General features: G+C 61.4%; 48 protein-coding genes (1 of these 48 cut by a window edge). 25 read left to right on the top strand and 23 right to left on the bottom strand.

Annotation, left to right across the window (positions count from 1 at the left end; translation table 11 throughout):
- Positions 1–387, bottom strand: partial view of a sterol desaturase family protein gene (locus CIW50_RS25715; RefSeq protein ID WP_149533999.1) — the start only. It extends 441 nt beyond the left edge of the window; only the first 387 of its 828 coding nucleotides appear in the window; its start codon is at positions 385–387; its stop codon lies off the left edge, out of view.
- Between the two features lie 284 nt (positions 388–671).
- Between CIW50_RS25715 and CIW50_RS25720 the strand changes: the two genes are divergently transcribed.
- The 9 genes from CIW50_RS25720 to CIW50_RS25760 all read left to right on the top strand — a co-directional run bounded on the left by CIW50_RS25720 (position 672) and on the right by CIW50_RS25760 (position 9,505).
- A complete protein-coding gene (locus CIW50_RS25720; protein WP_149534000.1) occupies positions 672–836 on the top strand; it encodes a Flp family type IVb pilin in 165 nt (54 codons plus the stop codon).
- Positions 837–1,139: 303 nt separating this feature from the next.
- Positions 1,140–1,664: an A24 family peptidase gene (locus tag CIW50_RS25725; RefSeq protein ID WP_149534001.1), complete on the top strand. Its 525-nt coding sequence runs from the start codon at positions 1,140–1,142 to the stop codon at positions 1,662–1,664.
- 120 nt (positions 1,665–1,784) lie between these two features.
- Positions 1,785–2,570, top strand: a complete 786-nt coding sequence (gene cpaB / locus CIW50_RS25730) for a Flp pilus assembly protein CpaB (RefSeq protein WP_149534002.1) — start codon at positions 1,785–1,787, stop codon at positions 2,568–2,570.
- A 17-nt stretch (positions 2,571–2,587) separates the two neighbouring features.
- A complete protein-coding gene (locus CIW50_RS25735) occupies positions 2,588–4,042 on the top strand; it encodes a type II and III secretion system protein family protein (protein WP_172980469.1) in 1,455 nt (484 codons plus the stop codon).
- A gap of 23 nt (positions 4,043–4,065) precedes the next feature.
- Positions 4,066–4,800, top strand: coding sequence for a CpaD family pilus assembly protein (locus CIW50_RS25740; RefSeq protein WP_502707544.1), 735 nt, complete (start codon positions 4,066–4,068; stop codon positions 4,798–4,800).
- Positions 4,797–6,065, top strand: a complete 1,269-nt coding sequence (locus CIW50_RS25745) for a CpaE/TadZ family protein (protein ID WP_149534004.1) — start codon at positions 4,797–4,799, stop codon at positions 6,063–6,065. The genes CIW50_RS25740 and CIW50_RS25745 overlap by 4 nt, the downstream gene beginning before the upstream one ends.
- A 21-nt stretch (positions 6,066–6,086) precedes the next feature.
- Positions 6,087–7,535, top strand: a complete 1,449-nt coding sequence (locus tag CIW50_RS25750) for a TadA family conjugal transfer-associated ATPase (RefSeq protein ID WP_149534005.1) — start codon at positions 6,087–6,089, stop codon at positions 7,533–7,535.
- A gap of 10 nt (positions 7,536–7,545) precedes the next feature.
- Positions 7,546–8,520: a type II secretion system F family protein gene (locus CIW50_RS25755; protein WP_149534006.1), complete on the top strand. Its 975-nt coding sequence runs from the start codon at positions 7,546–7,548 to the stop codon at positions 8,518–8,520.
- A 10-nt stretch (positions 8,521–8,530) separates the two neighbouring features.
- Complete coding sequence (locus tag CIW50_RS25760) at positions 8,531–9,505, top strand: type II secretion system F family protein (RefSeq protein ID WP_149534007.1); 975 nt, start codon at positions 8,531–8,533, stop codon at positions 9,503–9,505.
- Positions 9,506–9,559: 54 nt separating this feature from the next.
- Here CIW50_RS25760 and CIW50_RS25765 read toward each other — a convergent pair whose 3' ends face one another.
- Positions 9,560–10,363, bottom strand: coding sequence for a tetratricopeptide repeat protein (locus CIW50_RS25765; RefSeq protein ID WP_149534008.1), 804 nt, complete (start codon positions 10,361–10,363; stop codon positions 9,560–9,562).
- Positions 10,364–10,536: 173 nt separating this feature from the next.
- Here CIW50_RS25765 and CIW50_RS25770 point away from each other — a divergent pair, with 173 nt between their 5' ends.
- On the top strand, positions 10,537–11,916 hold the full coding sequence (locus tag CIW50_RS25770) for a leucyl aminopeptidase family protein (RefSeq protein ID WP_149534009.1): 1,380 nt from the start codon (positions 10,537–10,539) through the stop codon (positions 11,914–11,916).
- Positions 11,909–12,760, top strand: coding sequence for a C40 family peptidase (locus CIW50_RS25775; protein ID WP_149534010.1), 852 nt, complete (start codon positions 11,909–11,911; stop codon positions 12,758–12,760). Before CIW50_RS25770 ends, CIW50_RS25775 begins: the two co-directional genes overlap by 8 nt.
- On the opposite strand, the gene CIW50_RS25780 is transcribed toward CIW50_RS25775, so the two are convergent.
- The 7 genes from CIW50_RS25780 to CIW50_RS25810 form a co-directional block, all read right to left on the bottom strand.
- On the bottom strand, positions 12,744–13,400 hold the full coding sequence (locus CIW50_RS25780; RefSeq protein ID WP_149534011.1) for an NUDIX domain-containing protein: 657 nt from the start codon (positions 13,398–13,400) through the stop codon (positions 12,744–12,746). The genes CIW50_RS25775 and CIW50_RS25780 overlap by 17 nt on opposite strands.
- A 4-nt stretch (positions 13,401–13,404) precedes the next feature.
- Positions 13,405–15,042, bottom strand: a complete 1,638-nt coding sequence (locus CIW50_RS25785; protein ID WP_149534012.1) for an ABC transporter ATP-binding protein — start codon at positions 15,040–15,042, stop codon at positions 13,405–13,407.
- Positions 15,043–15,051: 9 nt separating this feature from the next.
- On the bottom strand, positions 15,052–16,230 hold the full coding sequence (locus tag CIW50_RS25790; RefSeq protein WP_149534013.1) for an ABC transporter permease: 1,179 nt from the start codon (positions 16,228–16,230) through the stop codon (positions 15,052–15,054).
- A complete protein-coding gene (locus CIW50_RS25795; RefSeq protein WP_149534014.1) occupies positions 16,230–17,336 on the bottom strand; it encodes a microcin C ABC transporter permease YejB in 1,107 nt (368 codons plus the stop codon). Before CIW50_RS25795 ends, CIW50_RS25790 begins: the two co-directional genes overlap by 1 nt.
- Position 17,337: 1 nt before the next feature.
- Positions 17,338–19,194, bottom strand: a complete 1,857-nt coding sequence (locus tag CIW50_RS25800) for an extracellular solute-binding protein (RefSeq protein WP_149534015.1) — start codon at positions 19,192–19,194, stop codon at positions 17,338–17,340.
- Positions 19,195–19,208: 14 nt separating this feature from the next.
- Positions 19,209–21,110: an extracellular solute-binding protein gene (locus CIW50_RS25805; RefSeq protein ID WP_149534016.1), complete on the bottom strand. Its 1,902-nt coding sequence runs from the start codon at positions 21,108–21,110 to the stop codon at positions 19,209–19,211.
- Between the two features lie 235 nt (positions 21,111–21,345).
- On the bottom strand, positions 21,346–21,894 hold the full coding sequence (locus CIW50_RS25810) for a c-type cytochrome (RefSeq protein ID WP_149534017.1): 549 nt from the start codon (positions 21,892–21,894) through the stop codon (positions 21,346–21,348).
- 208 nt (positions 21,895–22,102) lie between these two features.
- Between CIW50_RS25810 and CIW50_RS25815 the strand changes: the two genes are divergently transcribed.
- Together CIW50_RS25815 and CIW50_RS25820 are read left to right on the top strand one after the other, a co-directional pair.
- Entirely contained in the window at positions 22,103–22,843 is a 741-nt protein-coding gene (locus CIW50_RS25815) for a 3-deoxy-manno-octulosonate cytidylyltransferase (RefSeq protein WP_149534018.1), read from the top strand.
- Positions 22,844–22,888: 45 nt separating this feature from the next.
- Complete coding sequence (locus CIW50_RS25820; protein ID WP_149534050.1) at positions 22,889–23,737, top strand: prephenate dehydratase; 849 nt, start codon at positions 22,889–22,891, stop codon at positions 23,735–23,737.
- Between the two features lie 9 nt (positions 23,738–23,746).
- On the opposite strand, the gene CIW50_RS25825 is transcribed toward CIW50_RS25820, so the two are convergent.
- Together CIW50_RS25825 and CIW50_RS25830 are read right to left on the bottom strand one after the other, a co-directional pair.
- Entirely contained in the window at positions 23,747–24,157 is a 411-nt protein-coding gene (locus CIW50_RS25825; protein WP_149534019.1) for a YciI family protein, read from the bottom strand.
- Between the two features lie 85 nt (positions 24,158–24,242).
- The gene (locus CIW50_RS25830) at positions 24,243–25,256 is read right to left on the bottom strand and encodes an LLM class flavin-dependent oxidoreductase (RefSeq protein WP_149534020.1); all 1,014 of its coding nucleotides are present in this window, start codon (positions 25,254–25,256) and stop codon (positions 24,243–24,245) included.
- A gap of 420 nt (positions 25,257–25,676) precedes the next feature.
- Between CIW50_RS25830 and metF the strand changes: the two genes are divergently transcribed.
- The 3 genes from metF (at position 25,677) to CIW50_RS25845 (ending at position 30,954) form a co-directional block, all read left to right on the top strand.
- Positions 25,677–26,576, top strand: a complete 900-nt coding sequence (gene metF / locus CIW50_RS25835) for a methylenetetrahydrofolate reductase [NAD(P)H] (protein WP_149534021.1) — start codon at positions 25,677–25,679, stop codon at positions 26,574–26,576.
- Between the two features lie 4 nt (positions 26,577–26,580).
- On the top strand, positions 26,581–30,444 hold the full coding sequence (metH, locus tag CIW50_RS25840; protein ID WP_149534022.1) for a methionine synthase: 3,864 nt from the start codon (positions 26,581–26,583) through the stop codon (positions 30,442–30,444).
- A gap of 258 nt (positions 30,445–30,702) precedes the next feature.
- Complete coding sequence (locus CIW50_RS25845; RefSeq protein WP_149534023.1) at positions 30,703–30,954, top strand: hypothetical protein; 252 nt, start codon at positions 30,703–30,705, stop codon at positions 30,952–30,954.
- Positions 30,955–31,038: 84 nt separating this feature from the next.
- On the opposite strand, the gene glpK is transcribed toward CIW50_RS25845, so the two are convergent.
- The 8 genes from glpK to CIW50_RS25885 form a co-directional block, all read right to left on the bottom strand.
- On the bottom strand, positions 31,039–32,538 hold the full coding sequence (glpK, locus tag CIW50_RS25850) for a glycerol kinase GlpK (RefSeq protein WP_149534024.1): 1,500 nt from the start codon (positions 32,536–32,538) through the stop codon (positions 31,039–31,041).
- A 99-nt stretch (positions 32,539–32,637) separates the two neighbouring features.
- Positions 32,638–33,840: an FAD-dependent oxidoreductase gene (locus CIW50_RS25855; RefSeq protein ID WP_149534025.1), complete on the bottom strand. Its 1,203-nt coding sequence runs from the start codon at positions 33,838–33,840 to the stop codon at positions 32,638–32,640.
- Positions 33,841–33,984: 144 nt separating this feature from the next.
- Positions 33,985–34,755 carry an SDR family NAD(P)-dependent oxidoreductase gene (locus tag CIW50_RS25860; protein ID WP_149534026.1) on the bottom strand — a complete coding sequence of 257 codons (771 nt, stop codon included), beginning with the start codon at positions 34,753–34,755 and terminating at the stop codon, positions 33,985–33,987.
- A gap of 199 nt (positions 34,756–34,954) precedes the next feature.
- Entirely contained in the window at positions 34,955–36,097 is a 1,143-nt protein-coding gene (gene pimD, locus CIW50_RS25865) for a pimeloyl-CoA dehydrogenase small subunit (RefSeq protein ID WP_149534027.1), read from the bottom strand.
- A gap of 165 nt (positions 36,098–36,262) precedes the next feature.
- Positions 36,263–37,450, bottom strand: coding sequence for a pimeloyl-CoA dehydrogenase large subunit (gene pimC / locus CIW50_RS25870; RefSeq protein ID WP_149534028.1), 1,188 nt, complete (start codon positions 37,448–37,450; stop codon positions 36,263–36,265).
- A gap of 24 nt (positions 37,451–37,474) precedes the next feature.
- Positions 37,475–38,662 carry an acetyl-CoA C-acyltransferase gene (locus tag CIW50_RS25875; RefSeq protein WP_149534029.1) on the bottom strand — a complete coding sequence of 396 codons (1,188 nt, stop codon included), beginning with the start codon at positions 38,660–38,662 and terminating at the stop codon, positions 37,475–37,477.
- The gene (gene pimA, locus CIW50_RS25880) at positions 38,659–40,362 is read right to left on the bottom strand and encodes a dicarboxylate--CoA ligase PimA (RefSeq protein ID WP_149534030.1); all 1,704 of its coding nucleotides are present in this window, start codon (positions 40,360–40,362) and stop codon (positions 38,659–38,661) included. The genes CIW50_RS25875 and pimA overlap by 4 nt, the downstream gene beginning before the upstream one ends.
- Positions 40,363–40,367: 5 nt before the next feature.
- The gene (locus CIW50_RS25885) at positions 40,368–42,455 is read right to left on the bottom strand and encodes a 3-hydroxyacyl-CoA dehydrogenase NAD-binding domain-containing protein (protein ID WP_149534031.1); all 2,088 of its coding nucleotides are present in this window, start codon (positions 42,453–42,455) and stop codon (positions 40,368–40,370) included.
- Between the two features lie 149 nt (positions 42,456–42,604).
- On the opposite strand from CIW50_RS25885, the gene CIW50_RS25890 reads away from it, so the two are divergent.
- The 7 genes from CIW50_RS25890 (at position 42,605) to CIW50_RS25920 (ending at position 49,684) form a co-directional block, all read left to right on the top strand.
- The gene (locus tag CIW50_RS25890; RefSeq protein ID WP_149534032.1) at positions 42,605–43,471 is read left to right on the top strand and encodes an IclR family transcriptional regulator; all 867 of its coding nucleotides are present in this window, start codon (positions 42,605–42,607) and stop codon (positions 43,469–43,471) included.
- 63 nt (positions 43,472–43,534) lie between these two features.
- Complete coding sequence (locus CIW50_RS25895) at positions 43,535–44,347, top strand: ABC transporter ATP-binding protein (RefSeq protein WP_149534033.1); 813 nt, start codon at positions 43,535–43,537, stop codon at positions 44,345–44,347.
- Positions 44,344–45,057: an ABC transporter ATP-binding protein gene (locus CIW50_RS25900; protein WP_149534034.1), complete on the top strand. Its 714-nt coding sequence runs from the start codon at positions 44,344–44,346 to the stop codon at positions 45,055–45,057. The genes CIW50_RS25895 and CIW50_RS25900 overlap by 4 nt, the downstream gene beginning before the upstream one ends.
- Before the next feature lie 10 nt (positions 45,058–45,067).
- The gene (locus tag CIW50_RS25905) at positions 45,068–45,946 is read left to right on the top strand and encodes a branched-chain amino acid ABC transporter permease (RefSeq protein ID WP_149534035.1); all 879 of its coding nucleotides are present in this window, start codon (positions 45,068–45,070) and stop codon (positions 45,944–45,946) included.
- A gap of 2 nt (positions 45,947–45,948) precedes the next feature.
- On the top strand, positions 45,949–46,977 hold the full coding sequence (locus CIW50_RS25910; RefSeq protein WP_149534036.1) for a branched-chain amino acid ABC transporter permease: 1,029 nt from the start codon (positions 45,949–45,951) through the stop codon (positions 46,975–46,977).
- Between the two features lie 6 nt (positions 46,978–46,983).
- Complete coding sequence (locus CIW50_RS25915; protein WP_149534037.1) at positions 46,984–48,213, top strand: ABC transporter substrate-binding protein; 1,230 nt, start codon at positions 46,984–46,986, stop codon at positions 48,211–48,213.
- Between the two features lie 265 nt (positions 48,214–48,478).
- Positions 48,479–49,684 (top strand): ABC transporter substrate-binding protein, encoded by a 1,206-nt coding sequence (locus CIW50_RS25920; RefSeq protein WP_149534051.1) that lies wholly within the window; start codon positions 48,479–48,481, stop codon positions 49,682–49,684.
- 62 nt (positions 49,685–49,746) lie between these two features.
- Here the strand turns inward: CIW50_RS25920 and CIW50_RS25925 are convergent, their stop codons facing one another.
- Together CIW50_RS25925 and CIW50_RS25930 are read right to left on the bottom strand one after the other, a co-directional pair.
- Positions 49,747–50,235 carry a hypothetical protein gene (locus CIW50_RS25925; protein ID WP_197738399.1) on the bottom strand — a complete coding sequence of 163 codons (489 nt, stop codon included), beginning with the start codon at positions 50,233–50,235 and terminating at the stop codon, positions 49,747–49,749.
- Positions 50,236–50,352: 117 nt separating this feature from the next.
- A complete protein-coding gene (locus CIW50_RS25930) occupies positions 50,353–50,682 on the bottom strand; it encodes a hypothetical protein (protein ID WP_149534038.1) in 330 nt (109 codons plus the stop codon).
- 707 nt (positions 50,683–51,389) lie between these two features.
- Between CIW50_RS25930 and CIW50_RS25935 the strand changes: the two genes are divergently transcribed.
- A complete protein-coding gene (locus CIW50_RS25935) occupies positions 51,390–51,668 on the top strand; it encodes a GlsB/YeaQ/YmgE family stress response membrane protein (RefSeq protein ID WP_093759251.1) in 279 nt (92 codons plus the stop codon).
- Positions 51,669–51,733: 65 nt separating this feature from the next.
- Here the strand turns inward: CIW50_RS25935 and CIW50_RS25940 are convergent, their stop codons facing one another.
- Positions 51,734–51,934 carry a hypothetical protein gene (locus CIW50_RS25940; RefSeq protein WP_149534039.1) on the bottom strand — a complete coding sequence of 67 codons (201 nt, stop codon included), beginning with the start codon at positions 51,932–51,934 and terminating at the stop codon, positions 51,734–51,736.
- Positions 51,935–52,167: 233 nt separating this feature from the next.
- Here CIW50_RS25940 and CIW50_RS25945 point away from each other — a divergent pair, with 233 nt between their 5' ends.
- On the top strand, positions 52,168–52,626 hold the full coding sequence (locus CIW50_RS25945) for a hypothetical protein (protein WP_149534040.1): 459 nt from the start codon (positions 52,168–52,170) through the stop codon (positions 52,624–52,626).
- Between the two features lie 324 nt (positions 52,627–52,950).
- Here CIW50_RS25945 and CIW50_RS25950 read toward each other — a convergent pair whose 3' ends face one another.
- Positions 52,951–54,012 (bottom strand): class I SAM-dependent methyltransferase, encoded by a 1,062-nt coding sequence (locus CIW50_RS25950; RefSeq protein WP_149534041.1) that lies wholly within the window; start codon positions 54,010–54,012, stop codon positions 52,951–52,953.
- Between the last annotated feature and the right edge of the window lie 255 nt (positions 54,013–54,267).

The raw sequence follows: 54,267 nt of genomic DNA on the forward strand, positions 1-54,267 counted from the left end.
GCCGTGATACATCCGGTGCAGCCAGTACAGCATGAAGTCGGACACCACGAGAAAGAAGATCGCCTGTACCCAGAGCGGCATCTGCGCCAGCGGCCCGTGGCCGTTGTCGTAGAAGGCGATCAGTTCATCGGCATCGTGAATGTTGAAGACGACCGAAGCGCCGACCACGAGCAGTCCGATACGCACGACGCGGGTGATCAGCGGCACGAAGAACCAGTAGACCACATCGGTCACGATCTCCGTCTTCCGCCACCAATGCTTACCGGGATTGCAGGCCCAGAAATGCGTCAGCACCGTAAAGACCACCGCAAGAACCAGCGTGACCGGCACCACCTTCATGATGGTCTCGCCGAACATGTTCAGGATGTCGAAGGGGAGTGTCGTCATCGCGGCCTCGCGGTATTCGGAGGCCAAGAGTTACCGCGGTATGCTTAAGGAGGGATGAAGCGCACAAAGCATGCGTGGTGTTATCACACCCAAGTCATTCTAAAATCGTCTTAAGTAGCTATTTACCGTGCAAAAGAAGAGACAAATGCGACCGACTTTCATCGATCGAATTAACCGCACTGCAATTCCCGACTCCTAGTGTCCCTCATGGTCACGGTGCTGAGAACGCCGGGGAGACCAGGCATCACGATCGACAGCCACGTGCACATATGGAGTTTTGTATTATGAAGAACCTCGTTTCGCGTTTCATGAAGGATGAGTCCGGCGCCACCGCTATCGAATACGGCCTGATTGCTGCCGGCATCTCGCTGGCCATCATCGCGGTCGTTAACGGCCTCGGCTCGAACCTGAACACCAAGTTCACCTCGATAAACACCTCGCTCAAGTAAGCGACTGTTACGAGTGCATCAAAGGCTCCGGATTCCGGAGCCTTTTTTGTTTCCGAATGCTGCCGACCGTCGGCCTTCAGGATCGTTCTGCGTATGAGACACCCAGGCACACCCGGTTCCCTCCTGGAAGGACTGCAGCTTTCGCTGCGCGACCCCGCCGGCCTGGTTTGCGCCGCATTGATCCTCGCGCTGGTCGCGGTCGCAATTCGGATCGTCAGCGTTTGGTGAATTGTTTCTTGTTGTCCGATTGTTCATTTCTGTTGGCTAGGTTTTTCATCGTCGCCGCAACAGGCCTTTGAAGCCATGATCCTCGATTTGACGCGTCTTCTGCTGTTCCCGGGCCTGATGGCCTATGCGGCGATCAGCGATCTTTTCACGATGACCATCTCAAACCGCATCTCGTTGCTGCTGGTGGCTGGTTTCGCCGCACTTGCGGTCTTCGGCGGGATGGGCCTTCACGATGCGCTGTCGCATCTCGGCGCGGGCGCGACCGTGCTGGTGGTCGCTTTCGCCTGCTTCGCGTTCGGCTGGATCGGTGGCGGCGATGCCAAGCTCGCCGCAACCGCGGGACTGTGGTTCGGCTTCGACCATCTCCTGAACTACCTCGTTTACGCTTCACTGTTCGGCGGCGCGCTAACGTTGCTACTGCTCCAGTTCCGGCAGTGGCCGCTGCCCTATGCGCTCGGCGGCCAGGCCTGGCTGATGCGTCTGCATCACAAGGAAACCGGAATCCCCTACGGTGTGGCCCTCGCCCTCGGTGCGCTGCTCGTTTACCCGGACACCAACTGGATAAAGACGATCGATCTGGCGCGTCTCGCGCTTCACTGAGATCTGAACTTTCTATTAACGCGATTTAGATACCGCTCATTAACCATGCTTTGACGAATAACTGGTCAACTCCCGTTACAGCGACGGCAGCGTCGCGGCGTAATGTGGAAAGTGAAGCGTATGAATACCGCACGCATTGTGGTCCTCGCCATTGCACTCGGCGCTGGCAGTGTGGCGCTATATCTTGCGAGCACTTCGGACACACCGCCGCCCCCTCAGGTCGCCGAAGCCCCGACAACTGACGTTCTGGTCGCCAAAGCCGATATCGCGCTCGGTCAGGCGCTCGGTCCCGATGATGTCCAGTGGCAGTCCTGGCCCGCATCAGCGGCAAGCACCAACGTCATCAGCCGTAACAGCCGCCCGGACGCGGCGACGCAAATCGCCGGCTCCATCGCGCGTTCGGCCTTCATTGCCGGCGAACCGATCCGTGAACCGAAACTGGTGCGGGCCAATGGCGCCGGCTTCATGGCCGCCGTTCTGCCGACCGGCATGCGTGCCGTCTCCACCGAAATTTCGCCAGAAACCGGCGCTGGCGGCTTCATCCTGCCGAACGATCGCGTCGACGTGATCCTGTCGAAGCGCGAACGTGGCGGCGATCGCGGCGGTGCTGAAGTCGTGAACTCCGAGATCATTCTGAACAACATCCGCGTTCTAGCCATCGATCAGGCGCCCAAGGAGAAGGACGGCCAGAATTCAGTCGTCGGCAAGACCGCAACGCTCGAATTGAAGCCCGAACAGGCCGAGTTGCTCGCCCGCGCGCGGCAGAGCGGCACGATCTCGCTGGCGTTGCGCGCCCTGGTCGACGCCAACGCGCCTGCGCCGGTTGAAGATCCGAATGGCGGCAAGCGCGACAGCATTAACATCGTGCGCTACGGCATCCCGTCGACCGCGACCATGACGAAGTGATCAAGAGGACGCAGGCGATGAAGCACATCATAACAGGCGGATCGATGCGGGCTCTTGCAGCCCGTGCACTGTCGCTCACCGCCATCACGGCGCTCACGATCAATCCCGTATTGACGCCAATTTTCGCGGCCGACTCCGCATCCATGCAAGCCGGCAGCGCCGGCGCATTGAACGCGAAATTCCTGCCGCTCGGCATCGGCAAGTCGATCGTCATCGACCTGCCGCGCGACATCAAGGATGTGCTGGTCGCCGATCCCAAGATCGCCAACGCCGTCGTGCGTTCGGCACAGCGCGCCTACATCATCGGCGCGACCGTAGGCCAGACCAACATCGTCTTCTTCGACGTCAGCGGCCAACAGATCGCCGCCTACGATATCGCCGTCACACGCGACCTGAATGGTATTCGGGCCGCGCTCAAGCAGACCTTGCCGAATGCCGATATTCGCATCGAAGGTCTGGGCGATGGCGTGATGCTGTCGGGTACGGCATCGAGCCAGGTCGAAGCGCAGCAGGCCGCGGACCTCGCGGCGCGCCTCGTCGGCGGCCCGGACAAGGTCGTGAACAGCATCTCGGTGCGCGGGCGTGATCAGGTCATGCTCAAGGTCACCGTTGCGGAAGTCCAGCGCAACATCGTCAAGCAGCTCGGCGTCGATCTGTCGGCATCGATGAGCTACGGCACGTCCGTCGTCAACTTCAACAATAGCAACCCGTTCACGGCGCGCGGCAGCAGCCTGGTCTCCGATAATGCTCTCAAAGCATCCTTCGGATCGACGCCATCCGTCACGGCGACGCTGAAGGCGATGGAAAACGCCGGCGTCATCCGGACACTCGCCGAGCCCACGTTGACCGCAATCTCCGGCGAAACCGCCAATTTCCTTGCAGGCGGTGAATTCCCGGTCCCCGGCGGCAATACCTGCGATCCCACGACGCGGATCTGTACGACGCAGATCACCTTCAAGAAGTTCGGTATCTCGCTGGGCTTCACGCCGGTGGTTCTGAGCGAAGGTCGTATCAGCCTGCGTGTCGGCACCGAAGTCTCTGAGCTCTCGCAGGAAAATTCCGTCACGATCAGCGGAACGTCGATCCCGGCGATCAAGGTCAACCGTGCGGACACCACGCTCGAGATACCGTCCGGCGGTTCGATGGTGATGGCCGGCCTTATCAAGCAGCAGACCAAAGCTGCCATCAGCGGCCTGCCGGGCATGTCGCAATTGCCTGTGCTGGGCACGTTGTTCCGCAGCCGGGATTACGTCAACAACAACACCGAGCTGATGGTCCTAGTCACGCCCTATGTGGTCCGCGCCGTCGCGCAGAAGGATCTCTCGCGTCCGGATGACGGCTTCGTGGATGCATCCGATCCGCAGGCCGATCTGCTCGGCAACGTCAACCGCATCTATGGCGCACCCAACCGTGCCGAGCCGGCGCCGACAACGCGCAGCTATCGCGGCGTTTTCGGCTTCATCACGGATTGAGACGGGACATGTATCCGATGACCATGATCAAGCACACAGCGATATACCCTTCGCGCACGCGGACTGCCACCGGCGCGCTGCTGTTCCTGGCGCTTGCGCTCGGGGGCTGCAAGACCGTCGCGCAGGACACCACATCCAGTATACCGGACGATTACCGGTTGCGGCATCCCATCGTTGTCGAAGAACGGGCCAAGACCACCGAGGTTTTCGTCGGCAGCCAGCGCGGCGGCCTGTCTGCCACACAGCGCGCGGATGTCATATCGCTCGGTCAGGACTGGTTGCGCGAAGGCACCGGCGTCATCACCGCGGAGGTGCCGGTCAATACACCGAATGCACGCGCCGCCAAAGAGTCCTATCGTGAGGTTCATTCGCTCCTGATGGCGATCGGCATTCCGCAGAACGGCGTCCAGATGCGCAGCTATCAGCCAAGCGATCCGCGTATGTTGCCGACCATCCGCGTCAGCTACCCGCTGATCGCGGCTTCGGCCGGTCCGTGCGGCACCTGGCCCGACGACCTTGCATCGTCGATCAAGAACAAGGGCTATCTCGCGAACAAGCCGTACCACAATCTCGGCTGTGCGCAGCAACGCAATCTCGCCGCCATGGTCGCCAATCCTTCGGATCTGGTACAGCCGCGCGCCGAAGCCCCTCTCTATGCCGGCCGACGTACCGTCGTGCTGGACAAGTATCGCAAAGGTGAGAGCACCGCGACGACCTATCCCGAAGACAAGACCAAAATCAGCAATGTGGGCCAATGATTAGCTACGCGCAGAAAACCGCAGACGAGCAGCCCTCCGCCGCAACACCAGCGGCAGAGGAGCATATTGCGCCGGCACCGCGGGTGTCGGTGCAGGCGTTCTGCGAGACCGTAGAAACCGCTGCCGCTGTGCAGGCTGCGGCCGAAGACAGGCGCCTGGGCAAGGCTCACATCAAGATCCAAATGGGTGGCATGCCTGCGGCCATCGAAGCGTACCGGTCGGCACCGACGCCGAACGTAATCGTTCTCGAAACCGAGCCACGCGGCGATATTCTCGCTGGTCTTGATCAACTGGCCACCGTCTGCGACGCCGGCACGCGCGTTGTCGTCATCGGCAAGGTCAATGACGTCACGCTGTACCGCGAGCTCGTTCGCCGCGGCGTCAGCGACTACGTGATCGCGCCTGTTGCAACTATCGACGTCGTGCGTTCGATCTGCGGACTGTTCTCGGCACCGGAAGCCAAGGCCGTCGGCCGCATCATTGCCGTGGTTGGCGCCAAAGGCGGCGTCGGCGCGTCCACGATCGCCCACAATGTCGCCTGGGCGATCGCACGCGATCTAGCACTCGACTCCGTTGTTGCCGATCTCGATCTCGCCTTCGGAACTGCCGGGCTGGACTACAACCAGGACCCGCCACAGGGCATCGCCGATGCAGTGTTTTCGCCGGATCGTGTCGACACCGCCTTCATCGACCGACTGCTGTCGAAGTGCACCGATCATCTCAGCCTGCTGGCTGCACCTGCCACGCTGGACCGCGTCTACGACTTCGGCAGCGAAGCCTTTGACTCGATCTTCGACACGCTGCGGTCGACGATGCCCTGCATCGTGCTCGACGTTCCGCATCAATGGTCGGGTTGGACCAAGCGGGCACTGATCGGCGCGGACGACATCCTGATCGTCGCAGCGCCGGATCTCGCCAACCTGCGCAATACCAAGAACATGTACGATCTGATCAAGGCCTCGCGGCCCAATGATCGCGCACCGCTGTACTGCCTCAATCAGGTCGGCGTTCCAAAACGGCCCGAAATCAGCGCCAGTGAATTTGCCAAGGCCATCGAGACGCCGCCGATCGTCACGATCCCGTTCGACCCACAGATGTTCGGCTCGGCCGCCAATAATGGTCAGATGATCGCCGAAATTGCGGCCGGCCATCGCACAACCGAACTCTTTCTGCAGATTGCGCAACGGCTGACCGGTCGCGGCGAGACCAAGAAGCCACGAGGATCCTTCCTGGGTCCATTCCTGGAGAAACTGCGGTCGAAGTAATTCACCGCATGGAGTACTATCGTGTTTGGTAAGCGTAGCGGAACAGATACCGATGTCCGGGCCGTCAAGCCCGCCAGCGCGCCGGAGCCTTCTCTCGGCGCGATGGCTGCGTCTACGCCTCCGGCTGTGTCATCGCCGCCGCTGTCACCCGCGCGAGCAGCGCCGACAATAGCAGAGCGCCGTTCGGAGAATTACTACCAGGTCAAGGCGACGATTTTCGGCGCTCTGATCGAGGCTATAGATCTCGCGCAACTCGCCAAGCTCGATGCCGAATCCGCGCGCGAAGAAATCCGCGACATCGTCAACGAGATCATTGCGATCAAGAACATCGTGATGTCCATCGCCGAGCAGGAGGAACTGCTCGACGATATCTGTAACGACGTGCTCGGTTATGGTCCGCTGGAGCCATTGCTGGCGCGCGACGACATTGCCGACATCATGGTCAATGGCGCGGGCACGGTGTTCATCGAAGTCGGCGGCAAGATCCAGAAGACCGGCATCCGCTTCCGCGATAATCAGCAGTTGCTGAATATCTGCCAGCGCATCGTCAGCCAGGTCGGCCGCCGCGTCGACGAATCTTCACCGATCTGCGACGCCCGTCTTGCCGACGGATCGCGCGTCAACGCCATCGTGCCGCCGCTGGCCATCGATGGTCCTGCGCTGACGATTCGTAAGTTCAAGAAGGACAAGCTGACGCTCGAGCAGCTGGTCAAATTCGGCGCGATCTCGCCGGACGGCGCCCAGATCCTCCAGATCATCGGCCGTTGCCGCGCCAACGTGCTGATCTCTGGCGGTACCGGTTCGGGCAAGACCACGCTGCTGAACTGCCTCACCAACTATATCGACGACGACGAGCGCATCATCACCTGTGAGGACGCCGCTGAACTCCAGCTGCAGCAGCCTCACGTGGTGCGACTGGAAACCCGGCCGCCGAACATCGAAGGCGAAGGCCAGATCACGATGCGCGAACTGGTGCGCAACTGTCTGCGTATGCGTCCGGAGCGCATTATCGTCGGCGAAGTCCGTGGCCCCGAGGCATTCGACCTGTTGCAGGCGATGAATACCGGCCATGACGGCTCGATGGGCACCCTGCACGCCAACAATCCGCGCGAAGCATTGTCGCGCTGCGAGTCGATGATCACCATGGGCGGCTTCTCGCTGCCGTCGCGCACGATTCGCGAAATGATCTGCGCGTCGATCGACGTCATCGTTCAGGCAGCCCGTCTTCGCGACGGTTCGCGCCGCATCACGCACATCACCGAGGTGATGGGCATGGAAGGCGATACCATCATTACGCAGGACCTGTTCGTCTACGACATGGTTGGCGAAGACGCCAACGGCAACATCATCGGACGGCATCGCTCGACCGGCATTGGCCGGCCGCGGTTCTGGGATCGTGCCCGCTATTACGGCGAGGAGAAGCGGCTCGCGGCGGCGCTCGATGCTGCCGAAGTCATAGCGCCGAACTGAGGAGCGAGTGATGAACATGCAGGCGCTCGCATTGGCATTCATGGCCAGCATCGCCGTCGGCGGTCTGGCCTGGGTATTTCTCTATCCGCTCTTGTCCGGCGAGAAGAAGGCCGAGGTCCGCCGCGCATCGGTCGCACGCTCGGAGCCGGTGGCGCGCCAGGTCGACAGGACCCAACGCTCCCGGCGTGAGCAAGTCGAAGGATCGCTCAAGGAAGTCGAAGCACGTCTTCAGAAAGAAAAGAAGATCCCACTCGGGACCCGGATAGCGCAGGCCGGGCTCGACTGGACCGATCAGAAATTCATGGTGATCTCCGGCATTCTGGGGGGCGGAAGCTTCCTGATGACAATGCTGTTTGGCGGCGGTTTACTCGCGGCCGCTGGCCTCGGATTCGCCGCCGGCTTCGGCCTGCCGCGCTGGATACTCGGCTTTCTCAAGAAGCGGCGCGAAGCCGCCTTCCTCAAGGCGCTACCAGATGCCGTCGACGTCATCGTTCGCGGTATCAAGGCCGGCCTGCCGTTGTTCGATTCGATCAAAGTTGTCGCTGCCGACGCATCGGAGCCCCTGCGTAGCGAGTTTCTTGCCATCATCGAAACTCAGACGATCGGCATGCCGCTCGGCGAGGCCTGTGCGCGGCTCTATGAGCGCATGCCGCTTCCGGAAGCCAACTTCTTCGGTATCGTCATCGCGATTCAGCAGAAATCGGGCGGCAACCTCTCGGAAGCTCTCGGCAATCTCTCCAAGGTGTTGCGCGATCGCAAGAAAATGGCCGAGAAAATCCAGGCCATGTCGATGGAAGCCAAAGCTTCCGCCGGCATCATCGGCTCGCTGCCGCCGATCGTGATGTTGCTCGTCTATCTCAGTACGCCTGAATATATTTCACTGCTGTGGACCCATCCGACGGGCCGGCTGATGCTGGCGGCCTGCGTGGTCTGGATGTCCTGCGGCATCTTCGTCATGAAACGCATGATCAACTTCGACTTCTGATGGTGCTGACATGCTCGATCTCCTGATAGCAAAGCTCCACGACATCCGTTTCATGACGATGCTACTTGCCGCGATCGCGGTTGCAGCAACGGCCTACAGCCTGCTTACGCCACTCTTCGCGGGCGACGGTCTCGCCAAGCGCATGAAGGCTGTCGCAAGCGAGCGGGAGCGGCTGCGGCAACGTGAGCGAGATCGCATGGCCAAAGGCGAGAGAGTATCGCTGCGCCAAACGCCGAAGCAGCTCGTTTCCAAGGTCGTGACCGACTTCAACCTCGGCAAGTGGCTGGCGCAGGAGGCCGCACTCGACAAGCTCGTGATGGCCGGCTATCGCGGCCAGGCGCCCTATATTACATTCCTGTTCTTCCGCGCCGTCACGCCGATCGTGTTCCTGGTCTTCGCGATCCTCTATGTGTTCGTGATCTCGCGCATGGAGCAATCGACGCCCATCAAGATCGGCATGTGCCTCGGCGCCGCCTATCTCGGCCTGCAGGCACCGATGATCTTTCTCAAGAATGCGATCTCCAAGCGCCAGCTTTCGATCCGTCGCGCGTTTCCAGACGCACTTGATCTGCTGCTGATCTGTATCGAATCCGGTATGTCCATCGAAGTCGCGTTTCGCCGCGTATCCATCGAGATCGGCTCGCAGTCGGTGGCGCTGGCCGAAGAATTCACGCTGACCACAGCCGAGTTGTCCTATCTGCAGGATCGTAAGGTTGCGTATGAGAACCTCGCAAAACGTACCGGACTTGAGGGCGTCAAATCGGTCTGTCTGGCGCTGATGCAGTCGGAGCGTTACGGCACCCCGCTCGGGCAGAGCCTGCGCGTCATGGCGCAGGAAAACCGCGACATGCGTATGAACGAGGCCGAGAAGAAGGCTGCCGCGCTGCCGCCCAAGCTGACCGTGCCGATGATCCTGTTCTTCCTGCCAGTGCTGTTCGTCGTCATTCTCGGCCCGACGGGCATCAAGGTCGCAGCGATGCAGTAAGGCCAGTGCCGCCGGCCCTGCTGAACATCATTGCGGAATTTGATTGACGAGGAACTACGATCGACGCGGCGCGGCGTCGTCCCGCGCGCCCAAGGGCGGCGTGCCCTTGCTGCTCAGCATCTGCTTGAGATACGCGACATTCGCCGCTGCTTCCTCGGGCGGAAGGTCGGCCTTAACGATGGATTCCGCTTCGCCGAACCGGCCCTGCAGACCGACCACCAGGCCGAGATTCTGGCGGACGCGCGGATCGACATTGCCGCGGCCCTGCGCGCGGCGCAGCGTCGCCTCCGCCTGCGGCAGATCTTTCGAGAGCATGTAGGACAGGCCGAGATTGGAAAGCACAGAGGGCTCCTCCGGCCGGATCTTCAGCGCGCTGCCGTAGTAGCGGCGCGCCTCGTCGTGCTTGCCCATTTGGTCCAGGACGGCCCCCTGAGCCGAGAGAATGCGCCAGTCCGGATTGGCCGGGCTATGCGCGGTGGTCAGCACGTCGAAGGCGCGCTGGAAGCTGCCGGTGTCTGCCAGCGCGCGGCCGTAACCCGCCAATAGCGGCTTGTTGCCGGGATTCGTGAGTGTCGCCTGTTCAAACACGGATACGGCCTGGGCACGCTGGCCGTTGGCGCGCAGCGCCTGGCCGTAGCGCAGAGCGGCGTCGGCATCCTTCGGGTTGGCCCTGTAGCGCTCGCCATAGACTTCAACGGCGTGGGCGGGATCTGCATCGGCCGGCGCCTCCGCGCGGGCGCCAAGTGAACCGGTGATATCGGACATGCCTGCGGTCTTGCAGCCGGCAAGGCCTGTGGCCAGGATTGCCGTCACTGCCGCGGTCGTCAAAAGCCGGGCAAGACAAGGGGGCTGGCGCATGGCATTTTGACTCAACAATGGAGCGGCCGGGCGGGCCAGATGCCTTCAGCAATAGAGTGTTAACCCTAATGGCTGGTTAATCGACGCAGACCGCGCCATACCCTCCCATACCGTCGCTTGACGCCCTTTGCGCTTCGGGTGTCATTGCCGCTCCCTTTCGCGAGATTCTGCACATGCATTCCGCTTTCGAGAACTCCGCCGCATCCGCCATTCCGATCACCTTCGCGACCAAGACGACCTGGCCGGAGATCAGCGTTGCTCTGCCGGCGCCGGCGAAAGCCTTCGCCGCGGCCAACGGCTTTACGGCGAAACCCGGCGCCTGGCTGGCGTTGCCGACGGAAGATGGCGCAATCGCCCAGGTCATCTTCGGGCTGGAGGACGACAGCACGGCCTTCCGCGACCTGTTCCGCCCCGGGCAACTGCCCAGCCTGCTGCCGCCGGGCACCTACCGTTTCGCCAACGCACCGCACGACACCCGCCTCGCCGTACTCGCTTTCGCCCTCGGCAGCTATCGTTTCAGCCGTTATCGCAAGAATGATACGCCCAAGGTAAAACTGGTGCCGCCGGATGGCCTCGACATCGCCGATATCAGCCGTATCGCCGAGGCCGCAGCACTCGCGCGCGATCTCATCAATACGCCGTCGAACGATATGGGGCCGGAAGAGCTCGCCACGACCGCCAGGGATCTCGCCACGCGTTTTGGCGCAGAGTTCAAGTGCATTATCGGTGAAAATCTCGTTCAGCAGAATTTTCCGCTGATCCACGCCGTGGGCATGGCCTCGACGCGTGCGCCACGGCTTATCGATTTCTCCTGGGGTGATCCGTCGCATCCAAAGGTGACACTGGTCGGCAAGGGCGTTTGCTTCGACACCGGCGGCCTCGATCTCAAGCCATCGAGCGGCATGCTGATCATGAAGAAGGATATGGGCGGCGCTGCCAACGTCCTGGCGCTGGCGCTGATGGTGATGGACGCCAAGCTGAAGGTGCGGCTGCGCGTGCTGATCCCCGCCGTGGAAAACGCCGTCGCCGGTAATGCCTTCCGTCCGCTCGATATTTTCAAGTCGCGCAAGGGGCCGACCGTCGAAATCGGCAACACCGACGCCGAAGGCCGCCTAGTGCTGGCCGATGCGCTGGCCTATGCCGATGAGGAGAAGCCAGACCTGCTGGTCGATCTGGGTACACTGACCGGCGCTGCGCGCGTGGCGCTTGGTCCGGATCTGCCGCCCTACTACACCAATGATGAGACGCTGGCACTCGATGTCGCGCGCTGCGCCAAAGAGCAGAACGATCCGCTGTGGCGGCTGCCGCTTTGGGCGCCCTACGATGCCTGGCTCGACTCCAAGGTGGCCAATATCAACAATGCGCCCTCCGGCGGCTTTGCCGGCTCGATTACATGCGCGCTGTTTTTGCAGCGCTTCGTCGAAGCCGCGAAGAGCTGGCTTCACGTGGATATCTATGGCTGGACACCATCGGCGAAACCGGGGCGACCCGAAGGCGGCGAATGCCAGGCTGCGCGGGCAATCTATCAACTATTGAGCCAGCGCTATGGATAAACGCGACCCCAGGCTCACGCCTGCGCGCCCGGACGTGGCCGCGCGATATCTTGAAGGCGAGGTCGAAGCCGTACGTTTCGTCGACGGCGAGGAATTCGAAGTTACCGATGGCGTCACCTCCATGCGGCTCCAGCCATTCGCCGGCGCCGAAATGAGTACGCAGGCCTTAAAGGGCGAGCGCTTCACCATCTACGACCGCAATGAAGAAGGCTGGGCCTGGGGCCAACTCAATGGCGACGGCTATGTCGGCTGGCTCTCGGATCTTGCGCTCTATCCAGCCGGGCCGATGCCAACACACAAGGTGACCGCGCTCCGGACGTTCCTGTTTCCTGGTCCCTCCATCAAGCTGCCGCCGACAGATACACTGCCGCTCGGCGTGCGCCTGGCGATCGTCAAGATGACCGATGCATTTGCGATGACGAATGCCGGACATTGCGTGCCGAGGCGGCATGTAACGGAGATCGACGCGTTCGAGACCGACTTCGTTGCCGTGGCCGAGCGCTTCGTCGGCACACCCTATCTCTGGGGCGGCAAGAGCAGTCTCGGTATCGATTGCTCCGGGCTGGTCCAAATCGCACTGACTGCCGCGGGAACCGGATGCCCGCGTGACAGCGACATGCAGGAGAGTGGCCTCGGCCGCGCTCTTTCAGACGCCGAGATGCGGCATCTGAAGCGCGGCGACCTGATCTTCTGGAAAGGCCACGTCGCTATCGTCCGCGACGCCGACACGATCGTGCATGCCAATGCGCATCACATGGCAACGGCCATCGAAGACACGAAGGGTGCTATTGCGCGGATCAAAGCGGCAGGCAGCGACGTGACGAGCGTTAAGCGGCTGGGCTAGGCACCGCGCGCTCGTAGTAATCCTGCAGTCGTCCCCGATGCAGCGCCAGCCATTGCAGGGCGCTGACCATCAAGCCATTGAAGATAGCGTTACTCTCAAGCGCAGCAATCGCCGCATCGATCGATACGATGAATGGCCGCGTATCTTCTGCTTCGCCGACGAGGCCCCCGCGGGACGGAACCTTGCTGCTGTCGATAAAGCCAAGAAAGAATGTGACGTATTCGTCTGTAATTCCCGGCGTCGTCAGCACGCTGTAGAGTTCAAGTAGCCGATCTGGTGTGACACCGATCTCCTCGTGGCATTCACGCGACGCCGCTGACAACGCGCTCTCATCGCCATCGACGCGCCCAGCCACAATCTCGATCATTTCGCCGCGGCCGGTGGCCAGATGCGCCGGGAGGCGGAATTGCCGGATCAACACGATCTCCTGGCGGGCGAAATCAATCGGCAAAACTGCCGCAACACGGCCGGCACGAATCACGTCACGGCGCTGCCGCAGTGTTTCATCATCGTCACGAATGACCGCAACGTCGAAGCGCTCATAGGGCATGTAGCCCTGCCCAATCAAGGTCGGCGCGGATACGGCGACATCGGCCGTGCGGTCCGCGATTGCAGTTTCTTTGTCCAAACGCTCAGCCATGACCTTACTGCGCCGCCGCCCCGCCCGGTGCTGTCTCGATCCGGAACGCCGCGGCGAAGAGCGCCCGGGTGTAATCGGTCTTCGGATTCTTGAACAGCTCAGCCGCCGGTCCTTCTTCGACCACTTTGCCGTGCCGCATCACGATGAGATGGCTGGCCAGTGACGCGACCACGCGCAGATCGTGCGAAATGAACATATAAGTGAGATCGCGCTTGCGTTGCAGCTCGCGCAGAAGGTCGACCATCTGCGCCTGGAACAGCATGTCGAGCGCGCTGGTGGGTTCGTCCAGAACGACGAAACTCGGCTCCAACACGGCAGCGCGCGCGATGCTGATGCGTTGGCGCTGCCCGCCGGAGAACTCGTGTGGATAGCGGAACCGAGTCTTGGGATCGAGACCAACATCCTGCAGCGCCTTCACGACACGTGCTTCACGATCCTCCGGCGAAAGAGAAGGCTGATGCACGCTGAGCCCCTCGGCGACGATATCGCCGACTGACATGCGCGGCGACAGCGCACCGAACGGATCCTGAAACACGATCTGCATGTCGCGCCGGATCGGCCGCATGTCCTTGAACTGCAGGCCCTGGATGTCCTTGCTGAGGAATACGATCGGTCCTTGCGAGGAGATCAGCCGCAGCAACGCAAGACCGAGCGTGGTCTTGCCAGATCCCGACTCACCGACGACACCGAGCGTTTCGCCCTGCCGCACTTTCAGGCTGACACCATCGACGGCCTTCACGTGGCCCACCGTCTTGCGCAGCAGACCGCGCTTGATCGGAAACCAGACCTTGAGATCGTCCGTCGACATCACCACCGGCGCCTCTGGCCGCGGCGGCGCGGGATCTGGCTTCGGTTCGGCGGCAAGCAATGCCCGCGTGTAGGCATGCTGCGGCGCCGTGAACACCTGCTCCACCGGCCCCTGCTCGACGATCTTGCCGTTGTTCATGACGCAGACGGTGTCCGCGATACGACGGACGATGCCGAGATCATGCGTGATGAACAGCAGGCTCATACCGAGCCGCTGACGAATATCGGCCAGCAGAGCGAGGATCTGCGCCTGTACCGTGACATCCAGCGCCGTAGTCGGCTCGTCGGCGATCAAAAGATCCGGCTCATTGGCGAGCGCCATGGCGATCATCACGCGCTGGCGTTGGCCACCGGACAACTGATGCGGATAACTGGCAAGACGCGTCTCCGGATCGGGAATGCCGACCTGCGTCAGCAATTCCAGCGTCCGCTCGCGTGCCTTGCTGCCGCGGATGCCGTTATGAAGTTGCAGTATCTCGCCGATCTGCGCACCGATGGTGTGCAGCGGGTTCAGCGAGGTCATCGGCTCCTGAAAAATGATAGAGATATCGTTGCCGCGGATGCCGCGGATCTCGCGCTCCGACATGCTCAGGAGCTCATGGCCCTTGAAGCGGATATGGCCGGACGGATGTGACGCCGTCGGATAAGGCAGCAGTCGCAGGATCGACATGGCACTGACGGATTTGCCCGAGCCGGACTCGCCCACAAGCGCAACGCACTCGCCCCGCTTGATCTCGAACGACACCCTGTCGACCGCGACTGATGTATTGCCGCCATGGTGGAACGCGACCGAAAGATCGCGGACATCGAGCAGCGGCTGGTTGATGGCATCCATGCTGCGGCCCTATCTGAACGTCTTGCGCGGATCGAAGGCATCGCGGACGCCTTCGCCGATGAAGATCAACAGCGACAGCATGATCGCCACCGCGAAGAAACCGGTGAAGCCGAGCCAAGGCGCCTGCACATTGGCCTTGCCCTGTGACAGCAGCTCACCAAGCGATGGCGAGCCCGGCGGCAGGCCGAAGCCGAGGAAATCAAGCGCAGTCAGCGTCATCACTGAGGACGAGACGATGAACGGCAGGAAGGTCATGGTGGCAACCATGGCGTTCGGCAGCAGGTGCCGGATCATGATCTTGGCATTGGACACGCCGAGCGCCCGCGCCGCCATGATATATTCGAAGTTGCGGCCGCGCAGGAATTCCGCGCGCACGAGGCCGACCAGCGAGACCCATGAGAACAGCAGCAGGATCCCCAGCAGCACGAAGAAGCCCGGCACCAGCACTGAGGACAGGATCAGCAGCAGATAGAGCGAGGGGATTGCACTCCAGATTTCGATGAAGCGCTGGAAGGCCAAATCGATCCAGCCGCCGAAATAGCCTTGTACGCCGCCTGCGGCGATACCGATGATCGACGAGACAATGGTGAGCGCGAGGCCGAACAGAACCGAGATGCGGAAGCCGTAGATCAGCCGCGCAACGACATCGCGGCCCTGATCGTCAGTGCCAAGCCAGTTATATTCGAGATCACGACAGCTCCTGAGGCCTTTCTTTTCGACCACTGGCTTGCACTGTTCTTCGGTCAGCATCCATGTCGGCTTCGACGGCGCCGGCGTCGGCAAATCGAGATTGTGCGTATCGTAGGAATAGCGGATCAACGGCCAGAGAATCGTGCCGTTCTTCTCGGCGATCAGCTTCTGCAGGAAGGGGTCGCGATAATCCGCGGCCGTCTCGAAATCACCGCCGAACGTCGTCTCCGAATAGGTAACGAAAGCCGGGAAATACATCTTGCCGTCGAACTTGATGAAGAACGGCCGGTCGTTGGCGATCACCTCGGCGAACAGTGAGATGAAGAACAGGAACAAGAAAATCCAGAACGACCAGTAGCCCCGGCGATTGGACTTGAAATTCTGCCAGCGACGCTGGTTGAGCGGCGAGATGCCGAGCGGATGCCGCGATGGCGGTACAGCTTCGCCGAGCGGCGACTGTGTGGTGCTTTCCACCGGAAGGGGCGCCGTGATGGTCATCAGACTTCTCGCGCCTCAAAATCGATCCGCGGATCGATCCACATATAAGCCAGATCGGACAGAAGGTTCACCACCAGGCCGACCAGCGAGAAGATGAACAGTGTGCCGAATACCACAGGGTAATCGCGGTTGAGCACGCTCTCGAAGCCGAGGAGCCCGAGCCCGTCGAGCGAGAAGATGGTCTCGATCAGCAACGAGCCGGAAAAGAACGCGTGAATGAACGCGCCCGGGAAACCGGCGATGACGATCAGCATGGCGTTGCGGAAGATGTGATTATAGAGCACCTGCCGCTCGTTGCAGCCCTTGGCACGCGCGGTCATCACATATTGCTTGCGGATTTCGTCGAGGAACGAGTTCTTGGTCAGCAGCGTCATGGTGGCGAAGGCGCCGAGAACCATCGAGATCAGCGGCAGCGTCATGTGCCAGGCATAGTCGATGATCTTCCAGTACCACGGGAACTGGCTCCAACCATCCGAGGTCAGACCGCGCAGCGGGAAGATGCTCCAGAACGAACCGCCCGAGAACAGGATAATCAGCAGGATCGCGAACAGGAAGCCGGGGATGGCGAAACCGACGATGATGACGGCCGAGGTCCAGGTGTCGAAGCGCGAGCCGTCCTGCACCGCCTTGCGGATGCCGAGCGGAATCGAGATCAGGTAGGTAATCAACATCATCCAGATGCCGAGCGACATCGAGACCGGCAGCTTCTCCTTGATCAGCTGCAACACCGTAGTATCGCGGAAGTAGCTCTTGCCGAAATCGAAACGCGCGAAATTCCACAGCATCAGCGCAAAACGTTCCGGCGCCGGTTTGTCGAAACCGAACTGCTTTTCAAGGCTCTTGACGAAATCCGGATCGAGCCCCTGCGCGCCGCGATATTTCGAATTCACCGCGTCGCCTGCGGCGCCGGGCTGTGCCCGATTACCGAAGTCCCCACCGGACGAGCCGGAGACGCGCGACGCGCCGGTATCCGCGCCGCTGAGCTGCGCGATCACGCGCTCGACGGGACCACCGGGCGCGAATTGCACCACGACAAAGGACACGAACAGAATCCCCAGCAGCGTGGGAAACATCAGCAGCACGCGCCGTGCGATATATGCGCCCATGCTATTTGGCCTGCTCGCTTGAAGGTTTTGCGGACGCCCACCACAGATCGGGGGCACCGACACCGATATATTTCGGCAAATCGGCGGGATGGCCGAACACATCCCAATAGGCCACACGATGCGAGGCCGCATACCATTGCGGCACCCAGTAACGCCCGGCGCGGATCACGCGGTCCAGCGCACGCGCTGCGAAGACCAGCTTCGGCCGCGTATCGGCGGCAATGACTTCGTTCATCAAGGCATCGACAACGGGATCGGAAATGCCGGCGAGGTTATTCGAGCCCTTTGTGGCGGCAGACTGCATCGAGAAGAACGAGCGCAGGGAATCGCCAGGGATAGTGGAAAAGCTGAAGCGCTCAATGGCTGCATCGAAATCGAAATCGTCGCGGCGTGCGCGGAATTGCACGGGATCGACAAGGCGCACACTGGCCTCGATGCCGAGCGTGCCGAGATTCTTGATATAGGGCATGTGATGCGCCTGGAAAGCAGGTTCATCGAGCAGGAATTCGAGCTTGAACGGCTCGCCCTGCGCAGTCATGCGTTTGCCGTCCTTCATAACGCAGCCAGCGTCGTTCAAGAGCTGGATGGCCTTGCGCAGCAGCGCGCGGTCCTGACCCGAACCATCGGACGTTGGCGGCACATAGGGATCACCGAACACTTCGCCCGACACCTTGTCCCGGAACGGCTCCAGCAATGTGAGCTCTTCCGACGACGGCTTACCGACTGCCATCAAGTCCGAATTCTGGAACGGCGACACGGTGCGCACATAGGCGCCGTACATGATGGTCTTGTTGGTCCATTCGAAATCGAACGCATTGCCGAGCGCCTCGCGCACGCGCGGATCCTTGAATTTGGCGCGGCGCGTGTTCAGGAACCAGCCCTGTGCGCCCGACGGCGTATCATCGGGCAGCATCTCCTGCTTGACCCGGCCATCCTTCACTGCGGGAAAATCGTAACGCGTGTTCCAGATGCGCGAGGTGAACTCCTCGCGATACAGATAGTTGCGGCCGGTGAAGCCTTCGAAAGCTACATCGCGATCGCGATAGAAATCGAACCGCACCGTATCGAAATTGTAGCTGCCGCGATTGACCGGAAGGTCTGCGGCCCACCAGTCCTTCACGCGATCGAATTCGATAAAGCGCCCCACCTCGAAGCGGCCGACCTTATAGGGCCCGCTTCCGAGCGGCGCCTCCAGCGAGGACTCGTCGAACGCGCGCTTGTCGTAATAAGCCTGCGAGAAGATCGGCATGCCCGCGACGAACAGCGGCACGTCGCGGCCGCGCTTCTCGGCGAAGGTCACGACCAGTGTTGCATCATCGACAGCCTCAGCCTTCACCATGTCACGCATCTGCTGCGTGATGATGGGATGACCCTTGGTCTTGAGCGCCGTCAGCGAAAATGCAGCATCCCGCGCGGTCAGCTTGCTGCCGTCATGGAAGCGTGCTTCCGGCCGCAGCGTAAAACTATAGGTCAGACCATTGGCAGAGATCTGCACGCTTTTGGCGACCAGCCCGTACATCGCGTCTGGTTCGTCGCCCGCGCGCACCATCAGCGGGGCAAAGGTCATGCCCATGCCCTGCGCGCCATCGCCCTTGAGAACATAGGCATTCAGCGAATTGAACGTCAGGAATGACTGATTGAATGCACGGCTCGACGGTACAGTTGAGAAGGCACCGCCCTTCGGGGCCTCGACATTGACGTAATCGAAATTCGGAAAATCGGCAGGATACTTCAGGTCGCCAAAGGCGGAGATGCCGTGGGCTTCGCTCGGCGCCTGCGCCAAAGCGGGGCTGAAGCGCGACGCCGCGATAGCGCCGATCCCGAGACCCAGCACGTGCCGACGATTGAGCTGCGCCATGCGCGATGTGCTCCTCAAGAGCGCTTGCCTATCTTGGCGGCCTTGTCGGCATCGTACCACCAAATCGCGGGGAATCCGGACTGGCCATATTTCGGCGGCTCAGGCGGACGACCGAAGCGATCCCAGCGCGCCGTGCGGACCTTGTTGTAGGTCCATTGCGGCACCACGAAGTTATTCCACAGTAGCACACGGTCCAGCGCCTTGGTGGCGGCAACGAGATCCTCGCGATCCCTGGTGAAGATCACGCGCTCGATCAGCTTGTCGATCGCCGGATTCTTGATCCCGATAATGTTACGCGAGCCCGCCATATCGGCAGCCTGCGAGCCCCAGAATTCACGCTGCTCGTTACCGGGCGACAGCGACTCCGGCCAGGACGACACGACGATGTCAAAATCCCAGGTCCGCAGCCGGTTCTCATATTGCGTGGCGTCGATGGTACGAACGGACACGCCGATGCCGAGACGTTCCAGCGACGGTTTGAAAAACAACATCACACGCTCGAAAGAGGGATCCTCGCCGAGCAATTCCAGTTCAAACGGCGCGCCGCTCTTGGCATTGACTAGTTTGCGATCACGGACCTCGTAGCCGGCCTCTTTCAAAAGCTGCAGCGCTTCGCGGAGATTGCCGCGCACATTTTCGGCACTGCCGCCGACCGGATTGGTATAGGGCTTGGTGAAGACCTCCGGCGGCACTTCAGCGCGCACGGTTTCGAGGATTGCCAGCTCCTTGCCTTCCGGCAGGCCCGACGATGCGAGCTCGGTGCCATCGAAATAGCTGGCGATGCGCTTGTACTGGCCGAAGAAGATCTGTTTGTTCATCTCCTCGAAATCGAATGCATAGTTCAGCGCGCGGCGAACGCGCGGATCCTTGAACTTGTCGCGACGGATGTTGAGGGCGAAGCCCTGCATGATACCCGACGAGCGATTGAGGAATTCTTCGAGGATAACACGCTTCTCGGCAACCGCAGGGAAGTCATAGGCCGTCGCCCAGTTCTTGGCGCTGTTCTCGGTGCGCCAATCCACCTGATCGCCCTTAAAAGCTTCGAGCGCGACGGTGCCGTCGCGAAAATACTCGTAGCGCAGCTCGTCGAAATTATTGCGACCGACATTCACATTGAGGTCGCGGCCCCAATGGTCCTTCACGCGCTCAACAGACACCGAACGCCCCGGCACGAAGTCCTTAATGCGATAGGCGGCGCTGCCGAGCGGCACTTCCAGTGTGGTGCTGCCGATGTCGCGCTTGGCGCCCGAGGCGTTGGTGCCCTCCCACCAATGCTTTGGCAGCACTGTGAGCTGGCCGACGATCTGCGGCAATTCGCGATTGCCGGGCGCATCGAAGGTGAACTTGATTTCGCGCTCGCCGACCTTCTCGGCCTTCACCACGTGGCGGTAATAGGCGGAATATTGCGGATGATACTTCTTGAAGGACTCAAGCGAGAAGATCACGTCTTCCGGAGTCACCGGCTTGCCGTCGTGCCATTTGGCATTCGCACGCAGCCGGTAGGACACCCAGGAAAAATCCTCGGGATGGCTGACGGCTTCGGCGAGCAGGCCATATTCGGTCGACACCTCGTCCAGCGACGCTGTCGTGAGCGACTCGTAGATCAGCCCGACAGCGCCCGCGATGTTGCCCTTCACGCCGGCCACCGCGATGTTGAAATTGTCGAAAGTCCCGATCGCGATTTGGCGGACGATGCCACCCTTGGGCGCTTCCGGATTGACGTAGTCGAACCGCTTGAACTCCGCCGGATACTTGATCTCCCCGAACAGGGACAGCGCATGGCGCCATTCCGCACCTTTCGCCGGAGACTGGGCACATGCTGCATTGATGATGGAGAGGCTGCCCGCACCACCGATGACAGGGGCAAGTGTGGCGAAGGCGCTGGTCTGGAGAAGGCGGCGTCGGGAAATCGTCAATGTGCTGAATCCTGTGAACCGGAGCAGTCTATTAGAACGGCCATATAAGGCGAGGGTTCGGCCGATTATGCCGGCTTTTCCGCAGGATACCACCCGTCACGCTGGTTGCATCCTAACGCGTTGCGGCCAAACGTCCCGCTTAAGCTTTGGTAATGCAGATACGAAAACGGCCAGGCGAAGCCTGGCCGTTTGATCGATGATGGATTGTGACGGAACAGCCGTTACGTCGCCCGCTTTACTTGGCCGCGGTCGGCAGCGGCACCGGCGTATCAGCCAGCGAGGCCAGATAGGCGATCACGTCGGCGCGCTCGCTGTCCTTCTGGATGCCGGCAAAGCCCATGGCCGTACCGGGGACGGTCCCCTTCGGATTGGCGATGAACTTGTTCAGTTCCTCGAATGTCCAGGTACCACCCTTGGCCTTCATGGCTGCCGAGAAGTTGAAGCCACCCTTGCCCTGGCCAACATGATCGTTGACGGTGCCGAACAGGTTCGGACCGACACGGTTCGGACCACCCTTCTCGAAGGTATGGCAGGCGGCGCACTTCTTGGCAGCCGTCGCGCCCTTTTCAATCGATGCGGTCTGCAGCAGTTTCTCGATCGGCTCGGACGGTGCAGCAGCGGCCTTGGCGCCACCGGCAGCCTCTTCCTTCACGGCGATATCGTAGCCGGGCTTTTCCATATGCTTTGGCGCAAACACGGCCTGCGCGGTGAAATTCGTCACCAGCAGAATCAGGCAGGTGCCCAGAATGGCGCCCATAATCTTGTTGAGTTCGAAGGAGTCCATAGTCGAAAAGCCCCACGCCGTTTTAGGTCATTGGAAGGCCGCTCCAACGGCCTCGACACACTCAGGAATCAGGTTCCTGCGGCCCTCGGGCCCGCCGTTTTGAGATAACGGTTTGCCCATCCTCTGGCAACCCGTATAAACGCCGCGCCCTTTGATGTGCATCATACTTTTCGGGGGGAAGATTACTGGAATCCAAGCCGATTTTGACATGACAGACACACGCACCCTGGTGCTCATTCCCGCCCGGATGGCGGCCACCCGCCTACCCGGCAAGCCGCTGCTCGATATTGGCGGGCTGCCGATGATCGTGCATGTGGCGCAACGCGCCAAAGACGCTGGTCTGGGCCGTGTCGCCATCGCCACCGACACCGCGGACATCGCCGACGCCGTAATCGCCCACGGTTTCGAGGCAGTGATGACCTCCCCGGACCACCCGTCGGGCTCGGACCGGATTTTTGAGGCCCTGTGCAAGCTCGATCCGGCAGGACACGTCCAAACCATCGTCAACGTCCAGGGTGACCTGCCCACTATTCCGCCCGGCGACATAAGCGCCGCCGTCCGCCTGCTCGACGATCCCGCGGTCGATATCGCCACCCTGGCGACCGAGATCCGCAAGGACGAGGAGCACACGGCGCCAAGCGTGGTGAAGCTGATCGGCTCGCCGGCCGGCCCCGCGCGGCTGCGCGCGCTGTATTTCACCCGCGCCACCGCGCCCTATGGCGATGGCCCCCGCTACCATCACATCGGGCTCTATGCCTATCGGCGCGCCGCGCTCGAAGGCTTCGTCAAGCTGGCGCCCTCAACGCTCGAGTTGCGCGAAAAGCTCGAACAGCTGCGCGCGCTGGAGGCCGGCATGCGGATCGACGCCGCTATCGTCGACTCCGTCCCACTGGGCGTCGATACGCCCGCCGATCTCGAAACCGCCCGCCGCCTGCTGGCAAAAAACTGAGCGACTGATACAAGGCCCGCCATGACCATTCCGAAAAATCAGATCATGAAGATCGCATTCCAGGGCGAGCCCGGCGCCAATTCCCATATCGCCATCGTCGAGGCATTTCCGAATGCCGAGCCGCTGCCCTGTGCCACATTCGAGGATGCGCTCGCCGCGATCACCTCGGGCGAGGCCGATCTCGGCATGATCCCGATCGAGAACTCGATCGCCGGCCGCGTCGCCGACATCCATCATCTGCTGCCGCAGTCGGGCCTGCATATCGTCGGTGAGTGGTTTTTGCCCATTCACCACCAGATGATGGCGCTGCCCGGCGCGAAGCTCACCGACATCAAGACGGTGGAAAGCCACGTCCACGCGCTCGGCCAGTGCCGCCGCATCATTCGCAAGCTCGGCATCAAGGCCATCGTCGCGGCCGACACTGCGGGCTCGGCACGCACAATTGCCGAACGCGGCGACAAGAGCTGCGCATCGCTGGCCTCCCGCCTCGCGGCCGATATCTACGGGCTCGAAATTCTCGCCGAGGACGTCGAGGACGAGGATCACAACACAACGCGTTTCGTGATCCTCTCGAAAGATGCCAAATGGGCGCCGCAGGGCTCCGAACCGCTGGTCACCAGTTTTGTTTTCCGCGTCCGCAACCTTCCTGCGGCGCTCTACAAGGCCCTCGGCGGCTTCGCCACCAACGGCGTCAACATGACCAAGCTGGAAAGCTACATGGTCGACGGCGAGTTCTTCGCTACACAGTTCTATGCCGATGTCGACGGCCATCCGGATGACCGCAATCTGGCTTTCGCGTTGGAGGAGCTGAAGTTCTTCTCACGCGAATTCCGGATCGTCGGCGTCTATCCGGCGCATCCCTTCCGCAAGACTTTCGGCGAACCGACATCGTAACACCTCACGTCAGGACGAGGCCGGCCTGACGTGATCGGCCAGTGCGTGCGTCGCGGCCTTCGGTGCGCCGGGCAGAAATAACTGCACGGGCCGTATTTCATACACAGCACTCGGATTGACGCGACGCAGATCGCGGGCGACGGCGACCGCATCCTCGCGCGTTTCGCAGTCGACGACATAGAAGCCCAGCAACTGCTCCTTGGTCTCGGCAAACGGACCGTCGATCACCACGCCCGCACCGGGCCCGCGCAGCGTGAACGCGCCCTTCGTGCCTCCCAGCCGCGCGGCCGGGCCCATCTGGCCATCGGCTGTCAGTTTCTCGTGGATCTCGTGAAGGCCGGCCATCACGGCCGTGTCCTGATCGGCCGTCCATGACGTGACGACATCTTCGACGTGATAGGCCAGCATAGCGTAGAGCATTGATCGTTCCTTGGTTCGTGGTGGCACCGCCTCAAGGACGTTTGCCACACCCCAATTCCGACATCACCAAGCTAGATTGTCGCGCTCAAGCCGCCTTTTGCAACCGAAACGCCTCGGCCAGCAGGCTGTAGGATTTCTTCCGCGCTTCGTGATCATACATCGCGGTGATCACCATCAGCTCATCGGCCTGGCATTGGCTGATGAGCGGCTGCAGCTTTTCAATAACAGTGGACGGACTGCCGACGAACAGCCGTGAACGATTGCGCGCGATCTTCATCTTTTCGCTGTCACTGTAAGGATAGGCCAGCGCCTCCTCGACGCTCGGCAGTGGCGCATATTCACCGCGATCGCGGCGCAGACGGTTAAGATCGGCTGACGAAGCGAGGCGCTCCGCTTCCACGTCGGTTTCGGCGGTGATCACAGCCACTGCGAGAATCGCATGCGGCGTTTGTCGCCAGCCCGAGGACTTGAAGCGTGCGCGGTAATGCACCATGGCGTCGGCGGCATCATGAGATGCAAAGTGGTGGGCAAACGCAAACCCCATGCCGACCTGCGCTGCGAGATCCGAGCTGTAGTCGCTGGAACCGAGCAACCAGAGCGGCGGCAGCGGCACGTCGTTCGGCATCGCCACCACATTGTTATAGGGATGACCTTCCGGGAATTGCCGGGTCTCCCACAGCATCAACTCGCTGAGCCGCTCGAGAAAATCATCGCCGCCGCGGGCATCGAGGCGGCTACGCAGCGCGTGCGCCGTCGCGCCATCGGTGCCGGGCGCACGGCCGAGGCCGAAATCGATGCGGCCGGGAAACAGCGCCTCCAGCATCTTGAAGCGCTCGGCCACCATCAGCGGTGCATGGTTGGGCAGCATCACGCCGCCGGAGCCGACGCGGATATGCTGCGTCACCGCCGCGATCTGCCCGATCATGATCTCCGGCGCCGGACTGGCGACCGATGCCAGATTGTGGTGCTCGGCCAGCCAGTAACGGACATAGCCAAGGCGATCGGCATGTTTGGCCAGATCGATGCTGTTGCGGAGCGCCGCCGCGGGCGGCGTGCCTGACGTGACGACCGAGAGGTCAAGAATGGACAGTGGGATCATGGCGCCAAACTAGTGCGTCCATCCGGGAGGGCAAAGAGCGTTCTGAGCGACGCGTGCCTCCCCTCCAGCCAGCGGCAAAAGAGGGTGCCCAGCGTGGGACATAGTGAGGTATACTTTATTATCGATGATAACTGCCCACATTCAGGAAACGTCGTCCAGGCAAGCATCAAGAGCCAGAATAATCAAAATATATGTATATCTCGATAGATCTCGCGGCGAACCGCCCCTGCCCACACACCAAGGAAAACTTGATATTATCCGAGTTCGAAAACCATTGTTGGGCCAATTCCCACCCTAAAACCACTCAAGATGGGCTATTTCACTAACCGACCATAACCTATCTTTGTGCAGTGCAGCCAAAGTCCACGGACCTGGCGCCAGATAACACCGGTACCGCCCTGCGCGGTGGAGTTCGACGCGATGACCGAGATCAACCCGGCCACCTCAGCAAAGCTTCCCAATATCTCCTTCGAGTTCTTCCCGCCGAAGACCGAGGAGATGGACCGCACCCTGTGGGAGACTATCGAGCGCCTCGCGCCGCTGAACCCGTCGTTCGTGTCGGTGACCTATGGCGCCGGCGGATCGACCCGGGAGCGCACCCACGCCACCATCGTACGCCTCCTGAAGGAGACCCACCTGACTCCGGCGGCGCATTTGACCTGTGTCGGCGCGCCGAAAAGCGAAATCGATGACGTTGTCGCGAGGTATCACGAGGCCGGCGTCCGCCACATTGTGGCGTTGCGCGGCGATCCGACCACCGGCATTGGCACGCAATATCTGGCGCATCCGGATGGCTACCAGACCTCCGCCGATCTCGTCGCCAGTATCCGCAACCGCTATCCCGACATTGACGTCACCGTGTCCGCCTATCCGGAGAAGCATCCGGAGAGCATCGACTTCGATGCCGACGTCGACACGCTGCAGGCCAAGGTCGATGCCGGCGCGACACGCGCCATCACCCAGGTGTTCTTCGATAACGACCTGTATTTCCGCTATATCGACAAGGTCCGCGCCCGTGGCATCACGATCCCGGTGCTGCCCGGCATCATGCCGATGCATAACTTCAAGCAAGCCCGTAATTTCGTCACCCGTGCCGGCACCACTGTCCCGTCATGGCTCGCCGACAAGTTCGACGGCCTCGATGACGACGCCGAGACCCGCAAGCTGGTCGCCGCCACCGTGGCCGCCGGCCAGGTGCAGAAGCTCGCCAAGCACGGCGTCAGTGACTTCCATTTCTACACGATGAACCGCGCCGATCTCGTTTTCGCCATCAGCCATTTGCTCGGCTTCCGGCCGAACGGCGCGCAGAAAGCTGCCTGATCACATGACTTCTAGTTCAAAGACCGTATCCGTATCGCCAAAGCGTACCGAACTGCTCAAAGCTGCCGCAGAACGCATCCTCGTGCTCGACGGTGCCATGGGCACCATGATCCAGGGTCTGCAATTCGACGAGGCTGCGTTCCGTGGCGAGCGCTACAAGGATTTCCACCGCGATCTGCGCGGCAACAACGACCTGTTGATCCTGACGCAGGCGGACGCCATCGAGGACATCCACGCGCAATATCTGCGCGCCGGTGCCGACATCGTCGCGACCAATACATTCTCTTCGACCTCGATCGCCCAGGCCGATTACGACCTGCAGGACATCGCCTATGAGATGAGCCGCGAAGGTGCGCGTCTCGCCAAGAACGCTGCCATCACCGTCGCTGCCGAGGACGGCAAGCCGCGCTTTGTCGCCGGCGCCATCGGCCCGACCAACCGCACCGCCTCGATCTCGCCGGATGTCGCCAATCCCGGCTATCGCGCGGTGACTTTCGACGATCTGCGCATCGCCTATAGCGAGCAGATCAACGGGCTGCTCGACGGCGGAGCAGACCTGTTGCTGGTCGAAACCATCTTCGACACGCTGAACGCCAAGGCGGCGCTCTACGCGATCGCCGAAACCTGCGAAGCCCGCGGCATCGATGTGCCTGTCATGATCTCAGGCACCATCACCGACAAATCCGGGCGTCTGCTCTCGGGCCAGATGCCCGAAGCGTTCTGGAACTCGGTGAAGCACGCGCGGCCAGCCACCATCGGCTTCAACTGCGCCCTCGGCGCCGAAGACCTGCGCGGACATATCGCCGATATCGGCCGCGTTGCCGATACATTGGTTTGCGCCTATCCGAATGCCGGCCTGCCCAATGAATTCGGCCAGTATGACGAAAGCCCTGAATTCATGGCCGGGCTGATCGGCGAATTCGCTGCCAGCGGCCTCGTCAATGTGGTCGGCGGCTGCTGCGGCACCACGCCGGATCATATCGCGGCAATTGCCAAGGCCGTCGCCCCGCACAAGCCACGCGTTGTACCAGAGATCGCACCGCTTCTGCGCCTTTCTGGTCTGGAGCCGTTCGAACTGACCTCAGTCATTCCGTTCGTCAATGTCGGCGAACGCACCAACGTCACGGGCTCGGCCAAATTCCGCAAGCTGATCACGGCCGGCGATTACACTGCTGCGCTGCAGGTGGCGCGCGATCAGGTCGAGAACGGCGCGCAGGTCATCGACGTCAATATGGACGAAGGCCTGCTCGATTCCGAAGCGGCGATGGTCGAGTTTCTCCATCTCGTCGCCTCCGAGCCGGACATCGCCCGCGTGCCGGTGATGGTCGACTCGTCGAAATTCAACGTCATCGAAGCCGGCCTGAAATGCGTTCAGGGCAAGCCGATCGTCAACTCGATCTCGATGAAGGAGGGTGTGGAGAAGTTCATCCACGAAGCCAAGATCGCGCAGCGCCATGGCGCGGCCGTGGTCGTGATGGCATTCGACGAAGTCGGCCAGGCCGATACGTTCGCGCGCAAGACCGAGATCTGCAAACGCGCTTACGACATTCTGGTCAAGGAGCTGAACTTCCCGCCGGAAGACATCATCTTCGATCCGAACATCTTCGCCATCGCCACCGGCCTCGAAGAACACAACAATTACGGCGTGGACTTCATCGAGGCGACGCGCTGGATCCGCCAGAACCTGCCGCATGCGCATATCTCAGGCGGCGTCTCGAATCTGTCCTTCTCGTTCCGCGGCAACGAGCCCGTCCGCGAAGCGATGCATTCGGTGTTCCTGTATCACGCCATCAAGGCGGGCATGGATATGGGCATCGTCAATGCCGGGCAGATGATCGTTTATGACGACATCGATCCCGAACTGCGCCAGGTCTGCGAGGACGTCATCCTCAACCGCGATCCTGGCGCCTCCGAACGGCTGCTCGAACTCGCCGAAAAGTTCCGCGGCCAGACCAAGCAGGCCAAAGAACAGGATCTCTCCTGGCGCGAATGGCCGGTGGAGAAACGGCTCTCGCATGCGCTCGTGCACGGCATCACGCAATATATCGACGAGGACACTGAGGCTGCACGCCTCACCGTGGCGCGACCACTGCATGTCATCGAAGGCCCGCTGATGGCCGGCATGAATATCGTCGGCGATCTCTTCGGCGACGGAAAGATGTTCCTGCCGCAGGTTGTGAAGTCGGCCCGCGTGATGAAGCAGGCAGTGGCTTACCTGATGCCATTCATGGAGCAGGAGAAGGCCGACAATCTCGCCGCCGGCATCACCGGCGATGGCCGCAAGAATGCCGGCAAGATCGTGCTCGCCACAGTGAAGGGCGACGTCCACGACATCGGCAAGAACATCGTGGGCATCGTGCTCCAGTGCAACAATTTCGAGGTCATCGATCTCGGCGTCATGGTGCCGGCGTCGAAGATCATCGACACCGCCAAGGCCGAAGGCGCCGACATTATCGGACTGTCCGGCCTGATCACGCCGTCACTGGACGAAATGACGTTCCTGGCCGGCGAGATGGAGCGTCAGGGCCTGAAGATGCCGCTGCTGATCGGCGGCGCGACGACCAGCCGCGTGCATACCGCGGTGAAGATTGATCCGAACTACCGCGCCGGTGCCGTCGTACATGTCAACGACGCCAGCCGCGCCGTCGGCGTCGCCTCGTCGCTGCTGTCGCCTGAGAAGCGCGTCGCCTATGCGGCCGAGGTGCGCGCCGATTATGCGAAGATTTCTGCCGCGCATTTCCGTGCCCAGCAGGACAAGAAGCGGCTCAGCCTCGCGAAGGCGCGTGCCAATGCACATGTTGCCGATTTCACCAAGACCGTGCGGAAGCCGACATTTTTGGGCATCAAGACTTTCAGCGATTACTCGCTGAAAGAGCTCGCCGACTACATCGACTGGACGCCATTCTTCCAGACCTGGGAACTGTCCGGCCGTTTCCCTGGCATTCTCACCGACAGCGTCGTCGGCGAAGTCGCATCCTCGCTCTATGCGGATGCGCAGAAGATGCTCAAGCAGATCGTCGAGGAGAAGTGGTTCACGGCCAAGGCAACGATCGGCTTCTGGCCGGCCAATGCTGTGGGCGACGACATCCGCCTCTATGCCGACGACAGCCGCTCAACCGAGATCGCGACGCTGCATACGCTGCGCCAGCAGCTCGAGAAGCGCGAGGGCCGGTTCAACGCCGCGCTCTCCGATTTCATCGCGCCGAAGTCGTCGAATGTGCCGGACTATATCGGCGGCTTCGTTGTAACCGCGGGCATTGGCGAGGACATCATCGCCGACCGTTTCAAGAACGCCAATGACGACTACTCGTCGATCCTGTGCAAGGCGCTGGCTGATCGTCTGGCCGAAGCTTTCGCCGAGCGGATGCATGAGCGCGTCCGCAAGGAATTCTGGGCCTATGCGCCGGACGAGAACATCTCGACCGACGACCTGATCCTGGAGAAATATCAGGGCATCCGCCCTGCTCCCGGCTATCCCGCGCAGCCCGATCACACCGAGAAGGCGACGATCTTCAAGCTGCTCGATGCCGAGAACACCGCCGGCGTGACGCTCACCGAGAGCTACGCCATGTGGCCGGGCTCCTCGGTGTCCGGGCTCTATTTCAGCCATCCCGAGAGCTACTATTTCGGCGTCGGCAAGATCGAGCGCGATCAGGTTGATGAATATGCCGCGCGCAAGAACATGAGCGTGGCGGAAATCGAGCGCTGGTTGGCGCCGGTGCTGAACTACATTCCGGGCGCCGACGCGGCAAATCGCGCAGAGGTCGCGACGCCCGCGCCTGCCAATGATGAACTCGCGACGCATCCGCCAGGATGTAACTGCGCAGTGCATCTGATGTATCGCGGCAAGAAGGTCGGAGCGAAGTAGCGCTTCCTTGTCTCACCCCCAAGCAGCGCAGCTGCGCAGTGGGGTCTGGCGGTCGACTTCGTCCGCCAGACCCCACTGCGCTTTGCTTGGGGAAGGGAACTCTCTGGCCCGTTGCGCAACGTGCAGAGATTATTTTCTTCCTACCTTCGCGCGACGAAATCGATCCCGGCAAAATGATCGTTTCAACCGCCTGGCAACGGAACAATCAGGACGGCCGCAGCTTGTTGCATGCGCAATGTTTGCGTTTGGAGGGTTGAAATGAAACGTACCATGATCGCGGCAGCGGCGGCGGGGCTCCTGGGTCTCGGCTTGATGCTTCCGGCGAGTGCCATGCCGGTCGGTGGGCTTGCACCTGCGAGCATCGCCAGCGACATCATCCAGGTTCGTGGTGGCCATGGCGGCGGACATCACGGCATGCACCGCGGCGGGCGTGGACATCATTACGGCTGGGGCCGCGGACGCGGCCATCATTATGGCTGGTCGCGTGGACGGCATCGCGGCTGGCACTAACGAACAGCAGGCGCGATCCACCTGACATGAACATCAGAAAGAGCCGCCTGCACAGGCGGCTCTTTCTGTTGCGCGTGCAAGCTTTCAATCTTTCCCCGGATCGCTCGCCAATACGCCCTTCACCGCCTGCGCCCAGCCTTTGAGTTTCCGCGCGCGCGTGGCTTCGCTCATCACCGGTTTGAAGCGATGTTCGAGGCGCCAGTTGTCAGCGAATTTGGCGGGTTCCGGAAATACGCCGGCCTCAAGACCGGCGAGATAGGCAGCGCCCAGCGCGGTGGTTTCCTGAATCATCGGGCGATCGACCGGGGCGTTCAAGAGATCGGCGAGACGTTGCATGGTCCAGTCCGATGCGGTCATGCCGCCATCGACGCGCAGAACAACAGTGGCGGCAGAGACGTCCGGCCAATCGGCCCGCATCGCCGCGTAGAGATCGCGCGTCTGATAGCAGACGCTTTCCAGCGCGGCATGGGCGAGTTCGGCCGGGCCGGTGTTGCGTGTGAGGCCGAACAGCGCGCCGCGAACGTCGGGATTCCAATAGGGTGCACCGAGGCCGACAAAGGCCGGCACCAGATAGACCGACTGCAATGAATCGTTCTGGTCCGCGAGCGGTCCGCTCTCGGAGGCACTCTTGATGATGCCGAGCCCGTCACGCAGCCACTGCACGGCGGAGCCGGCGACAAAGATCGAGCCTTCCAGCGCATAGGTCCGCACACCGTTCAATTGATAGGCAACCGTCGTGAGCAGCTTGTTCTTGGATTGCACCGGCGTCGTGCCGGTGTTGAGCAGCGCAAAACAGCCGGTGCCATAAGTGGACTTGATCATGCCCGGCGCGAAACACGCCTGCCCAATGGTCGCAGCCTGCTGATCTCCGGCGATGCCACCGATCACGATGGTACCGCCGAACAGATCGGTGCTGCCGAAATCCGACGAGGAGTCCTGCACCCTGGGCAGCATCGCCTTGGGCACGCGCAGCAGCTTCAGAAGTTCGTCATCCCATTCGCCGGTGTGGATGTTGAAGAGCTGCGTGCGTGAGGCATTGGTGGCGTCGGTGGCATGCACCTTTCCCATCGTCAGCCGCCACAGCAGATAGCAATCGACGGTGCCGAACAGCAATTCGCCGCGCTCGGCGCGCGCGCGGGCACCGGGGACGTGATCGAGTATCCACGCCACTTTGGTGCCGGAGAAATACGGATCGATGATCAGGCCGGTCTTTTGTGTGATCAACGGCTCGAGGCCGTCGGCCTTCATCTGCGCGCAGATGTCCGCGGTGCGGCGGTCCTGCCAGACGATGGCGCGGTGCACGGCCTGACCGGTGACGCGATCCCACACCACCACTGTCTCGCGCTGATTGGTGATGCCGATACCCGCGATATCCTTTGCGGTGACGCCGGCTTTTGACATCGCCTCGCGGCAGACCTGCAGCGTCGAGGTCCAGATATCCTCCGGCTCATGCTCAACCCAGCCGGAGGCCGGAAAATGCTGCGGGAATTCCTGCTGCGCGCTGGCTGCGATCGAGATGTCGGCGCGAAAGATCATCGCGCGCGAGGATGTGGTGCCCTGATCAATGGCCATCACGAAAGACATAGGCGTTTCCCTGGCATTTCTTCGCGGAAGATTGTGGTCACGTTGGGAGGCGCAGGCAACCGGATTAGCGCGGGCGCGTCAAGCACCGGCGCACAGCGATCAGGTCGCCGAGTCGATCATCATGACCAGCGCGGCCGAGATCATCGCCAGTTCGCGTGGCAGCGTCTCGCGGGTGCGGCGCACGACGCCCTCGCCGAGCCGGCCGAGAAACCGCACCCAGCGCTGCGCGCGCCAGTACAGCGAATTCTCTGTTGTCACCGAGCGCAGCTTGAACGCCTTGCCGGTGGCCCAGGCATCGCATTCCAGCTTCAGCGGATCGGCGTAATATTGCGCGATCTTGACCGCATCCATGCCGGGGGTGGCAAGCCAGTTCGGGATATGCACGCTGCAGAGCTGCGCCACATCGGTGAACACCTTGTCGGTGCCGGTGCCGCTGCCCGGGCATGGCGAGGCGAACGCATCGCCCACCAATACGACGCCGGGCTGGACCACGTTGTCGCTCTCATAGAGATCGACCGGGCGGATCCTGATATCGCCGGATATCTTGTAGTCGCCGATCAGCGCACGCAGTTTCGGCAGGCAGGCATCCAATGCCGCTTCGGGCGTACGCCGCATCTGGCGAATCCAGGGATCGTCGGTCTCGCGATAGACGAACAAGTTACCGCGCATGGTGTCGTCGATCGGGAACAGCGTGACATAGGCGGTGCGATGAACGGTCGTTTCGGCAAAGTAGGTCAGTGCGGGAAATGCAAAGCGGCCGCGACCGACCGGCGCTATATCGAAGCCGACCGAGATCGAATGATTGGCCGAGATGACCGGGCGGCCGATATTGAGCTGATTGCGCAGGCTGACGCTGGCGCCATTGGCGAGGATGACGAGGCGCGCAGAAATCTCTTCGCCATTGGACAGGCCGATGGTCTGGCGGTCATTCGATGTGGCGATCGAGGTCGCCTTGGCGTGAATGGTCTCGACGGTGGATGGAATCTGGCCACGCACGGTATTGACCAGCGTGTCGTAGAGAAAACCGTGCTGCTGACTGGGACGCTTGTCGATCACGCGGCCGAAGCGCGCGATCCAGATCTCGTCGTCATGGGTGGCGGCGCCGAGCACCGCGTCCACGAGACCCGTCTTGCGCAGCCGCTCGAGCTGAACACCGCCGCTGATCTTCTCGCAGCGCAGTTCAGGCGGATGGACCTGATGTGGCTCGATCAGGATTGCAGACACACCGGTGCGGCCAAGCATCGCCGCAGCCGTCGACCCGGCGAGGCCGCCACCAATGATCGCGATATCCGTCTGACGCACGGGAACTCTCCAGCTGCGGATATCCGTGCGCCTGAAATGTTAAAAAACGGGAAAGGATTAAGGCAAGCGGTGGGGAGTTACCGCTGGGGATTTGTTTCCGGCAATTTCCTCACCTTCCCCCTCCAGGGGGCGATAAAAGACGAACTACACCGACGCGGTCGTGACGCCGCCGTCGATGACGATGGTCTGGCCGGTCATGAAGGTGGAGGAGTCAGAGCCGAGATAGGCGACGGCGCCGGCGATCTCATGAGGCTCGCCGATCCGGCGCAGCGGCGTAGTCGCGGTGCGGCGCTTGAGATTGGCTCCGTCTTCCCACAGCGCCTTGGCGAAATCGGTCTTCACCAGACCCGGCGCGATGCAGTTCACGCGCACGCCTTTCGGGCCCCATTCGCCGGCGAGGCTACGACAGAGCGCGAAGTCCGCGGCCTTGGAGATGCCGTAGGCGCCGATCACGGTGGAGCCGCGCAAACCGCCGATGGAGGAGATGATGACCACCGATCCCTTGCCGCGCTCGGCCATCGCCGGGATCGCCTTGGCGCAGAGCCAGATGTTGCTCTTGACGTTGGAGCCCATGATCTTGTCGAAGGCCTCATCGGCTATATCGAGCAGCGGGCCGTAATAGGGATTCACAGCGGCGTTGCAGACCAGGATATCGATCGGGCCGTAGTGCTTCACCGTGCCGTCGATCAGGCCTTCGACTTCATCGCGGCGCGAGATGTTGCAGGGAATGACATGGGCATCGCCCCCGTTGGCCTTGATGCCATCGACGACAGCCTGACAGGCATCGGCCTTGCGGCTGGAGACGACGACCCTGGCACCGAGGCTGGCGAGCAGTTCAGCGGAGGCCCTGCCGATGCCGCGACTGGAGCCGGTGATGACGGCGACCTTGCCGGTGAGATCGAAGGGATTTTTCACGGGCTGGTCTCCTTGATTGTTTCTTTGTTTTGAATTTTTAGCTCGTCATTCCGGGGCGTGGCCGGCGCTTGCCGGACGCGCACCCGGAATCTTGACTTGTTTTGCACGGAGCCTTCCATCTCGGATTCCGGGTTCGCGCGAGCCTGACGCTCGCGCGCCCCGGAATGACGAGTATGTGGCCGGAACGACGAGGCCTTGGCTATTCCGTAATCCCGCCCGCCTGCGCGACGCGACGCAGGTGGAAATCTGCATCGCCGAACTGCTGTTCAATCATGGTCAGCCGCTTGAAGTAGTGACCGATGCGATACTCCATCGTCACGCCGACGCCGCCATGGAGCTGCACGCCGCCCTGGCCAACGAAGCGCGCGGAGCGGCCGATTTGCACCTTGGCAGCGGCGACCGTCTTGGCTCGTTCGTCGAGGTCGGTGAAGCTCGATGCCATCGAGGCGAGGAACGACATGCTGCGCGCAGTCTCCAGCGCGGTAAACATGTCGGCCGCACGGTGCTGCAGCGCCTGGAACGAACCGATGGCGACGCCGAACTGCTTGCGTTCCTTGATGTACTCCACCGACACTTTCAGCGCTTCTTCCATCGCACCGACGGCTTCGGCGCAGAGCGCGATACGGGCGTCGTCGGCCACCTGATTGACGAGTGACAGACCATTGTCGGCGTCGCCGATCACGGCATCCGCACCGACCTCGACATTGTTGAGTTTGATGTCGGCGGCGCGGCTGCCGTCCTGGGTCTCATAGCCGTGAATGTCGACACCCTTGGCATTGGCCGGGACCAGGAACACGCCGACGCCTTTGGCATCGCGCTGACCGCCTGCAGTACGTGCGGTGACGATCAGCGTATCAGCCGTGTCGCCATGGCCGACGACGAATTTCTCGCCGGACAACGTGTAGCCCGCACCGCTCTTCTTGGCCGACGTCTTGATGTCTCCGAGGTCATAGCGTGAGTCACGCTCGACCTGTGCGAAGGCCATGGTCTTGGAGCCGTCGATGATCCCGGGCAGATGCGCGGCACGCTGCTCCGCCGAGGCGCGGCGCAGGACGCCGCCGCCGAGCACGACCGTGTCGAGATAGGGCTCGACCACGAGATTACGGCCGAGCGCTTCCATCACGATCATGGTCTCGATTGGACCGGCGCCGAAGCCGCCGTCATCTTCGGAGAACGGCAGACCGAGCAGACCCTGTTCGGCGAACTTTCCCCAGACGTCCTTGCTCCAGCCGCCCTTTTCGGCGCGATACTTCTTGCGGGTCTCAAAATCGTAGGACGCCTTCAACAGGCCGTCGACGCTGTCCTTGAGAAGCCGCTGCTCCTCGGAAAGATCAAAATCCATTTTTCTTTTTCCTCAAAAATCCAGAACTGAGTCATTCCGGGGCGTGGCCGGCCCTTGCCGGACGCGAACCCGGAATCTCAAGATGGGAGTCTCTGACGTGCCAAAGCATGTCGGGATTCCGGGGGCGGTCGCGGCTCGCGCCGCGCCCGTCCCGGAATGACGGTTTCACAGCCCCAGCACCGCTTTCGCGATGATGTTGCGCTGGATCTCGTTGGAGCCGCCGTAGATCGACACCTTGCGGTAGTTGAAATAGCCGGGCGCGATCGGCGAAGCCCAGTCACCCTCCTCGTTGCGCCCGTCGCCTTCCGGCGCGAACGGCAATGCGAACGGGCCGGTGACTTCGAGCAGCAGTTCGGTGAGCGTCTGCTGGATTTCCGAACCCTTGATCTTGAGGATCGAGGACGCCGGATCCGGCTTGCCCTTGCCGTGCTTGCCTTCAGCGGCAACGACGCGCATCTGCGTGAGCTCGAGCGCCTTGAGCTCGATCTCGGTCGCAGCCAGCTTCTGGCGGAACTGCGGGTCCTCGATCAGCGGCTTGTCACCCGACATCACCATGCCGGCGAGTTCCTTGATGCGGCGGATGCGCTCCTTGGACATGCCGACGCGGGCAATGTTGACGCGTTCGTTGCCGAGCAGGAATTTGGCGTAATCCCAGCCCTTGTTCTCCTCGCCGACGATGTTCTCGGCTGGCACCACAACGTCATCGAAGAACACTTCGTTGACTTCGACGCCGCCATCGATGGTCTGGATCGGACGGACGGTGATGCCTTTCGACTTCATGTCGATCAGGATGAAGGAGATGCCCGACTGCTTCTTCGCATCGGGATCAGTGCGGCACAGGCAGAAGATCCAGTCGGCATGCTGCGCCAGCGTGGTCCAGGTCTTCTGGCCGTTGACGATCCAGGTGTCGCCCTTCTTCTTCGCCGTGGTCTTCAGCGAGGCGAGGTCCGACCCCGAGCCGGGCTCCGAGAAGCCCTGGCACCACCAGTCGTCCATATTCGCAATGCGCGGCAGGAAGTGCTTCTTCTGCTGCTCGTTGCCGAAGGTGTAGATCACCGGGCCGACCATGTTGACGCCAAACGGCAGCGGCGGCGGCGCCGGGGTCTTCTGCAGCTCTTCCAGGAAGATGTACTGCTTGGCAGCGCTCCAACCGGTGCCACCATATTCGGTCGGCCAATGCGGAACCGCCCAACCCTTCTTGTTGAGGGTGCGCTGCCAGTTCACCAGATCGTCCTTTGACGTGTGATGGCCTTCCTGCAGCTTCTTACGCACGACCGGGTCGAGGCTCTCACGGAAGAAGGTTCGCACCTCTTCGCGGAATGCCACTTCTTCTGGATTGAAACTCAGATCCATCGGATCCTCCTTGAATATGGTTGTTTACTGAACGATTTCGAGCAGGCCGGCGGAGCCCATGCCGCCACCGACGCACATGGTGACGACCGCATACTTCGCCTTGCGGCGACGGCCTTCGATCAGCGCGTGGCCGGCGAGACGTGCGCCCGACATGCCGTAGGGATGGCCAACCGAGATCGCGCCGCCATTGACGTTGAGCTTCTCCGGGTCGATGCCGAGCTTGTCGCGGCAGTACAGAACCTGCACGGCGAAAGCTTCATTGAGCTCCCAGAGATCGATGTCCTCGATCTTGAGGCCGTGACGCTTCAACAGGCGCGGCACGGCGAACACGGGACCGATGCCCATTTCGTCCGGCTCGCAACCGGCAGAAACGAAGCCGCGGAAAATGCCGAGCGGCTTGAGGCCCTTCTGTGCAGCGAGCTTGTCGCTCATGATCACGGTGGCGCTGGCGCCGTCCGAGAGCTGCGAGGCATTGCCGGCGGTGATGGTGAACCCCTCGCCGCGCACGGCCTTCAGACCGGCGAGACCTTCAGCAGTGGTTTCCGGACGCGGGCCTTCGTCCTTCGATAGGGTAATGTCCTTGAAGGTGACTTCACCGGTGGCCTTGTCGGCGACGCCCATTTTGGTGGCGATCGCGGCGATTTCGTCGTTGAACTTGCCGCCCTGCTGCGCAGCAGCGGTGCGGCGCTGGCTCTCCAGCGAATATTCGTCCTGCCGCTCGCGCGAGATGCCGTAGCGCTTGGCCACCGTTTCGGCGGTGTCGAGCATCGGCATGTAGACGTCGCCCTTGATCTTCATCAGTTCGGGATCGACGGTGTGAAACTTGTTGGCGTGCTCGTTCTGCACCAACGAGATCGACTCGCCGCCGCCGCCAACCGCGATCTCGACGCCGTCGAAGATCACCGAACGCGCTGCGAGCGCAATCGCCTGCAGACCCGAGGCGCACTGGCGATCGATGGTGGTGCCGCCAACCGTCACCGGCAGGCCGGCACGGAGCAGCGCCTTGCGGGCGATATTGCCGCCGGTCGAGCCCTGCTGCAGGGCCGCGCCCATCACCACGTCCTCGACTTCCTTCGGATCGATGCCAGCGCGCTTCACGGCGTGCTCGATGGCGTGACCGAGAAGCGTCGCACCCTCGGTGGCATTAAGGGCGCCGCGATAGGCCTTGCCGATCGGGGTACGGGCGGTGGAAACGATAACGGCTTCGGTCATAGGCGAGGTCCTCCGGAGGCGGTTTGTTGTTGCAAGGTTGTTTCTTGGTTCATGATGGGCGTGGGTTGCAACCCGCGCAAGGCGTGGCGCGAGAGTTTTCCGACCGCGGTGCGCGGCAAGTCGTCGACGAAGTCCAGAGCTGCCGGCAGTTCATGCTTGCCGAGCTTGCCGGTGAGAAACGCGCGCAACTCGTCGATGGTGAAGGAGGTCGCTCCATTGCGCAGCCTGATAAAGGCCTTCGCCGCTTCGCCGCGATATGGATCGGAAATACCGATCACGATCACTTCCTGCACCGACGGATGTTCGTAGATCGCCTGCTCGATCATCTGCGGATAGACGTTGAAGCCGCCGGAGATGATCATGTCCTTCTTGCGATCGACCAGATAGAAAAAGCCGTCCTCATCCATGTAACCGATGTCACCGGTCAGGAAGCGATCGCCGACGAAGGACTCGGCGCTTTCCTTTTCGAGGTTCCAGTACCCCTTCGTGACGTTCGGTCCCTTGATGCGGATCTCGCCGGTCTCGCCGACACCGAGCACTTTGGTGGGATCGTCGAGCGAGACTACGTCGAGCTCGATCCCGGGCAGCATCAGGCCGATAGACCCTTTTTTGTCGAGGCCACCGGGCGGATGGCCGGTGCCGGGCGAGCAGGTCTCGGTCATGCCCCAGCCGCTCTTCAGCGACAGCCCCGTTTTGCGTTCGAACAGTCGCGCCACTTCGTCGGGCAATGGCGCGCCGCCGGATCCAGCCGAAACCAGCGACGACAGATCGCGCGTCTCCAGCGACGGATCGGCGGCGATCGCGATCCACATGGTGGGCACGCCGGGGAATACGGTGGCTTTCTTGATCTCGATATCGTCGAGCACGCGGCTGACGTCGAAGCGCTGATGCAGCGAGATGGTATCGCCGAGACTGATACGGCTGAGCAGGATCACGGTCAGCGCATAGATATGAAACAGCGGCAGCACGCAGATAACGCGCTCGATCCGATTGCGCGTGGCCCGCGCCGGAGCGCCCCACATATTGTAGATCGACACGGCCGAGGTCAGATTACCGTGGCTCAGCATCGCGCCCTTCGGCAGACCCGTCGTGCCGCCGGTATATTGCAGCAGCGCCACGTCATCCGCTGAAATCTCCGGCCACTGCGCAGGCGGCGTCGCATCTGCGGTGAAATTGCGGAAGGTGACGATGGCGGGATTTTCCGGCAGCGGCAGCTGCGGATTGTTCACCGCGCCCCAATCGTCGTCCTCGCAGACGATCAGCCGATCAAGCAGGCCCTTCTCGAGAAACTTCAACGCCATCGGGAGCAGCGTCGCGAGATTGCTCGTGATCAACACGCGCGCACCGGAATCGCGCAACTTGTGTGACAGCGCGATCTCACCGTCGAGCGGCGACAGATGCACGAGGCGCGCGCCGGCCTTGAGGCCGCCGAAGAAGTGCACCGGATGATCAGGCGTATTGCCCAGGAAGATACCGATGGAATCGCCGCGGCCGTAGCCGGCGCGCATCAGCGCGGCGGCTACGATATCGACTCGCGTCTGCAGATCATTGAACGAGATCGGCTGGTCGCGGAATTCGATGGCGGTGCGGTCGCCGAATTTCCGCACTGAGTCGGCCAACAGCCCGGGCAGACTGCCGCGGGCGATCGGCGCATCCCAGCGCACCCCTGGTGGATAGTGCTGTTCGCCGGGATGCGTCATCGCGGTTACGCGCCCTTGGCGAGGGACGCGAAGGTCTTGCCTTCATCTGCCAGCTTCTTCAGCAGCGCGGCTGGCTCGAGCGAGGGATCGTTGGTCTGCTTTGCGTAGAACTGCAGGCGTTCGACGATCTGCTTGAGGCCGACCTGATCGGCATAGAACATCGGGCCGCCGCGATAGATCGGCCAGCCATAGCCATAGAGCCAGATCACGTCGATATCGCTCGGACGCGATGCCACCTTCTCCTCGAGGATGCGGGCACCCTCGTTGATCATCGGATACATCATACGTTCCAGGATTTCCTGATCGCTGACGGCGCGACGGGTCAGGCCCAGGCTCCGGCACGTATCGTCGATGAGCTTCTCGACTTCCGGATCCGGCACAGGCGCGCGGGAACCCGCTTCATACTTGTAGTAGCCTTTGCCGGTCTTCTGGCCGAAGCGGCCGGCTTCGCAGAGCGCATCGGCGATCGGCGAGGTGATGCCGCGGTCCTTGCGGGAGCGCCAGCCGATATCGAGGCCGGCGAGATCGCCCATGGCGAACGGACCCATGGGCATGCCGAATTTGGTGACGACGGCGTCGACCTGCTGCGGCAGTGCGCCTTCGAACAGCAGCTTCTCGGACTGCTTGGAGCGGGCTGCCAGCATGCGGTTGCCGACGAAGCCGTCGGAGACGCCGACCACGGCCGGGACCTTGGCGATCTTGCGAGCGACGGCGACAGCGGTGATCAGCGCGTCAGGCGCGGTCTTGTCGGCGCGAACGATTTCGCACAGCTTCATGACGTTGGCCGGCGAGAAGAAGTGCATGCCGAGCACGTCCTGCGGACGCTTGGTAACGGCAGCAATCTCGTCGATATTGAGATAGGACGTGTTGCTGGCGAGGATGGCGCCCGGCTTGGCATAGGCATCCAGCGCGGTGAACACTTCCTTCTTGATCGCCATGGTTTCGAACACGGCTTCGATCACCAGGTCGACGTCCTTGACGTTTTCAAGACCGACCTTGCCGGTGATCAGCGCCATGCGCTTGGCGGGCGCATCTGCAGGAATGCCGCCACGTGCTGCGGTGGCTTCATAATTCTTCTGCATGATGCCGAGGCCGCGCTTGAGTTGCTCCTCGCCGGTCTCGATCAGCGTGACGGGGATGCCGGCATTGGCGAAGGACATCGCGATGCCACCGCCCATGGTACCGGCGCCGATGATGGCGACGCGCTCGACCGGACGTGGCTTGACGCCTTCCGGCACGTTCTGAACCTTGGCAGCTTCGCGCTCGGAGAAGAACGCATAACGCTGCGCCTTCGACTGGTCGTCGGCGACCAGCTTGAGGAACATCTCGCGCTCCTTCTTGAGCGCCTCGTCGAACGGCACATCAAGCGTCCAGCTGACGGCTTCAGCGCAGGCCAGCGGCGCATTCATGCCGCGGTTCTTCTTATTGGCGGCTGCGGCAGCGTTGGTGAAGATGGTGCGATCGGCGCGAGCGGCCGCGAGCTTGGAATCGTCGTTGCGCAGCAGGCGCAACGGACGCTTCTCGGCGATCACTTTGCGCGCGAAAGCTTCAGCGCCCGAGGCCGGACCTTCGACGATCTCTTCGATCAGGCCATTCTTTAAAGCTTCAGATGCGCTGATCGGATCACCAGTGACAACCATCTTCACGCCGAGCTCAGGACCAACCGCGCGCGGCAGACGCTGCGTGCCGCCAGCACCGGGCAGCAGGCCGAGCTTCACCTCAGGCAGGCCAAGCTTGGCTTCTTTTGTGGCCACGCGGAAGTGACAGCCGAGCGTGAGCTCGAGGCCGCCACCGAGCGCAGTACCGTGGATCGCTGCGATCACCGGCTTGGAACAATTCTCGATTTCGGAAATGACTTCGCTCAATCCTGGGGACTGCGGCGGCTTGCCGAATTCGGTGATGTCGGCGCCGGCAACAAAGGTACGGCCCGCGCATGCGATCACGATCGCCTTGACGGCAGGATCGGCAGCGGCAGTTTTGACACCTTCAAAAATGCCGCGACGAACCGCCGCACTCAAGGCATTCACAGGCGGAGAGTTGATCGTGACGATGGCGACTTCATCATGACGCTCAAGCTTTACGACATCGCTCACGGCATTCTCCTTGGCTACGTTTACCGGTCTGTTTTTCTTAGTTTCGCACTGCGAAATTTAATTCCACATCTTGACACGGAGGGTTATTTTGAAGAGCGTCCCTTGTCAACGAGGGCCGCACAGCAATCGTATGAAACATTCAGGGAAGCATGAAACGTCCAGCGAAGAATGTGGCGACAGATCGCAATTTCGTCGTCGCGCTGGCTCGCGGCCTGGATGTCTTGCGTGCATTTCGCCCCAATGACGGACTTCTCGGCAATCAGGAGATTGCTGCCCGCACCAAACTGCCGAAGCCAACCATCTCGCGATTGACTTATACGCTTACGAAGTTGGGGTACCTTACACCCGTGCCACGCTTCGAGAAGTATCAACTCGCGCCAGCAGCCATGGCCCTGGGGTATGCTGCACTTGCGAACTTGGGCGTTAGACATCTCTCGGAATCATTTCGCGACGAATTGATGCGGCAGACCGGCGGTGCCTGCGCAGTCGGCGCGCGTGATCGCCTCAGCATGATCTATTTCGGGCAGAGTCGTTCCAGTCTCACTGTCGGCGTTCAACTCGACGTCGGCTCGCGCATTCCCATTGCAACCACGGCGATGGGCCGCGCCTATTTCTGGGCGCTGCCGCCGGAAGACCGTGCCCAATTATTGCGCGAATTTCGCGAGCACTACGGACATCGCTGGTCGAAGATGCGTGACGGCCTCGAACGCGCAGGCGAAATGGTCGCACGCCACGGTTTCGTCATCTCGGCTGGCGAGTGGCAGGACGATGTGCACGCTGCCGGTGTCGCGATGACGTTGAATGACGGCACAGGCCCATATGCCTTTAATTGCGGCGCGCCCGCATTTCGGTTTACGGAAGACCGCTTGCTCAACGATATTGGACCTCGCCTGTTGGCGATGGTAAGGAACATCGAAGCGGCGCTCGGGGGAGCAGCCGCGCCACAATCCAAAAAACTCGACAGCAAAAAAATCAGATCAGGAGGGAAAGTTGCACGCATTGTTGAAGGGCTCTGACAGCCTTCATCGTCGTGACCTGCGCAAGACTTCGCCGCAGCAGACGATCGAGGGTCACCGCGCATGACGCAAGCACAATTCGCAGAGCGCGCGCCTGTCACATCGACGGCGCCGCTGCTTTCGGTTCGCGACGTCAGCGTCGTGTTCGGCGGCATCATCGCGTTGAACGGCGTCTCGTTCGACATGCAGAAGGGTCACATTCTCGGCCTCATCGGACCGAACGGCGCTGGCAAGACCACGCTGTTCAATTGCCTCAGCCGGCTCTATCAGCCGAGCAAGGGCGATATCCTGATGGAAGGCGAGACGATCCTGAAACGTCCGGCGCACAAGATTTCCGAGATCGGTATCGGCCGCACCTTCCAGAACGTCGCATTGTTCCCCAAGCTCACTGTGCGGGACAACGTCCGCATCGGCAAGCACGCGCGCACCAATAGCGACATCATCAGCGACTCGCTGAAGCTGCCATGGGTTCGATCTGGAGAAGCTGCGATCAACAAGGACGTCAACGACATCCTCGATTATCTCGATCTGCATAGCGTTGCCGATACGATCGTCAGCGGATTGCCGTTTGGCACGCAGAAGCGCGTCGAGCTGGCGCGCGCGCTTGCGGCCGAGCCGAAGATTCTGCTGCTCGATGAGCCCGCTGGCGGTCTCAATCATGAGGAAGTCTACATCCTCGGCGACCTGATCCGCCGCATCCGCGACGATCGCGGCGTGACGGTGCTGCTGGTCGAGCATCACATGGGTCTCGTGATGTCGATCGCCGACCACGTCGTCGCGCTGAATTTCGGCAAGAAGCTCGCTGAAGGCACCCCCGCTGCCGTCCAGAAAGACCCTGCTGTGATCAAGGCCTATCTGGGAGACAAAGACTCATGACCGCGATGCTTCACGTAAAAGACCTGCGTGCGTATTACGGCCAGGTCCAGGCGCTGCACGGCCTCGAATTCGAACTGCAGGAAGGCAGCCTCACCACGCTGCTCGGCGCCAATGGTGCCGGCAAGACCACCACGCTGCGCTCGATCTGCAACATGATCCGCTCCACCGGCTCGATCGAGTTCGAGGGCAAGAAGCTCGGCAACCGCTCGACCGAAAGCATCGTGCGGCTGGGCATCGCCCATGTTCCGCAGGGCCGCGGCACCTTCACCACCATGACGGTGGAAGAGAACCTGCAGCTCGGCGCGATCAGCCGCAAGGACACCAAGGCGATCGGTGACGATATCGAGCGCATGTATGCCCACTTCCCGGTGCTCAAGCAGCGCCACACCCAGCAGGCCGGCACACTCTCCGGAGGTGAACAGCAGATGCTCGCGGTTGCCCGCGCGCTCATGCTGCGTCCCCGCCTGATGTTGCTGGACGAGCCCTCCTTCGGCCTCGCGCCGCTGATCGTGCGGGATCTGTTCAAGATCCTCGGCAAGATCAACCGTGAGGACAAGGTCTCGATCCTGGTCGTCGAACAGAACGCACAGCTCGCGCTCGAACTCGCCGACAAGGCCTATGTCATCGAAACAGGACGCATCGTGATGTCCGGCACTGCCGACGAGATCGCGAACAATGAAGACGTCCGTAAATCGTATCTGGGATATTGAGGAAACAGCCATGGAGCTCTTTACCAATCAAGTCCTGGCTGGCATCGCCACCGGCGCGATCTACGCCTGTATGGCGCTCGCCGTGGTCATGATCTACCAGGCAATCGACCACCTGAACTTCGCCCAGGGCGAAATGGCGATGTTCTCGACCTTCGTCGCCTGGCAAATGATGCAGTGGGGCATGCCCTATTGGGGGGCGTTCGCGCTCACGCTGGTGTTCTCCTTTGTGGGCGGCATCGTCATCGAACGGGCTTTGTTCAAGCCCCTCGCCAACGCACCGGTGCTGACCCACGTCGCCGGTTTCATCGCGCTGTTCGCCATCATCAACAGCGTCGCCGGCCTGACCTGGGACTTCACCATCAAGCAGTTCCCGTCGCCGTTCGGCTCGTCGCCTTTCCTGGGCAGCCAGCTGATCTCCACGCATCAGGCCGGCATGATCGGCGTGACGCTGATCCTGTTGGTCCTGCTTTTCATCTTCTTCCGCTACACCCGCGTCGGTCTCGCCATGCGTGCGGCCGCCACTTTGCCTGAATCGGCACGGCTGGTCGGTATCAACACGTCATGGATGATCGCACTCGGCTGGGGCATGGCAGCCGCAATCGGTTCGATCGCCGGCATGCTGATCGCTCCGGTGGTGTTTCTTGAGCCCAACATGATGGGCGGCGTCCTGATCTACGGATTTGCCGCAGCCGTCGTCGGCGGTCTGACGAGCCCGCTCGGCGCCGTCATTGGCGGGTTCCTTGTCGGCATCTTCGAGAACCTCGTCGGCACCTATATCCCGGGCGTCGGTAACGAGCTGAAGCTGCCCATCGCGCTGGCGCTGATCATCACCGTGCTAGTCGTCAAGCCCAATGGCCTGTTCGGCCGTACTATCGTGAAGCGAGTTTGATCATGAGCACCGTTCAAGACGTTTCCACTGCTCCCGTGGTCGCCGCCGTTCCCAAAAAAGCAATGGCGCTCGGCCCGCTCGCATCGCTGATCATCCTGGCGCTGCTCATCGTCACACCGCTATTCGTGAAGAACTTCATCATCTTCCAGATGACGATGTGGCTGATCTACGCCATCGCAGTGCTCGCACTTAACATCCTGACCGGCGCCAGCGGTCAGTTCTCGCTCGGCCAGAGCGCGTTCTACGCGCTGGGCGCCTATACGTCGGCAATCCTCATGGAACATGTCGGCGTCAACTACGCACTGACGCTCCCTGTGGCCGGTTTGGTCTGCTTTATCGCCGGCTTCCTGTTCGGCCTGCCGGCACTGCGGCTGTCCGGCGTCTACCTCGCGCTGGCGACCTTCGCCCTCGCGGTGGCGATGCCGCAATTGCTGAAGCTCGGCGTGTTCGAACACTGGACCGGCGGCGTGCAGGGCCTCGTCGTCACCAAGCCTGACGCGCCGGAAATTCTGGCCTCGCTGGGTCTGAAAGTGTCGCAGGACATGTGGCTGTACTTCTTCACGCTCCTGGTCGCGATCGTGATCTACATCTTCTCGGTCAACCTGCTGAGGTCGCGGTCGGGCCGGGCCATGATGGCGATCCGCGACAACGAAATCGCCGCTTCGGCGATGGGCGTGGACGTCTCGCTCTACAAGACGCTGGCTTTCGGTGTCAGCGCAGGGATCACCGGCGTTGCCGGCGGTCTCGGCGCTATCGCCGTGCAGTTCGTGGCACCGGATGGCTACACCATCCAGCTCGCCATCGCGCTGTTTCTCGGCATGGTGGTCGGCGGCGTCGGCTGGCTGCCCGGTTCGCTCGCCGGTGCGGCCTTCATCGTGTTCGTTCCGAATATCGCGGAACATGTTTCGAAGGGTCTGTCTGGCGCCGTGTTCGGCGTCATCCTGATCATCATCATCTTCCTGCTCCCGAACGGGGCCAGGCAACTCGCCTATGGGGCACAGAGCTTGATAGGCAAACTACGTAAAAACTGAGGACCTATGAACTGCAGAAACTTTCTGCGCACCGCCGCGCTCTCGAGCGCGGCGTTTGCGTTTCTCGCCTTCTCAACTTCCGCGAATGCCCAGAAGAAATACGATACCGGGGCGAGCGATACCGAGATCAAGATCGGCAACATCATTCCCTACAGCGGACCCGCATCCGCCTACGGCATCATCGGGAAGATGGAAGAAGCCTACTTCAAGATGATCAACGATCAGGGCGGCATCAACGGCCGCAAGATCAACTTTGTCAGCTATGACGACGCCTATAGCCCGGCCAAGGCTGTCGAACAGACCCGCAAGCTGGTCGAATCCGACGAAGTGCTGTTCGTGTTCGGCCCGCTCGGCACGCCGTCGAACACCGCGATCATGAAGTACCTAAACGCCAAGAAGATCCCGCAGCTGTTCGTCGCCACCGGCGCGACCAAATTCGGCGAATACAAGACCTCGCCATGGACCATGGGCTGGCAGCCAGCCTATCAGAGCGAAGGCCGCATCTTCGCGCAATACGCCATCACCGAAAAGCCGAACGGCAAGATCGCCGTGTTCTACCAGAACGATGACCTCGGCAAGGACATGCTGAAGGGCTTCAAGGATGGCCTCGGCGACAAGGCCTCGATGATCGTGGCCGAAGACAGCTACGAAGTGTCAGAGCCGACTATCGACAGCCACATCGTCAAGCTGAAGGCCTCGGGCGCAGACATCTTCATCTCGATCTCGACGCCGAAGTTTGCGGCACAGGCGATCAAGAAGGTGGCCGAGATCGGCTGGAAGCCGATGTTCTTCCAGAGCAATGTCGGCTCCTCCGTCGGCGCCGTGATGCGTCCCGCCGGCATCGAGAATTCCCAGGGTGTGCTGTCGCTGGCTTACGCCAAGGACGCGCTCGACCCACAGTGGGACAATGATGAAGGCATGAAGAAGTATCTGGATTTCCTGGCCAAATATGCGCCCTTCGCCAACAAGGCCGAAAGCTCAGCACTCTATGGCTATGGTCAGGCGCAAACCGTGGTGCAGGTTCTCAAGCAGGCCGGCGACGACCTGACCCGTGCCAACATCATGAAGCAGGCCGCCAGCCTCAAGGACTTCACGACCGACACACTGCTGCCGGGCGTCAAGATCAACACCTCGGCGACCGACTTCTACCCGATCGAGCAGCTGCGCATGATGCGTTTCACTGGCGAGAAGTGGGACGTGTTCGGCCCGCCGATCGACAGCAAGCTCGGCGGCTAAAGCCCACGCCTTTCTCCGCACGGCGAAGCGCCGCTTCGCACTGCGGAGAACAGTCGTTAACCGCCGCATTTTCCAATGGCGGAACATTAAAACTGCTTAATAAAACAGCCCCTTACGACGAAAGTCGTGAGGGGCTTTTTCTTGCTAGTTGCAGCGGAAAAGTATTCAATCCGACGCGCCGCAGCATTCAACAAAAGCAAGAATACGCGCGGTTTTACTCAGATGATCAGGGAGATCAGAAATGCCTTCGTTCAGCTCGCGTGCAATGACGTTCACGATTGCCGCAGCCCTCAGTGCGGCCCTTGGCAGCACTGCTTTCGCCCAGAAGAAATACGACACCGGCGCCTCGGATACCGAGATCAAAATCGGCAACATCATGCCCTATAGCGGGCCCGCCTCCGCCTATGGCGTGATCGGCAAGATGGAAGAAGCCTATTTCAAGATGATCAACGATCAGGGCGGCATCAACGGCCGCAAGATCAATTACATCACCTATGACGACGGCTACTCGCCGCCGAAGGCTGTGGAGCAGGCGCGCAAGCTCGTCGAATCCGACGAGGTGCTGTTCATCGCGAGCTCGCTCGGAACCCCGTCGAACTCCGCCATTCAGAAATACATGAATGCCAAGAAAGTCCCGCAGCTGTTCGTCGCCACCGGTGCGACCAAGTTCGGCGACTTCAAGGACTTCCCCTGGACCATGGGCTGGCAGCCTGCCTATCAGAGCGAATCCAGGATCTATGCAGCCTATCTGCTGAAGGAAAAGCCCGACGCCAAGATCGCGGTCATGTACCAGAACGACGACTTCGGCAAGGACATGCTGAAGGGCCTGAAGGATGGTCTCGGCAGCAAGGCGGCTTCGATGATCATCGCCGAGGAAAGCTATGAAGTGTCGGAGCCGACCATCGAGTCCCACATCGTCAAGCTGAAGTCGACCAATGCCGACACCTTTGTCAGCTTCACCACGCCGAAATTCGCCGCGCAGGCGATCAAGAAAGTGGCGGAGCTCAGCTGGAAGCCGACCTACATCCAGAGCAATGTCGGCGCTTCGGTCGGCGGCGTGATGAAGCCCGCGGGTTACGACATCGCCCAGGGCATCCTGTCGGCGAACTACGCCAAGGACGGCGCCGATTCCAGCTGGGACAATGACGAGGGCATGAAGAAATTCTATGCTTTCCTCGCCAAATATGCCCCCACCATGGACAGGAACGACGGCTCGGTCGTCTATGGCTATGGCCAGGCGCAGACGATTGTTCAGGTGCTCAAGCAGGCTGGCGACAACCTGACCCGCGCGAACATCATGAAGGAAGCGGCCAACCTCAAGAGCTTCGCGCCCGACACCTTGCTGCCCGGCGTGACGATCTCGACCTCGGCGACCGACTTCTACCCGATCGAGCAGCTGCAGATGCAGCGCTTCAAGGGCGAGAAGTGGGAGCTGTTCGGCCCGATCATCGCCGGCAAGATCGACGGCTAGCGTTCTGATCTCTCCCCGCTCCCAAACAAAGCGAAGCTTCGCCAGGCGGGGAGAGATCGAGATCAATAATAATCCCGGAACGCCTCCGCGAGGCTGTCGGGCTGCCAGTCGATCTGGTCCGACGCGATCGGATCGTCTGATAGCAGCGCATTCGCCTGCGTCTTGTAGTCCGGCGCCACATAATCCGCCTGCGGCAGGCCACGGCGCGCGATATCCTGATAGTTCAGGTAATTGTCGCGATTGCCGACGAAGGTGCACATGCATTTGGCGGGGTCGGCATACAGGTAGCGCGGGCCGTTCGGCGTGGTGTGCACGACGAAGCGATAGGCCGGCAATTTGCTCAAGGCCATCTTGCCTGCGGCATCGTTGGCGAAACGCGCCTTGAAGCCGGCGGCCTCCATATCGAAGCCGACCTTCTGCAGCACCGGCACGCTCGGCAATTCCCGCGCGACCAGCAGCGTCACATCGAGCAGCGCCAGCACCGCGATAACGGCAAGCGCCGTGCGGCGCGGACGCAGAGTGGGAAGTCTCGTTATTGTCAATGCGCGCATGTCGCAAAACCCCGGCCGCGAGCGCGGATCGCCGCGCTCTGTTGGTGGCGACAATACCGGCCCGCACGCGCGGTGTCACGGCAGCGCCGCCGCAGCGCGCGATGCCGGCTAACGAATTCATGCCTTGCGCCGCTCAGCCTCGTCTTCATCCACGAGGCGTTGCAGCACACGCCAGTACAGTTCCTCGATCATCGCTGGAGCATCCGCATCCGGCAGGAGGCGACGCACGATATCGCTGCAGCGACGCGGCTTCCCGGCGCAGCGATGCGCGCGGCGGCAGGCCCGCGACGAACAGTGGCGATGGGCCTTGGCCCGATCTGCGATGCGTCGGAGCGCACCATCGCAGCAGGCATTGAGGATTACGACCTCCGCCGGCACAGCGACATCGTCGTGGAGGTCCCGCGCGCGTTGGGCGAGATATTTGGCATCGGCATGCGAGATGATCATGTGAACTCCCGTTGTTGCAGTGATGAATGGAGGACTGTGGATGATGACCATGCGCCATCCGCGCCCGCGCCTGAGCGCGTGAGTGGCGGTTCCGGTGGTCTCCCTCAAGAATGAGGGAGATGAAGCGCCGAAAGGCGCGACTTGGGTACAGTGCCGCAGCGTAGTGTCCGGATCGCCGGACATCAGAGGCCGCGGAAACGCCTTTCGACGCTCCATCGTGGCGATTTCTGTCCCCGGGACCGTTCTTCCGGGCAAAGGCGAGGATCCACAGATCCGCCGGCGGTTTCCCGCCGTCTGCCAGTGCCACGTCCAGCCGCGCTCTAGCGGCAGACCCCCGTAGTGGGGTCGGACGGTGACCCAAGGCCTCCCGAGTGCGTGAGGGAACGTCTCCCTCCCGCCCGCAGGCGCCACATCCCGCCCCGCGCTAACAAGCGTCCCTGGCAACGCCCCTCAAAGTGGGACGGGATGAAGGGAATATATACTGGGATAGAATGACGTCAAGGATTTTTTTCCGAGTAAATGTCGGGCGCTAGTGCCGACGGATCACGCGTCATGCGCCCAACGATACACTCCAGGGATTGCGCTACCCCGCTCCACGTGATCGATGGCGAATGACACAGCGGTATTCCATCCAGCGAGCTGGAACTCTTGACCGGGGTACGACTTCTCTTTCCATCAGCATCCGCTGCCTCGGGAGAAGGCTTCCAATGAACATGTCCGGCGAAAGTCTTCTTGTCATCCTGATCGTTGGCATCGTCGCGGGTTGGCTCGCAGGCCAGATCGTTCGTGGCGCGGGCTTTGGCCTGATCGGCGACCTGATCATCGGCATTCTCGGCGCATTTATCGGAAGCTGGCTTCTGCCCAAGCTCGGTATTCATCTGGGAGCGGGAATCGTCCGCGCAATCATCAACGCAACACTCGGCGCGATCGTCCTGCTTCTCATCATCCGGCTCGTGCGCGGCGGTGGGTTCGCGCGTCGCTACTAGCGATGAAGCGCCCTGATCTGTTCCGCGAGGCGCAGTACGCCTGAGGAATGATCCCTAGCCTAATGTTACCGCGCTTCCGGCTTCAGATATTTCGGAGGATCGTTGCGATCCTTCTCTCTTTTAAGATTGTATGCATCCAGCGCCTGCTGACGTTTCTGTGCCGAGTCAGACAGATTATGGCGCCAATAATGAATCATCCAGATGGCACCGGCGATGACCGCCAGAATAAGGATCAATTCTGTACGGGTGAGCGGTGACTTATTCATGCGACGCCAGCATTTAATCTTCTCACTCGCTAAATAGCGTACCCTCATTCCCCCACAACATTGTTATCAGCGATATAACTGCGCATAAAGAAACCCAGCGGCGTTGCCCTGCCTCAACAGCATAGCCCGGCTGTTGCAATGTGCATCCGGGCAACACATTCGGCATTGAACGTTCAGCCGCACTTCGCTGACACACCACCATGCCTCCGACGTCTGATATCCCGACCCCTCCCATGTCCCGCGTTTCGCTATGCCTGATCGACATCGGGCGCATGATCGTTGGCTTGATCGCAGCGATTATCGTCGCGCCCATGGCCATGGGAGTTCTGCTGCAGCTCAGCCTTCGGCCCACCGGCGGACTCGCCGCGCATCTCGGCGCGGTCGCCACCGCGGCTCTGCTGACTCTCGTTTTCGGCGTGGCGGGTTCGTTCAAGGCCACCGTTTTTATCGCCCTGCCCGGAATCCTCCTGGCGCGATGGGCCGGCATCATGTCGCCGGTAATGTGCATGATCGGCGGCGCCATCACGGGCGGCGGCTTCTTCGGCATCAGCGCCTTCGTCGGCTCCTCACTGCCGACCGAATGGGGGCTGATCGGCGCAGCGGCGTGCGGCGGAAGCCTTGCGGCGCTCGCTTACTGGTGGCTGGCGGAGCGTCCGCTGCGGACAAAAGAAGCTCTGGCGCCGCAGCGATGACCCGTTACCGTATCTGACGATCGGCACGTCAGCCGTGACTATTGGCGCAAACGACCGCCCACGCCTCGCCGGACTTGAGCCACGCCTGACTGATATCAAGCCAATCCGCCAGTGGCAGCAACCGTAGCCGGGATGTCGCTCTGCGCGCCCGATTGAAAACTCCGCGTATTACGCGACGCTTTATGCTCGAGAGGTTTTTGCAGCGGCTCCTTTTCGTATCTGCAGCGGTCCTGTCGACAGGTGACACCAATCCGGGGCGATGCAGCCCCTAGAAGCTGCATTTCCCACGGCATCCTGGTCGCTCCGCACCGTTGGTCTGAGAGATCAAGCGCGTACTTCGAAGATCATATTGAAGGGCGTCTCGGTCGCGCGGCGGAAGCGCTTGAAACCTGCCTCAGTCGCGACCTGACGCAATTTGCTTTCACCTGCCTGGGCACCGAGCCCCAAGCCCACCTCCTGAGAGAGCGACGCAGGCGTACAAATGAATGTCGAGGCGTGATAGAAAATGGACCCGATCGGGTTGAGATTATCCTTGAGATTGTCATGAGCAAATGGCTCGACGATCATCCACGACCCGTCTTTGGCCAGTGTTTCCTTGACGTGCTTGCCCGCACCAACGGGGTCACCCATGTCATGCAGGCAATCGAAGAACGCCACCAGATCGTAGTCCTTTGCCGGAAAATCCTTGGCACTGGCTTGCGCGAATTCAATTCGGTCTCCGACCCCCGCTTCCTGGGCCAGGACCTTGGCGCGATCGATTGAAGGTTTGTGGTAATCAAACCCGAAGAACCTCGATTTGGGGTACGCCTGCGCCATCACGATGGTAGAGGCGCCGTGGCCGCATCCGACATCGGCAACCTTGGCGCCAGCTTTCAGTTTTGCTTCGACGCCTTCGAGCGTCGGAATCCAGTTCGAAACCAGATTGGCGTTATAGCCTGGCCTGAAGAAGCGTTCGGTGCCCGAGAAAAGGCACTTCGAATGCTCATGCCAACCAACGCCCTTTCCTGTTCGAAATGCTTCGGCGACCTTGGGTTCGTCGAGATAGGTGGACTGCACGACATCGAATGCACCGGCGAAGAAAGCTGGCGACCCCTCCTCCGCGAACGCCATCGCTTGTTCGGCCGAGAGCGAAAACGCATTTTTTTCAGGGTGATAATCGATGTAACCAGAGGCGGCCTGGCCGGAGAGCCATTCGCGGACATAACGCTCATGCAGGCCGGTCTTCTTGGCAAGCTGTGAAGGCGTGAAGATATCTCCATCCGCCATTGCCTTGTAGAGGCCGAGACGATCGCCAAGCAGTATACTGGCACCGCCAAGTGAAATGCCCAGGTCGTTGACCAGCTTTCCTACGAGTGCGTTCAGCTTTTCAGGATTTGGTTCACGCATTGCAGCATCCTCCACTTTGTGAAGAACAGCCCTTCGTTTAGTTAAGCACGACTGCCGGATTACAAGTGGGAGCCGAACGCCGTTCGATGGAGATTTGGGATTATGCGGGATTGTCCGCTCATGGCGGCAATGTATGGACCGGCTGCTGATCGCAAGTGAGATTATGCTTAGATAGCGGAAGTCGCTGATATGTATCCGGCCTGTTGATCGGCTCGCGGGCCGTGGCCTTGATGGGGATACGCACGCGCCTTTGGC

It is taken from the genome of Tardiphaga sp. P9-11 (genome assembly GCF_008329525.1).
In the GTDB taxonomy this organism is placed as follows: Bacteria; Pseudomonadota; Alphaproteobacteria; order Rhizobiales; family Xanthobacteraceae; genus Tardiphaga.

Excerpts from the sequence above, each read along its gene's own strand:
- CIW50_RS25720 (WP_149534000.1), top strand. The coding sequence starts at position 672 with ATGAAGAACCTCGTTTCGCGTTTCATGAAGGATGAGTCCGGCGCCACC.
- CIW50_RS25725 (WP_149534001.1), top strand. The coding sequence starts at position 1,140 with ATGATCCTCGATTTGACGCGTCTTCTGCTGTTCCCGGGCCTGATGGCC.
- cpaB (WP_149534002.1), top strand. The coding sequence starts at position 1,785 with ATGAATACCGCACGCATTGTGGTCCTCGCCATTGCACTCGGCGCTGGC.
- CIW50_RS25735 (WP_172980469.1), top strand. The coding sequence starts at position 2,588 with ATGAAGCACATCATAACAGGCGGATCGATGCGGGCTCTTGCAGCCCGT.
- CIW50_RS25740 (WP_502707544.1), top strand. The coding sequence starts at position 4,066 with ATGATCAAGCACACAGCGATATACCCTTCGCGCACGCGGACTGCCACC.
- CIW50_RS25745 (WP_149534004.1), top strand. The coding sequence starts at position 4,797 with ATGATTAGCTACGCGCAGAAAACCGCAGACGAGCAGCCCTCCGCCGCA.
- CIW50_RS25755 (WP_149534006.1), top strand. The coding sequence starts at position 7,546 with ATGAACATGCAGGCGCTCGCATTGGCATTCATGGCCAGCATCGCCGTC.
- CIW50_RS25760 (WP_149534007.1), top strand. The coding sequence starts at position 8,531 with ATGCTCGATCTCCTGATAGCAAAGCTCCACGACATCCGTTTCATGACG.
- CIW50_RS25765 (WP_149534008.1), bottom strand. The coding sequence starts at position 10,363 with ATGCGCCAGCCCCCTTGTCTTGCCCGGCTTTTGACGACCGCGGCAGTG.
- CIW50_RS25770 (WP_149534009.1), top strand. The coding sequence starts at position 10,537 with ATGCATTCCGCTTTCGAGAACTCCGCCGCATCCGCCATTCCGATCACC.
- CIW50_RS25775 (WP_149534010.1), top strand. The coding sequence starts at position 11,909 with ATGGATAAACGCGACCCCAGGCTCACGCCTGCGCGCCCGGACGTGGCC.
- CIW50_RS25780 (WP_149534011.1), bottom strand. The coding sequence starts at position 13,400 with ATGGCTGAGCGTTTGGACAAAGAAACTGCAATCGCGGACCGCACGGCC.
- CIW50_RS25785 (WP_149534012.1), bottom strand. The coding sequence starts at position 15,042 with ATGGATGCCATCAACCAGCCGCTGCTCGATGTCCGCGATCTTTCGGTC.
- CIW50_RS25790 (WP_149534013.1), bottom strand. The coding sequence starts at position 16,230 with ATGACCATCACGGCGCCCCTTCCGGTGGAAAGCACCACACAGTCGCCG.
- CIW50_RS25795 (WP_149534014.1), bottom strand. The coding sequence starts at position 17,336 with ATGGGCGCATATATCGCACGGCGCGTGCTGCTGATGTTTCCCACGCTG.
- CIW50_RS25800 (WP_149534015.1), bottom strand. The coding sequence starts at position 19,194 with ATGGCGCAGCTCAATCGTCGGCACGTGCTGGGTCTCGGGATCGGCGCT.
- CIW50_RS25810 (WP_149534017.1), bottom strand. The coding sequence starts at position 21,894 with ATGGACTCCTTCGAACTCAACAAGATTATGGGCGCCATTCTGGGCACC.
- CIW50_RS25815 (WP_149534018.1), top strand. The coding sequence starts at position 22,103 with ATGACAGACACACGCACCCTGGTGCTCATTCCCGCCCGGATGGCGGCC.
- CIW50_RS25820 (WP_149534050.1), top strand. The coding sequence starts at position 22,889 with ATGAAGATCGCATTCCAGGGCGAGCCCGGCGCCAATTCCCATATCGCC.
- CIW50_RS25825 (WP_149534019.1), bottom strand. The coding sequence starts at position 24,157 with ATGCTCTACGCTATGCTGGCCTATCACGTCGAAGATGTCGTCACGTCA.
- CIW50_RS25830 (WP_149534020.1), bottom strand. The coding sequence starts at position 25,256 with ATGATCCCACTGTCCATTCTTGACCTCTCGGTCGTCACGTCAGGCACG.
- metF (WP_149534021.1), top strand. The coding sequence starts at position 25,677 with ATGACCGAGATCAACCCGGCCACCTCAGCAAAGCTTCCCAATATCTCC.
- metH (WP_149534022.1), top strand. The coding sequence starts at position 26,581 with ATGACTTCTAGTTCAAAGACCGTATCCGTATCGCCAAAGCGTACCGAA.
- CIW50_RS25845 (WP_149534023.1), top strand. The coding sequence starts at position 30,703 with ATGAAACGTACCATGATCGCGGCAGCGGCGGCGGGGCTCCTGGGTCTC.
- glpK (WP_149534024.1), bottom strand. The coding sequence starts at position 32,538 with ATGTCTTTCGTGATGGCCATTGATCAGGGCACCACATCCTCGCGCGCG.
- pimD (WP_149534027.1), bottom strand. The coding sequence starts at position 36,097 with ATGGATTTTGATCTTTCCGAGGAGCAGCGGCTTCTCAAGGACAGCGTC.
- pimC (WP_149534028.1), bottom strand. The coding sequence starts at position 37,450 with ATGGATCTGAGTTTCAATCCAGAAGAAGTGGCATTCCGCGAAGAGGTG.
- CIW50_RS25875 (WP_149534029.1), bottom strand. The coding sequence starts at position 38,662 with ATGACCGAAGCCGTTATCGTTTCCACCGCCCGTACCCCGATCGGCAAG.
- pimA (WP_149534030.1), bottom strand. The coding sequence starts at position 40,362 with ATGACGCATCCCGGCGAACAGCACTATCCACCAGGGGTGCGCTGGGAT.
- CIW50_RS25890 (WP_149534032.1), top strand. The coding sequence starts at position 42,605 with ATGAAACGTCCAGCGAAGAATGTGGCGACAGATCGCAATTTCGTCGTC.
- CIW50_RS25895 (WP_149534033.1), top strand. The coding sequence starts at position 43,535 with ATGACGCAAGCACAATTCGCAGAGCGCGCGCCTGTCACATCGACGGCG.
- CIW50_RS25900 (WP_149534034.1), top strand. The coding sequence starts at position 44,344 with ATGACCGCGATGCTTCACGTAAAAGACCTGCGTGCGTATTACGGCCAG.
- CIW50_RS25905 (WP_149534035.1), top strand. The coding sequence starts at position 45,068 with ATGGAGCTCTTTACCAATCAAGTCCTGGCTGGCATCGCCACCGGCGCG.
- CIW50_RS25910 (WP_149534036.1), top strand. The coding sequence starts at position 45,949 with ATGAGCACCGTTCAAGACGTTTCCACTGCTCCCGTGGTCGCCGCCGTT.
- CIW50_RS25915 (WP_149534037.1), top strand. The coding sequence starts at position 46,984 with ATGAACTGCAGAAACTTTCTGCGCACCGCCGCGCTCTCGAGCGCGGCG.
- CIW50_RS25920 (WP_149534051.1), top strand. The coding sequence starts at position 48,479 with ATGACGTTCACGATTGCCGCAGCCCTCAGTGCGGCCCTTGGCAGCACT.
- CIW50_RS25925 (WP_197738399.1), bottom strand. The coding sequence starts at position 50,235 with ATGCGCGCATTGACAATAACGAGACTTCCCACTCTGCGTCCGCGCCGC.
- CIW50_RS25930 (WP_149534038.1), bottom strand. The coding sequence starts at position 50,682 with ATGATCATCTCGCATGCCGATGCCAAATATCTCGCCCAACGCGCGCGG.
- CIW50_RS25935 (WP_093759251.1), top strand. The coding sequence starts at position 51,390 with ATGAACATGTCCGGCGAAAGTCTTCTTGTCATCCTGATCGTTGGCATC.
- CIW50_RS25940 (WP_149534039.1), bottom strand. The coding sequence starts at position 51,934 with ATGAATAAGTCACCGCTCACCCGTACAGAATTGATCCTTATTCTGGCG.
- CIW50_RS25945 (WP_149534040.1), top strand. The coding sequence starts at position 52,168 with ATGTCCCGCGTTTCGCTATGCCTGATCGACATCGGGCGCATGATCGTT.
- CIW50_RS25950 (WP_149534041.1), bottom strand. The coding sequence starts at position 54,012 with ATGCGTGAACCAAATCCTGAAAAGCTGAACGCACTCGTAGGAAAGCTG.